We start from the raw sequence: 56,837 nt of genomic DNA, 5'->3' as shown, positions 1-56,837 counted from the left end.
CAGGGTGCCGGACTCGGCACCGTCCACCCAGGCGCCGGCGAAGGCGCCGCCCAGGTCCAGGCGGAGCCCGGCGGCGCGGGCCCCGGCCTCGGCCTCGTTGGCGAGCCGGTTCTCGGCCTGGGCGCGGGTGAGACCCAGGTCGCGCTGCATGGCGCGGAGGAGTTCGGGCTGGGCCGAGGCGGCGCCGAGGGCGTCGGCGGCCGTTCTGACGGTGGGGGCGCGGTCCTTGTCGTGCGGCGCCGCGGTGGCGGAACCGGCCTGGAGGCCGGCCAGTGCCAGGCCGGCGGCGGCCAGCACGGTACACGCCGTGCGGGCGTGTCGTCGGAGCATGGGGAGTCTCCTCGGTTGGCGGTGGGGGATCTGCTGAAACCGTAGGGATCCCGCCGGGGAGACGGCAGTTGCCAGTCGGCCCCTGCCACGGCGTTATGGGCGGGGGCCGAAGGGGCGGTACGGACGGGGGTTCGGGTGCGCGTCAGCGCGGGGTGCCCTCGCGGGGCGCCGGGGTCGTCGTGCGGCCGGCGCTGCGGGCCAGGGCCTCCTCGTGGGCGGCCCTGGTGTGGTGCAGTACGGCGGCGGCGCGGCCGGCGGCCCGGCCCTCGGGGTGCCAGCCGAGCAGGTGGCGCCAGATCAGCGGCGCGCCGGCGAGGGGCCGGGTCACGAGGCCGGGGGTGACGGGGAAGGTGGCCCGGCACAGGCCGACGGCCCGGCCGACCTGGACCAGGTGCACACAGGAGGCGGTGTCCGTCTCGTACACGCAGGCCGGGGTGAACCCGGCGCGTACGCACGCGGCGGCGAAGCAGTCGCCGAAACAGCCGTCGCCCGGCACGTCGGTCCAGGCCTCCGCCGCCAGTTCGGCCAGGTCGATCTCGGCGCGGGGCGCCAGCGGGTGGTCGGCGGCCAGCATCACGTAGACCGGATCGCGGGCGACCTCCGTCCAGGCGAGCCGGCCCGCCTCGGGCGGGCCGCTCTCGCCGCAGACCCCGACGAGGGCGAAGTCGAGCCGGCCCGCGACCACCCCGCCGGCGATCTCCCGCTCCGACCAGGAGGTGTACGTCGTGACCGGCGCCCCGGGGTCGGTGCGGGCGATCCGGTCGACGAGGCCGCCGAGCAGCGGGCCGTGCGTGCCGCCGAGCCGGTAGCCCTCCGCCCCGTCCCGGGCGAACCGCACCGCCTCCTCCTGGAGTTCGCACACGGCGGGCAGCACCACGCGGGCGCGTTCCAGGACGAGGTCGCCGAGGGCCGTGGTCCGCACGCCCTCCCGGCCCCGCTCGAACAGCTCGCCGCCCAGGGCGCGTTCGATCCGCTTGAGCTGGGCGCTGAGGGCGGGCTGCGCGAGGCCGAGCGCGGTGGCGGCGCGGGTGAGACTCCCCGCGTCCGCGATGGCCCGGATCGTCTTGAGGTGCCTCAGCTCCAAGTCCATACGGAGAGCTTGGCGTCCCGCGCCCGGGAGGTCCAGACCAACGACGGCCCTCCACGACGGGAACCAGGGGGAAACGTTCCGCCGTCCTTCCGTGCGAGAAGACGGCCGGCCGGAAGAACGGGCGCCGGGAACGTACGACAGCAGGAGGTACCGGGTGACGGTCACGCTCGCGGAGGAGATCATGCTGCTCTCGCTCGACGACGGGTCGGGTGCCGCGAAGGAGAAGCAGTCCGCCGCGTGGGCCGTCGCCGGCGGCCTCCTGCTCGACCTCGTCCTGGCCGGGCGCGTGGCGGTCGACGGGGGACGCCTCCGGGTGGCGGACAAGACGCCCACGGACGTCCCGCTCCTCGACGAGCGGCTGCGGCTGATCACCGAGTGGGCGGGGCGGAGGAGGCGGGCCCCGAAGGCCACGGAGTGGCTGACGAAGGACTGCCCCAGGGCCGTGAAGGCCACGACCGAGAGCCTGCAGGGGCGGGGGCTCGTCCGGGCCGAGCAGCGCAGGGTCCTGGGGCTCTTCCCCGTCACCCGCTACCCGGAGGCGGACGGCTCCGTGGAGCGCGAGCTGCGGGACCGGCTGGGGGCCGTGGTCCTCGGCGGCGCCGAGCCCGACACGCGCACGGCGGGCCTCCTCGCCCTCGTGCACGGGGCGAAGCTGCACCGCGTGGCCTTTCCCGACGTGCCGCGCAGGGAGATCGCCCCGCGCCTGGAGGAGATCGCGGCCGGTCAGTGGGCGGCCGAGGACGTGCGCCGCGCGATCCGCGACATGCAGGCGGCGATGGTCGCGGTCATGGCGGCCACGATGGTCACGGTCACGAGCTGAGGGCTGCCGGGGACGGCCGCCGGGGACTGGGCCGCCGGGGAGGGCGGCTGTTGGGGGGCGGCCGGGACACGGCACGGTTCCGACCGGGCGGGGCCGCCGGGGAGGGCGGCTGTTTTGGGGGGCGGCCGGGACACGGCACGGTTCCGACCCGGGCGGGGCCCGGGGCGATCCCCACGGCTCGCTCCGGGTCCGGCCCGGTCGGGTCCCGTCCCCCTCCGTCCGGGCGGGCCCGGAGCGGCGCGTGCCGGGAGCCGTCCCGGTCCGCCGGCCCGGATCAGCCTGCCGTCCGCCGCTCACGTCCCGCTGTCGTCCCGCTGACGTCCGCCGGGCCTCGCCTCTCCCGCCCCCTTCTGCTCCTTCCTCGCCTTCTTCCAGGGGCCGACGCCGAGCTTCCCCGTCGTCCCCAGGTCGAATTCGGGGGTCACCATCACCGGGGCGGCGCCGGGCTGCGCCCACACGCGCGCGTAGGGGGCGTTCACGGGGCCGTCGGTCACGCCGTCCACGGTGTTGCGCCAGACCAGACCCGCCTGGGCGCGCTCGCCCGGCGCGAGGACCAGCCGCTCGGGGGCGCCGTCGGCCCCGGTACCGGACGCGATCGCGTCACCCCCCTTGAGGACCGCCACGCCGTCGACCCGGTCGTGGGCCTCGTCCAGGACCTCGACGCGGGGGTGGCCCTCGATGCGGTACGGCCGGGTGCCGCAGTTCTCCAGGTGGAGACCGACGACGCGCAGGCCCATGGCGGCGTCGCCGTCGTCGGCGTACACGCGCACGCCCGTGGGCGGGCAGGTGCCTCCCCGGGAGGGCTCCTCGGCCACCGGGACGCTCCGCACCGTGAGGACCTTCGCGCGCACCTGCCCCGTCTCCGCGTCCGGATGGATGTCGTCGGGGACGACGGTGCGGCGCACGGTCCGGCCGGGGGCGACGTCCCGGACGGTCTCCTGCGGCATCGCGAGACCGGTGCCCGTCTCCGCCGACAGGAACTGGAGCGTGACCGTGTAGGTGAGGGGCTCGGTCCCGCGGTTGGTGACGGAGTACGTGGCGCAGGGGCGGGTCCGGCCGGCAAAGGGTTTCGTGCCCGTACCGACGATCACGACCTCCTCGCCGTCCGGCGAGCCCGTCCCGGCGCCGGCCGTCCCGGTGCCCGTCCCGTCCCCGCAGTCCTGCGCGGCGGAAGGGCTCGCGTCGGTGGCGGTCCCCTGTCGTTCGGTCCCGCAGGCCGTGAGCAGCAGCAGGCCGATGGCGGGAAGGAAGGCGGCGGGGAGAAGGGTGCGGCGCATGGGGAGAGTTGATCAGCCCCTCCCCGCCCCGCCTGTGACGGAAGCCACCCTTCCGGTAACAGGCCTGTCACAGGGGTGCGGGGACCGGCCGTGCGTTCCTGGCGGCAGAGGCCGACGGGCCGGTCGCGCGGACTGGCGCATCGGCCGTGCGTGTCGGCGTCTCAGCCGCGCGTGTCGGCGACGAGGTCCGACGTGTGCCTGATCTCCTCCAGGATGCGCGCCGCCTCCACGAGGACCGTGCCGTGCACGGGCCACTCCCCCTCCCGGCCGGACCGGGCGGTGGTCACCACCTCCTCGTAGCGGCGCTCGGCCTCCTCGACGCGGCGGCGGAGCCGGGCGGGGTCGTCCGGTCCCCGGGGCGGGGCGAGGCATTCGAGCCCTTCGGCGGTGGCGTGCAGCAGTTCGGCGTAGGAGGCGGCGAAGTCCGCCGAGACGGACGCCTCGAAGGCACGCCGGGGCCCGGACGGCTCGGGGGTCCGGGGCTCGTACGTCAGGGCACGGCCGATGGAGCGGACGTGGGTGCCGATGCGCTCGATCATGCCGATGGTCTCGTGGCAGCGCCGGAGGGACGCCTGGGCGCTGTTCCAGGGACGGCGGGGGTTGAGCCTGGCGTTCTCCTGCTCCCTTTCGAGCACGGAGCGCGCGTCCGCCGCCTGTGCGGCCAGCTCCTCGCAGCGGCGCGGCCAGTCCTCCCCCCGTACGTCCTCGCCGGCCGTCTTCCGCTCGGCGGTTCCGGCCAGGTCGCGCAGGAGGGTCTGCGTGCGGGCGGTCAGCTCCTCGACCCGGCGCCGTGCCGTGTCCGTGTGCGGCGGGGGAGCGACGGCGAAGTGGGCGGCGAGGCCGCAGCACACCCCGATGGCGGCGGACGCGACCAGATGGCCGATGTAGTCGACCCGTCCGCCGCCGCCCGCGAAGGCGAAGAGGGCCACCACCGGGATCTGGGCGCCCTGCCCTCCGAGGAGGCGGAGGCGGGCCACCCCGAGGGCGACGAAGACCAGGACGCAGAGGGTCCAGGCGTGGACGCCGACGGTGCTGCCGAACCCCGCCGCCACCGCCGTGCCGACCGCCATCGCGCCCAGGTACTGGGCCGATTCCCACACCGAGCGGTAGACCGTCGCCTGGAGGGCGAGGAGCGCCGTGAACGGGGCGAACGCCGTGACGTTCACGGGCAGCAGCCACGAGGAGAGGCACCAGGCCACGGTCGCGGCGGCGGCCCCCTTGACCAGGAGCAGCACTCCGTCGCGGGCCTCGCCGGGTCCCCGTACCGCCTCCTCGAGGGACGTGCGGACGGTGTGCCACCGGCGCCGGCACCAGTCGCCCGCCCGGGTCTTCGATTCGGACACGCCTCTCCCGTCCTCGGTGCATGCTCGTGTCCGCCGCTCCTACCCGTCCCGCGGGGATGTACGTGCGCGTTCCGGGGCTCCGGAGACGAAGCGGCCGCTCCGGGCATCGTGCGCGCCGGACGTGGAAGACGCGGGGTGTCGGCGACCGTTCGCATCGGAGGAGGCCCCATGTCCCGCACCCCGGAAGCACGCGCTCCCGAGGCCCGTGACCCGGAGTCCGTGTACGCCCGCGTCCGGGAGGAGGTGGCCGCCCGGGCGGACCGCCTCTGGGACGTGGGCCTCGCGTTGCACCGCGAACCCGAGACGGCCTACGAGGAGCACGGGGCGTCCCGGCTCCTCGCGGACGAGCTGGAACGGGAGGGGTTCCGGGTGGAGCGCGGCGTGGCGGGGCTGCCGACCGCCTTCGCCGCGCGCGCGGGCGGCAGTGGAGGAGGCGAAGGGGGCACGGCGGGCGGGAGGCCGTGTGTCGCCCTGCTGATGGAGTACGACGCGCTGCCGCTGCTCGGCCACGCCTGCGGGCACAACCTGATCGCGGCGGCCGGGCTCGGCGCGGCGCTCGCCGCGCGGGCGGCGCTCGGTGAGGGCGGGGACGGGACCGGGGGGACGCTGCTCGCGGTCGGGGCCCCGGCCGAGGAACGCGGCGGCGGGAAGGTCGCGGAGGTGGCGGCGGGCCTGTTCGAGGGGGTGGACGCGGCGCTGATGTTCCATCCCGGCGTGTACGACTGGAGGTGGGCCCCGCTGACGGCCAGCGCGCAGATCAGGGTGGGGTTCCACGGGCGGGCCGCGCATCCGACGGGCAGCCCCACGGAGGGGATCGACGCGCTCGGCGCCCTGATCCAGCTGTTCAACGCGCTCGGCGTGCTGCACAAGCGCCTGCCGTCCGGGTCGCACGTCCAGGGGATCGTCACGGACGGGGGCCGGGCCACGAACATCGTCCCCGAGTACGCGGAAGGCCTCTTCGGGCTGCGCGGCGGGACCACGGCCGCCCTGGAGGAGCTGGTGGAGGAGCTGCGCACGTGCGCCCGGGGCGTGGCCCTCGCCACCGGGACGACGGTGGAGGTGACCGACGCGGCCGGCCGCTACGAGCACTTCCGGGACAACGACGTGCTCTCCGGTCTCTTCGCCGGGCACCTGGAGCGGTCGGGGATCACGCTGTCGGAGCCCGTGGCGGGCGTCTACCTGGGATCGTCGGACATCGGGAACGTCAGTACGCGCGTGCCCGCGATCCACCCGTTCCTCGCGATCATGGGCGCGGACGGTTCGGACCACACGCCGGAGTTCGCGGAGGCGGCCGCCGGGCCGCGGGCGCGGCGGGCGATGCTGGCGGCGGCCGAGGCGCTCGCCTGCACGGCGGTGGACGTGCTGCTGCGGCCCGACGTGCCGGAGCGGGCCTGGGACCGCTTCCGGGAGAAGGCCGCCGCGGGACTGTGACGGTCATCCCGCCTCCCCCGGCGCCGGGGGAGGCGGAGGGTGTCAGTCCTCGACGGTCACGCGTACGGTCCTGACCTCCGTGTCGGCCGCGTCCGGTACGACCATTCCGGCCTCGACGCCGCTGCGCAGGTACTGGAGGACCTCGGCGTTCAGCCTCTCGCCGGGCAGGGCGGCGGGGATGCCGGGCGGATAGGGCGTGAGCATCTCGGCGGCCACCCGTCCGACGGCCTTCTCCAGGGGCACCTGCTCGACCCGCCCGAAGAAGGCGTCGCGCGGCAGCATCACCTGCTCCAGGCGCAGGTCCGCCGGGTCGGGGACCTCCACCCGGGGCGCGGGGCGCAGCTCGTCGGCGTGCGCGGCGGCGTCGCGCAGGGCGTCCAGCAGGAGCTGGGCGCTGTGGATGTCGTCCGCGTGGGTGAGCTGGGCGCTGGTGCGGCGGTGGTCGGACAGGTGCAAGTTGACGTGGTGGCGCTCGCGGATCCAGTCGGCGACGCGGTAGCCGGTGGTGTCGAGGCCGGTGACGTCCACGATGACCTGGAGGGGGTCGAGGTCGGCCGCGCGGCCGGGGCCGCAGAAGTCGTCGCGCCCGTGGACGCGCATGCCGTCGAAGCCGTCGATCCGCGTCCGTACCGTCTTGGCCAGGGAGAGCGCGTCGTCGTAGAGGGCGTGGCCGTGCTGGACCATCTGGCGGCGCCAGCCGTCGAGGGCCGCGTACATGAGGACGGAGGGGCTGGTGGTGCCCAGGAGGTCCTCGCGGTTCTTGAGGACCTCGGGATCGATCAGGTCGCCCTGGAGGTGGAAGACCGAGCCCTGTTCGAGGCCGGAGCCCATCTTGTGCACGGAGGTCACGCACACGTCCGCGCCGGCGTCCATGGCCCAGGTCGGCAGGTCCGGGTGGAACGGCAGGTGGGCGCCCCACGCCTCGTCGACGATGAGCGGCACGCCGTGTTCGTGGCAGGCCTCGGCGATGGCGGACAGGTCGGAGCAGGTGCCGTACGGGGTCGGTGTGGTGACCAGGGCGCCCCGGGCGTCCGGATGCTCGGCGAAGGCGGCGCGGAAGGCGTCGGCGGACGGCGGGTGGGCGAGGTGGAGTCCGGCGTCCCACTGGGGGTCCACCCAGACCGGCACGATCCCGGCGAGGACGAGACCGGACACCACGGACTTGTGCGCGTCCCGTCCCACCAGGAGCTTCTCGTGGGGTCCGGCGACGGACAGCATGGCGGCCTTGACCGAGAGCGAGCTGCCGCAGGTCGAGAAGAAGGTGTGCTCCGCGCCGACGGCGTCCGCCATCAGCTCCTGCGCCTTCTCCACGACGCCCCTGGACGACGTGCGGTCGTCCAGACCGCTGGTGGCCAGCACGTCGGACCGGAAGACGGCGTCGCCGAGGACCGCGCGCACGCGGGCGTCCGCGCCGCGGCCCTGCTTGTGGCCGGGCGGGGTGAAGGGGGTCTGGTTCTCCGCGTGATAGGCGGCCAGCGCGTCGAGCACGGGTGCTTGTGAGTGGTCCATGCTGCTTCGACTGCCCCGCCGAATGGGACAAAAACCCCAGGTGGCGAGGACGGAGGGTGTACGCGGCGTGACGCTCCGGAAGGCATGATCCCGGCCCTGCCGGGCACTCGCGATACGGAGCGGGTCGCCGTGTGCTCCGTACCGAGGGGCGCGCGGACGCCTGCTCCCTGTCTTCGAGGAGTCTGCAGTGAGCGATGCACATGAGGTCGAGGAGGGCTGCGAGGCCCCGGACGCGCCGGGGGCGGCGGGGGAACGACGGACGGATGTGACATGTGCGGTCTGAGCGGTGAGATACGTTTCGACGACCGGCGGCCCGACGTGGCCGCGGTCGAGCGCATGACCGATCGCCTGGCGGCCCGGGGCCCCGACGGCCGGGGCGTCTGGTCGCAGGGCCCGGTGGCCCTGGGGCACCGCCGGCTCAAGATCATCGATCTGTCCGAGCGCGGCGCCCAGCCGATGGCGGACGCCGAGGCCCGGCTCACGGGCGTGTTCAACGGGTGCGTGTACAACTACCAGGAGCTCCGGCGGGAGCTGGAGACCCTGGGGCACCGGTTCTTCTCCACCTCGGACACCGAGGTGGTCCTCAAGGCGTACCATCAGTGGGGCGTCGACTGCGTCGACCGCTTCAAGGGCATGTTCGCGTTCGCCATCGTGGAGAACGACACCGGCCGGCTCGTCCTGGCCCGCGACCGGCTGGGCATCAAGCCCCTGTACCTGTCCCACGCCCCCGGCCGGCTGCGGTTCGCCTCCACCCTGCCCGCGCTGCTCGCGGGCGGCGGCGTCGACACGTCCCTGGACCCGGTGGCCCTGCACCAGTACCTGAGCTGGCACGCCACGGTGGCGGCCCCGCGCACCGTCCTCAACGGGGTGCGCAAGCTGCCGCCCGCCACGGTGCGCGTGGTGGAGCCGGACGGCACGTACCGCGACCGGGTCTACTGGCAGCCGTCGTACACCCGCCGTGCCGAGTACGCGGGCATGGACGCGGCCGACTGGCGCGACGCGGTCCTGGACGCGCTGCGGACGGCGGTGCGCCGCCGGATGGTCGCCGACGTGCCGGTCGGCGTGCTGCTCTCCGGCGGCCTCGACTCGTCCCTGATCGTGGCGCTGCTCGCCGAGGAGGGCCAGCGGGACCTGGCGACGTTCAGCGTCGGGTTCGAGTCGGAGGGCGGCGAGGAGGGCGACGAGTTCGCGTACTCCGATCTGATCGCCCGGCGCTACGACACCGAGCACCACCAGCTGATGGTCCCCTCGGACCGGGTGTCGACCGCCCTGGACAGCGCGGTCCTGGCCATGAGCGAGCCCATGATCAGCCATGACGTGGTGGCGTTCCACCTGCTTTCGGAGCTGGTCTCCAAGGAGGTGAGCGTGGTCCAGAGCGGCCAGGGCGCCGACGAGGTGTTCGCCGGCTACCACTGGTACCCGGACCTGGCGTCCGTGCCGCGCGAGCGGGAGCCGGAGCGGTACGCGGAGGTGTACTTCGACCGTCCGCACTCCGACTTCGCCCGGATCCTGCAGCCGCACCTGCTGACCGGCCACGACGAGTCCGGCCGGTTCGTCCACGAGCACATGGCCGCGCCGGGGGCCGAGACCGCGCTCGACGCGGCGCTGCGGCTCGACACCCACGTCATGCTCGTCGACGACCCGGTCAAGCGCGTGGACAACATGACCATGGACTGGGGCCTGGAGGCCCGGGTGCCGTTCCTGGACCACGAGCTGGTCGAGCTGGCGGCGGCCTGCCCGCCGGAGCTGAAGCTGGCCCAGGGCGGCAAGGGCGTCCTGAAGGACGCGGGCCGCAAGGTGCTGCCGCGCGAGGTCGTGGACCGGCCCAAGGGCTACTTCCCGGTGCCGGCCATCCGCCACATGGCGGGGCCCGTCCTCGAACGGGTGCGTCAGGCGCTGTCCGCGCCGGAGGCACGCGCGCGGGGCGTCTTCCGGGACGAGTACGTCGCCGAGCTGCTCTCCGCCCCCGACCACCACCGGACGAAGCGAGGAGCGAACGCCCTGTGGCACGTGGCGTTGCTGGAGATATGGCTGCAGACGCACGGGATCGACTGATCGGGGCGATGTCGGCGGCGCCCGTGCCGGTGCCGCTGGCCGACGCGGCCGGGGCCCGCGACACGCCCCGGCCGCTGGTGGCGCACGGCTGCTGGTACCCGTCCGCGGACCCCACGGGCGAGTGGGTGGCGTTCATCTGCGACCGGACGGGCGTCCCCCAGCTGTGGACCGGGGCCGTGAACGGCACGGAGATCCACCTCCTCGACGCGGACCCCGACCCGGTCACGGAGGTGTCCTGGTCCCCCGACGGGCGCTGGATCGCCTACACGGTCGCCCCGGGGGGCGGCGAGCACACCCGCGTCCTGTGCGTACGGCCGGACGGCACCGGCCGCCGGATCGTGGCGGGCGCGGACGCGGGCAGCTCCGCCTATCTGGGCTGCTGGACGCGGGACGGCTCGGCCGTGGCGGTCACGGTGGCCGAGCCGCCTCCCCCGACGGGCCCCACGGTCCGCGCGGTCCTTCCGGAGCCGTCCGCCCCGGACCACGGGACGGCGTTCGGGGACCTGCCCGCGGGCTGGGCGGAGCGCGACGGCCCTGCCACGCTGCTGGGCGGCGCGGGGCACGGGGAGGTGGGACCGGACGGCGGCGGGCCGGGGCACGGGCCGGAGGGCCCGGTTCACGAACCCGGTGCACCGGACCGCGCGTCGGACGCACCCGTCCACGAGGAGGGCGGCCTGGACGGCGGGGCGCAGGACCGGCTCACCGCGTACCTGGTCGACCCCTCCGGGCTCGGATCGCCCGTGCTCGTCGCCGCCGAGTCGGGGGCCGCGACGCTGCGGGTGTGCGACGTCGACCAGGACGGGCGGTTCGCCCTGGTGCGCCGGGGTCCGCGCGGCCGGCGGGAGGCGGTGGTGGTGCGCACCGCCGACCTCACGACCGGGTCCGTCCTGCGGGTCGGCGACGGGGACCCCTGGATCGGCCGGTTCTCGCAGGACGGCCGCACCCTGTGGCTGCGCAGCGACCACGAGCGGCGGTTCGCGGCACTCCTGGCGGCGACGCTCGACGAGGACGGCGGGCGCGTCGGCCTGTCCGTGGTGGCCGAGCGCGAGGACAGCGACCTCGAACTCCTCGCGTTCGCCGAGGACGGACGCACGGCCGCGCTCGCGTGGAACGTGCGGGGCGCGAGCGAGCTGGAGGCCCTGAGCCTGTCCACGGCGGCCCGGCCCCGGGAGGTGCCGCTGCCGCACGAGGTGGTCACCCGGATCACCCGGGCCGGACCGGGCGGCATGGTCCTCGCCCTGTCGGGCTCGCAGCGCCGCCCTGGCGTGTGGTGGGCGCCTCCCGGGGCCGGGACGCTGTCGGCCCGCACGCCGTGGTCCTCGCGGGACGAGGACGCCGTGCCCCCGGGGAGGCCGCCCGTACGGCCCGTGCCGCTGCGGCCGACGGCCCGGGACGGGCTGCGCCTGGGCGGCTGGTACTACCGGGCGCCCGGGCGCGACGCCGGGCGCCCGGGCCCGTGCGTGATCCATCTGCACGGCGGGCCGGAGGAGCAGGAGCGGCCGGTGTTCGACCCGCTGTACCACGAGCTGCTCGGCCGGGGCCTGGACGTCTTCGCGCCCGACGTGCGCGGCTCGTCCGGCTGGGGCAGGCCGTTCGTGGACGCCGACCTCGGTACGGGGCGGTTCGCGGCGATCGACGACGTGGCCGACTGCGCGGCGCACGTGGTCCTGGAAGGCCTGGCCGATCCGACGCGCCTCGCGGTGATGGGGCGCTCGTACGGCGGCTATCTGACGATGGCGTCCCTCGTGTGGCATCCGGAGCTGTTCCGCACCGGGGTCGCGGTGTGCGGGATGTCGGACCTCTCGACGTTCTTCGCGGGGACGGAGCCGTGGATCGCCGAGTCGGCGGCCCACAAGTACGGGCATCCGGTGCGCGACCGGGAGCTGCTGCGCTCCCTGTCCCCCATGAGCCGGGTCGACGCGCTGCGCGTGCCGCTGCTCGCGGTGCACGGCGAGCACGACACGAACGTCCCGCCGGGCGAGTCGGAGCAGATGGTGCGGGCCGCGCGGGAGCGGGGCCTGCCGGCGGAGATGCTCACGCTGCGCGACGAGGGGCACGAGTTCCGGCGGGCGGACAACCGGCGGCTGTTCCGGCGGGCCGCCGCCGACTGGATGCAGCGGCATCTGGGCCTCTGAGGGGGCTCCCCCTCGCGGTCCGCAGCCGGGCGGTGCGGCGGGCGGCGCGGGCCGGCGTGTTCCCTCACCGTCCGCAGCCGGTCGGTATCGCCCGCGTGACCTGCGGAAAAGGGATGCCGCAGGACCGATTCCCCCGGCCGATCGGGGGTAGTCGGGGAGGCATGATCACTATTGGGGTCGAGGAAGAGTACTTGCTGCTCGATCCGGACACATGCCTTCCGGTGCCGCTCGGGGACCAGGTGCGCGCGTCCGCCGGACTGCAGCCCCTCGTCGAGGGTTCCGAGGTGCAGTCGGAGCTGCTCCAGGCGCAGGTGGAGGTCGCGACGCCGGTGTGCACGGACCTGGAGGAGGTCGGCGGCCACCTGCTGCGCCTGCGGCACGCGCTGGGCATGGCGGCGGAGAAGAGCGGCTGCCTGCTCGCCGCCTGCGCGACGGCCCCCTACCGGGAGACGGCGCCCGTGCCGGTCACCCGCAAGGCCCGCTATCTGGCGATGTCCTCCCAGGCCCCGCAGCTCGTGGCGGAGCAGCTGGTCAACGGGATGCACGTGCACGCGGCCGTGCCGGACCGCGAGATGGGCGTCGCCGTCCTGAGCCGCATCCGGGTCTGGCTGCCGGTCCTGGTGGCCATGTCCGCGAACTCCCCCCTGTGGGACGGCGGCGACACCGGGTTCGCCAGCTGGCGCACGGTGATCTTCGGCCGGTGGCCGGTCAGCGGCCCGCCGCCGCGCTTCACCTCGCTCGCGGACCACGAGGAGCGCGTGCGGTCGCTGCTCGACACCGGCATCATCACCGACACCGGTCAGCTGTACTGGCAGGCCCGTCTGTCCGACCGGTATCCCACGGTCGAGGTGCGCTGCGCCGACGTGCAGCTGCGCGCCGACGAGGCGGTCATGTTCGCCGGGATCGTGCGGGCGCTCGTCGCCACCGCGATCGACGAGGAGAAGGCCGGGGCGCCGCTCCCCGACTGCTCGCCCGAGCTCCTCCAGGCGTCCAACTGGCACGCCGCCCGGCACGGTCTCAGCGGTCTGCTCGTGGACCCGGAGGGGCGGTCGCGCCGGGCGGGCGACGTGCTGTGCTCGCTGCTCGAACACATCACGCCCGCCCTGGACGAGTCGGGCGACACCCGTGAGGTGTCGTCCCTGCTGCACCGGCTGCTCCAGAAGGGCACCTCGGCCGACCGCCAGCGTCGCGCCCTGGCCGAGGGCGGTCTCCCGGGCCTCGTCGAACTGATCACCACGGAGACGGTCGCTCCCTGAGCCCCGACCTCGGCCTTCCGCCGGGGCCGGGCGGCCGGCGCTCACCCCGGGAGCCGGGGAAGGGCTTCCCCGTCGCGCGGTTCGCGGCGCTGTTCGAGCCGGAAGAGGCAGCCGCGCAGACAGGCCTCCGGACCGCGGGTTCCGGTATCCGGTCACGCCCCCTCCTGTACGAGTGCGTCGCCGTCACCAGACGAGGACCCCGCCGCCCTCCGCCCTGGCGCGCAGCGCGGCGGCGACGATGTTCTCGAACCGCTCGGCGACGTGGTCGGCGCGGTAGCCGCCCTGTTCGGCGAGGTGGTCGAGGTGGGGGCGCAGCGTCTCGCACTCGGCGAGGAAGGCGTCGATCTCGTCCCGTTCCACGGTGAGGTCGCAGCCGTCGAGCCGTGGGAAGAACCGGGCGCCCAGGGCGCGGACCGCCTCTGAGCCCCACAGGCGGGCGCGGGTGCTCTCGAATCCGGCCAGGTGCCGGCCGCCCGGGGGGTCTTCCAGGAGGACGCGTTCGCCGTCGGCGCCGCGTACGAAGGTGTGTACGAGAAGGCTCATGCGCCGATCCTCCGGGGAACGTCCCGGCGCGTCGACCCCATTACTCCCCCGCGGCCCGGCCGACCGGGATCCGCATCGTGGGCGGCCGACCGTCCACGTGGTGGGCGGACGGGTGGCGGAACTCCCCGCCCCTCCGGCGTATCCGCTGGTCAGGGGCGTGCGGAGGGGGCGTCAGGTGGCGCAATGTTGCGGCAACACCACCGGCTCCCGTCCGCCGCTACGTTCCGTGTCATGCCCGCCGAACACGCTCCCGCCGCCCGCCCCGTCGCCGCCGCCCGCCGCCGGCGCCTCCGGGCGGACCGGGCGCGGCAGCTCGCCGACCTGCTGCGCCACCAGATCCTGGCGGGCGGCTTCCCCGGCGGGGTCCTCCCCCTGGAGGACGTCATCGCGGCCGACTACCGGGCCAGCCGGAACACCGTGCGGCAGGCCCTGGACCTGCTGCGCGGCGAGCAGTTGGTCGACCGGCAGCCGGGGGTCGGCACGGTGGTGGTCGGCGAGAAGTACCCGCACGGCCTGGACCGGCTCCAGGGGCTCGCCAAGACCCTGCACGAGCACGGCCGGGTCACCAACGAGGTGCGGACCGTGGGGCCGGTCGGGGCGCCCGGCCCGGTGGCCCACCGGCTCGGCCTTCCCGAGCACTCCGACGTGCTGTGCATCGAGCGGCTGCGGCGCCTGAACGGGCTGCTGCCGCCCCTGGAGGGGCGGGTCACGCAGGACGGGGAGCCGGTGCGCGGGCCCGGCGCCGACCGGGCGCTCGTCTTCCAGCACGACGCCCTGCTGCCGTGGCGGACGGTCCGCGCCAACGTGGAACTGCCGCTCGCGATCCGCCGGGTGCCCCGGGCCGAGCGGCGCCGTTCGGCGGAGGAGTGGCTGGAGCGGGTCGGGCTCGCCGAACACGCCCTCAAGCTGCCGCACCGGCTGTCCGGCGGACAGCGGCAGCGGGTCCAGCTGGCCCGCGCCCTGGCCGGGCGGCCCCGCGCGGTCCTGATGGACGAGCCGTTCGGCGCGCTCGACGCGCACACCCGGGCCGGGATGCAGGACCTCCTGGTGGAGATCCTGCGCGGGACGGGCGCGACCGTCGTCTTCGTCACCCACGACGTGGACGAGGCGCTCCACCTCGGCGACCGGGTCGCCCTGTTCGCGTCCGGCGAGGTCCTGGACGTGCCGCACCCCCGTGCGCGGGACGCCCTGCGCGCGCCCGCGACGGCCGCGCTGCGCCGTCGCGTCCTCGACTCCCTCTGACCGATCCGTCCCGGCCGGCCCCGCCCGGACCCCTCCGCACCCCGAAAGGCACCCCCGTGGACACCCCCCTGACCGTCCCCGACCCCGCCGGCGCGACCGAGCTCTCCTGCGACGTGCTGGTCGTCGGCGGCGGGACCGCCGGCACGATGGCCGCGCTGACCGCCGCCGAACGCGGGGCGCGCGTGCTGCTCCTGGAGAAGGCGCACGTCCGGCACTCCGGCGCCCTCGCCATGGGGATGGACGGCGTCAACAACGCGGTCGTGCCGGGCCGGGCCGAACCGGACGACTACGTCGCCGAGATCACCCGCGCCAACGACGGCCTGGTCGACCAGTCCACCGTCCGGCAGACGGCGACCCGGGGCTTCGCGATGGTCCAGCGCCTGGAGTCGTACGGGGTGAAGTTCGAGAAGGACGAGCACGGCGAGTACGCGGTCCGGCAGGTGCACCGGTCCGGCTCGTACGTGCTGCCGATGCCGGAGGGCAAGGACGTCAAGAAGGTCCTCTACCGGCAGCTGCGGCGGCGCGAGATGCGGGAGCGGATCCGGATCGAGAACCGGGTCATGCCGGTCCGGGTCCTCACCCACCCGGACGACGGGCGGGCCGTCGGCGTCGCCGGATTCCACACCCGTACGGGCGAGTTCGTGATCGTACGGGCCGGGGCCGTGATCCTGGCGACGGGCGCGTGCGGGCGGCTCGGACTGCCCGCCTCGGGCTATCTGTACGGCACGTACGAGAACCCGACGAACGCGGGCGACGGCTACGCGATGGCGTACCACGCGGGCGCGGCGCTCACCGGGATCGAGTGCTTCCAGGTGAACCCGCTGATCAAGGACTACAACGGGCCGGCGTGCGCCTACGTCGCCAACCCGTTCGGCGGGTACCAGGTGAACCGGCACGGCGAGCGGTTCGTGGAGTCGGACTACTGGTCGGGGCAGATGATGGCCGAGTTCGCGGCCGAACTCGCCTCGGACCGGGGGCCCGTGTACCTGAAGCTGAGCCACCTTCCGGAGGAGACCGTCGGCGCGGTCGAGTCGATCCTGCACACCACGGAGCGCCCCACCCGGGGCACGTTCCACGAGGGGCGCGGCCACGACTACCGGACGCACGACGTCGAGATGCACATCTCCGAGATCGGCCTGTGCGGCGGCCATTCGGCCTCGGGGGTACGGGTGGACGCGCACGCCCGGACGACCGTGCCCCGGCTGTACGCGGCCGGCGACCTGGCCTCCGTACCGCACAACTACATGATCGGCGCGTTCGTCTTCGGCGACCTGGCGGGCGAGGACGCGGCGGAGTACACGGCGTACGAGGGGGAGCTCGACGCCCGGCAGGTCCTGGACGCGCACGAGTTGATCTACCGGCCGCTGCGGAACCCGTCCGGCCCTCCGCAGCCGCAGGTCGAGTACAAGCTGCGACGGTTCGTCAACGACTACGTCGCGCCGCCGAAGACGGGCGCGAAGCTCTCCCTGGCCGTGGAGGCGTTCGACCGGATGTCCCGGGAGATCGCCGGGATGGGGGCGCGCACGGCCCACGAGCTGATGCGGTGCGCGGAGGTGTCGTTCATCCGGGACTGCGCGGAAATGGCGGCGCGGGCCTCGCTGGCGCGGACGGAGTCGCGGTGGGGGCTCTACCACGAGCGGCTGGACCACCCGGAGCGGGACGACGAGGGCTGGCTGCACCACCTGGACCTGCGCAAGTCGCCCTCCGGGGCGATGGAGTTCACGGCGCGGCCGGTGGAGCCGTACGTGGTGCCGGTGCCGGAGTTCGCGCCGCCGGGCGGTCCGGAGCGGCACCTGGGCGAGGTGGAGCTGGTGCCGGTGGCCACGGCGGGGCCCCGGGAGGCGGTCCCGGCGGCCCGGCCGGCCGACACCGCTCTCACGGGGGTGAAGGGACCGGAGGCGGAGGACCCGGCGGCGACGGCGACCTCTCCCCGGCTGCTCGAACTGCTCGGGCTCGTCGAGGACTCCCCCGGTCTGGACGTGCTCGGTCCGTACCTGGAGGACGCCGATCCGGCGGTGCGGGCCGCCGCCGTCACCGCGCTCGGGGAGACCGCTCCGGCCGGGACCGGTCCGGCGCTCGCCGCACGGCTGCGGGACGGCTCGCCCCGGGTGCGGGCCGCCGCGGCGGTGGCCCTGCGCGAGCTGGTCGAGGTGCTGCCGGCGGAACCGGTGCTCGGGGAAGGGCTGCGGAAGGCCCTCGGGGTGCCCGATCCGGCCGTGCGGGCCGCCGCGCTCGACGTCCTGCGGGCGCTGCGGCTCGGGGACGCCCCGCTGTACGCGGCGGCGCTCGCCGACGCGGAGGTGGACGTACGGGTCGGGGCCGTCCGGGCCCTGGTCTCGGTGGACGCGGTCGAGGAGCTGGCGCGGGCCGCCGCCGATCCGGCGCGCGAGGTGCGGGTCGCGGTGGCCCGGGACCTCGCGGCCGTGCGGGACCCCCGGCCCGGTCCGCTCGCGCCGCTGCTCGACGACGCCGATCCGCTGGTCGGGGGCGCGGCCCTCGCCGCCCTGGCCGGCGCCGGCTGCCCGCCGGAGTACGCGGCGCGGGCCGCCGGCGCGCTCGGCGCCCCCGCCTGGCAGGTGCGGGCCGGGGCGGCGACCGCGCTCCGGGCGGCCCCGGCCGCCCTCGCCGTGCCGGCCCTGGCTCCGGTGCTCGCGGACGGGAACGCGGACGTGCGGAAGGCGGCCGTCCTCTCGCTCCTCGCCCACCGGGACGATCCGGCGGCCCGGGCCGCGCTGGCCGGGGCGGCCGACGACCCCGACGCGGACGTCCGCGCCTACGCGGCCCGGGCGGCGCACGCGGTCCACTGACCCGTGTCCCCCTCAGCTGTCCCGTGTCCCCCTCGGCTGAGCCATATCCTCCTCGGCCGGGTGGTGATCGGCGGCACGTGGGTGAATCCGCGCATGGGGGCCGGCGGAACGGGGAAGGGGCGCACGGCGCACTCCGGACGCAGGGGCACTCTGGTCGGGACGGACGCGCTCTGGACGCAGGACGACGAGGAGGTGGCGCCGGTGGCGGAACCGACGACCGGAGAGGCCATGGGAGCCCCTTGCTGGCTGAACCTGTCCGCACGGGATCTCGGTACGGCGGAGCGGTTCTACGGGGCCGTGCTGGGCTGGACCTTCCGCCGCGGAGCCCTCGGCGACGCGTACGCGGTGGGCGAGCGGGACGGGGTGCCGGTGGCCGGGATCGCGGCGGTGGCGGCGGAGATGCAGGTGCCGGTCGCCTGGACGGTGTTCTTCGCCGTCGACGACGCCGACGCGGCGGTCGCGCGGATCCGGGAGCGCGGCGGCACCGTCGGCGTGGGACCGGTCGCGTTCCCGCCCCGGGGCCGCGCGGCGCTCGCCACCGACCCGGAGGGCGCGGCCTTCGCGGTCTGGGAGGGGCGGCGGGTGTCGCGCTGGGAGATCGGCGAGCGGAAGGCGCCGGCCTGGGTGGAACTGCACACCCGCAACGCGTTCGACGCGGCCGTGTTCTACGGCGGGGTGCTCAAGTGGGCGGACGGCAGTCCGGACTGCTGCGAGGTGTCGTACGAGGACGACCGGGTGGTGCTGCGGCACGGCGGCGAGGCCGTCGCCCGGCTGAACAGCGGCCCGGTCGAATCCGCGTCCCCCCGGCCGCAGCTGCGGCCGCGCTGGCTGGTGCGCTTCCGGGTGCCCGATCTGGCGGCGGCGGAGGCGGCCACGCTGGAGCACGGCGGGTCCGTGGTGCCGGGCGGCGAGTGGGGCGGGGTGCGCGAGCCGGGCGGCGGCGTGCGGCGCGCGGTGGTGCGGGACCCGGACGGGGCGCTGTTCACGCTGGAGGCGGAGGACTGAGGAGGCGTACTTCCCGGACGGTCGAGAGGCGTGATCCCCCGGCCGTCCGAGGGGCGTGATCCCCGGACGGCCGGGGGGGCGTGATCCCGGACGGCCGGGGGGCGTGATCCCCGGACGGCCGTGAGGGCCCCGCCGGCCGTGGCGCACGGTCGGCGGGGCCCTCCGGCGTCCGGCGCCCGGGTCAGGCGGGGGCTTCGGCTCCGGCTCCGGCGGAGGCGCGTACGGCGGCGGTCCCGTTCCCCTCCGTACCCGCGTCCGCCGCGTCGGCGGGGCCGGCGACGGGGCGGGCCGGGATGAGGGCGGCGACGGCCGCGGCCACGAGGCCGACCCCGCAGCCGATGAGCATGGCGACGCGGAAGCCGTCCTCGGAGGGCAGCGCGTGGCCGCCGAGGGTGGTGGTCATCTGGGCGAGGACGACGCCGATGACGGCGGCGGAGACGGAGGTGCCGATGGAGCGCATCAGGGTGTTGAAGCTGTTGGCCGAGGCGGTCTCCTCCTGCGGCACCGCGCCCATGATGAGCGCCGGCATGGCGCCGTAGGCGAGTCCGACGCCGGTGTTGCAGACGAGGGTGACGGCGAGCAGGCCCCAGGTGGAGCCCATCAGGGCGAGGGAGGAGCCGTAGCCGGCGGAGATGACGAGGGCGCCGAGGGAGAGGGTGACCTTGGGGCCGCGGGCGGCGGAGAGCTTGGCGCCGAGCGGGGCCAGGACCATCATCATCAGGCCGGCCGGGGCCATCCACAGACCCATGGCCATCATCGACTGGCCGAGGCCGTAGCCGGTGGCCTCGGGGAGCTGGAAGAGCTGGGGGACGACCAGGGACTGCGCGTACATGGCGAAGCCGACCAGGACCGAGGCGGCGTTGGTCATGAGGACGACCGGGCGGGCGGTGACCCGCAGGTCGACGAGGGGGTCGGGGGTACGCAGCTCCCACGCGCCCCAGGCGAGCAGGACGACGACCGCGGCGGCGAGGAGGCCGAGGGTGGTGGCGCTGCCCCAGCCCCAGTTCGCGCCCTTGGAGACGGCGAGCAGCAGGGCGACGAGGCCGGTGCCGAGGCCGAGGGCGCCGGGCAGGTCGAAGCGGCCGGGGGCGGCGGCGCGACGGCCGGCGGGGACGAGGCGCAGGATCAGGACGCCGACGAGGAGGCTGAGGCCGGCGGCGACCCAGAAGAGGACGCGCCAGTCGGCGTTCTCGGCGACGGCGGCGGAGAAGGGCAGGCCGAGGGCGCCGCCGACGCCCATGGAGGCGCTCATGAGGGCGATGGAGCCGCCCAGCCTCTCCGGCGGCAGGATGTCGCGCAGCAGGCTGATGCCGAGGGGGACGACGCCCATGCCGAGGCCCTGGAGGCCGCGTCCGACGATCATCGGGACGACGGAGGAGGCGAGCGCGCAGACGACCGAGCCGGCGACGAGCGGGACCACGGAGGCGAGCAGGACCCGGCGCTTGCCGAGGGTGTCGCCGAGGCGGCCGGCGACGGGGGTGGCGACGGCGCCCGCGAGGAGGGTGGCGGTGATCACCCAGGAGGCGTTGGACGCGGTGGTGTCGAGCAGCTTCGGGAGGTCGCCGATGAGCGGCACCACCAGGGTCTGCATGAGTGCGGCCACGATGCCCGCGAGCGCGAGGACGCCGACGACGCCTCCGGGTCGGGCGTCGGGCTTGGAGCCGTCCACGTGTTCTTCTCCTCGGGTCTTCACGACGATGCATATGCATCATGCACATTAATTGCTGAATACACAAACTGTGTACGATGCACATCGCATCGCCGCAGGAGAGAATGCCCCCATGGAAAAGCCCGTGGACAAGCCGGTGGACAAGCCGGTGGACAAGCCCACTCACCTGGTCGAGTTCGAGACCATGCTGCTCGGCCGGCACGCGCACCTGTACGCGCCCCGCTCCCGCGCGGGCGGCGGTCAGCTCGACCGCAGCGCGTACGTCCTGCTGAGCCGCATCCGGATGCACGGGCCGATGTCCATCGGGCAGCTCAGCGAGGCCTTCGGACTCGACGCGTCCACCCTCAACCGGCAGACCGCCGCGATGCTGCGCGCCGGGGTCGTGGAGCGCATCCCCGACCCGGACGGCGGCATCGCCCGCAAGTTCCGCATCACGGAGGAGGGCGAACGCCGCCTGGAGGCCGACCGGTCCTCGAACGTCGCGGGCCTGGAGCGCGTGATGGAGCACTGGTCCCCCGAGGACGTCGCCCGCTTCGCCGCCTTCCTGGAACGTTTCAACCGCGACATCGAACGCCTGGAGGGCCGCCCCTGGCCGCGCCCCTGATCGGGGTCCGGTCGCACATTCGGGCAAGCAGGCACAGGAGGGTGGGAAAGTCTCACCGCACCCCCGGGCACAGACGCGCGGACTCTCGCCCGCGGACGCCGCGGGTGCCTCAGCCATGCCCACCGGGGCGCGGCCCACCCTGCCGAAACCCTTTACGCAAGGGACGACCGGCGGTAACTTCCGGCCAGCGCAAGATGTTTCTGCAATTTTCCGATCGCGTTTACAACAGGCTTCGCCCTCCTTCCCGGGCAGAGGTCTGCCCGAACGCGCGTCCCCCGCCTGGAGATTCGGATGACACGCACCCGCCCACGGCCACCGGCGCGCCCCGTCGCCGCCCTGGTCGCCGCCGCCGGCCTCGTCGGTCTCGTCGCCGCACCGCCCGAGACCCCCTCCCCGCGCACCGCCCCCGTCGCCGCCGCCGTCGAGAGCACGGCGACCGTCTACTACTGGACCAAGACGAAGAACTGGACCCGGTACAACCTCCATTACGCGCCCGACGGCGGCTCCTGGACCAGTGTCCCCGGCACCGCCATGGAGGCCGCCTGTACGGACTGGGTGAAGAAGACCGTCAGTCTCGGCGCGGCCGCCGGCCTCCAGGCCACCTTCAACGACGGCGGCGGCACCTGGGACAACAACGGCGGCCGGAACTACGCCCTCGGCACGGGCTCCGTCACCGTCAAGGACGGCGTCGTCGCCCACTCCGACCCCTGCGCCGACACCCCGCCCGCCGAGTCCCGCACGGCCACCGTCTACTACTCCACCGCCTCCCTCGGCTGGTCCACCGCCAACGTCCACTACCAGCCGACCGGCGGCGCCTGGACGACCGCTCCCGGCGTCGGCATGCAGGCCGCCTGCGCCGGCTGGTGGAAGCGGGAGATCGACCTCGGGACGGCCACCGGCCTCAAGGCCGCCTTCAACAACGGCAACGGCACCTGGGACAACAACGGCGGCTCCGACTACGCCCTCGGCGCGGGCGTCTCCACCGTCCGGAACCGGGGGGTGACGGCGAACGCCACCGATCCCTGCGCCGCCACCCCGCCCGACACCCAGGCGCCCACCGCCCCCGCCGGCCTCACCGCGACGGCCGACGGCACCTCCGTCCTGCTCGCCTGGAACCCGTCCACCGACGACCGGGGCGTCACCGCGTACCAGGTCACCCGTACCGGCGGCAGCGGCGGCACGTTCGTCACCGACGTCGGCTCCACGGTCTTCTCCGACACCGGCCTGGCCGAACGGACCGCCTACACCTATACGGTGCGAGCCGTGGACGCCGCCGGGAACGTCTCCCCCGCCTCCTCCCCCGCCACCGCGACCACCGGCGACGAGCCGGCCGGCCCGGCGAACGGCAAGCCCCTGGGCACCGACCCGCGCAAGGACCCGATCTACTTCGTCCTCACCGCCCGCTTCCACGACGGCGACCCGTCGAACAACCGGGGCGGCAGCCAGCACGCCAAGTCGGGCAACGCGGCCAACGACGACCCCATGTTCCGGGGCGACTTCAAGGGCCTGATCCAGAAGCTCGACTACGTCAAGGCCCTCGGCTTCTCGGCGATCTGGGTCACCCCGGTCGTCCTCAACCGCTCGGACTACGACTACCACGGCTACCACGGCTGGGACTTCTACAAGGTGGACCCGCGCCTGGAGTCGGCCGGCGCCTCCTACCAGGACCTGATCGACGCCGCCCACGCCAAGGGCATGAAGATCTACCAGGACGTCGTCTACAACCACTCCTCCCGCTGGGGCGCCAAGGGCCTGTTCACGCCCACCGTGTACGGCGTGCGGGACAGCCAGTGGAGCTGGTACTACGACGAGAAGCAGCCGGGCTTCGAGTACGACGGCCTGAGGGTCGACCCGAAGAGCGGCAAGTCGTACTACAACGGCGACCTGTGGTCGACGGCCGAGCCGACCGGCAACACCTGTGTGAACTGGGGGAAGCCGACCGGCGGGAAGAGCGCCGAGGGCTACACCGTCTACAACTGCCAGTGGCCGAGCCCCACGTCCGGCATGTTCCCCAAGGACCTGTACCACCGGTGCTGGATCGGGAACTGGGAGGGCGAGGACTCCCGTTCCTGCTGGATCCACGAGGACCTGGCCGATTTCAACACCGAGAACCCGGTCGTCCAGAACTACCTGATCGGCGCCTACGACAAGTACATCGACATGGGAGTGGACGGCTTCCGCGTCGACACCGCCGTGCACATCCCCCGCACCACCTGGAACCGCCGCTTCCTGCCCGCCATCCAGGAGCGGGTGGCCCAGCGCCACGGCGCGGAGGCCGCGAAGAACTTCTTCGTCTTCGGCGAGGTCGCCGCCTTCGTCAACGACAAGTGGAACCGCGGCTCGGTGAACCACTCGGCGCAGTTCTACACCTGGAAGGAGCGCAAGGAGTACGCCCTGGACGACACCAGGGCCGCCCTGGAGATGTACGACCACGAGCAGCAGCGGGGCACGGGCGACCAGCCCACCTCCACCAACGCCTTCCTGAACGGCAACAGCTACCACGCGCCCGACCACAGCCGCTTCTCCGGCATGCACGTCATCGACATGCGCATGCACATGAACTTCGGCGACGCGCAGAACGCCTTCTCCAACGGCAAGGACTCCGACGACAGCTACAACGACGCCACCTACAACGTCGTCTACGTCGACAGCCACGACTACGGCCCCAACAAGTCGAACGAGCGGTACGCGGGCGGCACCGACGCCTGGGCCGAGAACATGTCCCTGATGTGGACCTTCCGCGGCATCCCGACGCTGTACTACGGCTCCGAGATCGAGTTCCAGAAGGGGAAGAAGATCGACTGCGGGCCGTCCTGCCCGCTCGCCGACACCGGTCGTGCCTACTTCGGCGCGCACCTCGCCGGCTCCGTCACCGCCTCCGACTTCTCCGCGGTCTCGTCGGCGTCCGGCACCGTCGCCACCACCCTCCAGCAGCCCCTGGTCCGGCACGTGCAGCGGCTCAACCAGATCCGCCGGGCGGTCCCCGCGCTCCAGACGGGCCAGTACTCCACGGAGGGCGTCTCGGGCGGCATGGCGTTCAAGCGCCGCTACACCGACGCGGGCACGGACAGCTTCGCGCTCGTCACGGTCTCGGGCGGCGCCACCTTCACCGGCGTCCCCGACGGCACGTACACCGACGCCGTCACCGGCGACGTCCGGACCGTCACCAACGGCACCCTGACGGTCGCGGCGCCCGGAAAGGGCAACCTGCGGGTGTACGTCCTGAACGGGCCCGGCCGGATCGGCACCGCCGGACCGTACCTCAAGTAGCCGCCGGGCCCTGCCTCACACAACCGCTGGTACGGACCTGGAAGGGGAGGTCGGGGCCCCGGGAGCGGAGGGCGCAGGCCGTCTTCCGCTTCCCTCCCCCGCGGGACATCCGTCCAGGAAATCCCGCCTTTCCGGCGCCATAGGTCAACAGTACGTAACGCGAACACGCTTCTCGGACAGAACACTTCCTTCCGGGGAGCGATTCTGGGATCTTGCGTCCACCCCACACATCACAGGGCCCGGCACGCGCCACAGGCGCCACCGGGCCATCGGAGGACGCAATGTTTTCCCTCATACCCGGCCGGACGGCCGGCCGGTCGAGATCCTCGGCCATCGCCGTCGCGGCCCTCGGCACGATCGTGGCGCTCGCCACCCCCGCCGGACTCGCCCACGCAGCAACGTCGGACACCGCGCCCGTCGCGGCCCGTTCGACGGGGGCGAGCACGGCCACCACCGCCGCGAAGGCGGCGGCTCCCGCAGCCTGGGCCGCGGGCACGCGCGCGTACCTGGTGATCACGGCCCCCGGCGGTACCGCCGCCGTGGCCGGCTCCGTGGCCACCAAGGGCGGTTCGGTCTTCGCGACCTACGACGCGATCGGCGTGATCGTGGCGCACTCGACGTCCGCGTCGTTCGCCTCCTCGATGCGCACGGTCTCCGGCGTGCAGCAGGTCGGCGCGACCCGGACGTCCGACGTCCCGGCCGACGCCTACGCCCCGGCGCTCCCGGCCGACCCGTCGCAGTCCACGACGACGCTCACGGAGTCCAACCGCTGGGACATGACGCAGATCAAGGCCGACCAGGCCTGGGCCGTCACCACCGGTTCGGCGTCGGTGAAGGTCGGCGTCCTGGACACCGGCGTGGACGACCGGCACCAGGACATCGCACCCAACTTCAACGCCGCCGACTCGGCCTCCTGCGCCTACGGCAAGGCGGACACCCGGGCGGGCGCCTGGCGCGACGTCGACACCCACGGCACGCACGTGGCGGGCACGATCGCGGCCGCCAAGAACGGCAAGGGCGTCATCGGCGTCGCGCCGGGCGTGAAGATATCCTCGGTCCGCATCGCGGAGCCCGGCAGCACGCTGTTCTTCGCGGAGAACACGATCTGCGGCTTCATGTGGGCCGGCGACCACGGCTTCAAGGTCACCAACAACAGCTACTACACGGACCCGTGGCAGTTCAACTGCCCGGACAACCTGGACCAGGCCGCCATCATCGAGGGCGTCCGCCGGGCGCAGGAGTACGCCGAGGGCAAGGGCTCGCTCCAGGTCGCCGCCGCCGGCAACTCCAACTACGACCTGGCGAACAAGACGACCGACACGGCGAGCCCCAACGACTCGACCCCGGTCACCCGCACGATCACCAACGCCTGCATCGACATCCCGACCGAGCTGCCCGGCGTCGTGACCGTCGCCGCGCAGGGCAACGGCGGCGCCAAGGCCTCGTACTCGAACTTCGGCAACGGCGTGATCGACATCGCGGCCCCCGGCGGCGACGGCTCCTCGGGCGTCTACTCGACGCTCCCGGGCGGCAAGTACGGGAACATGAACGGCACCTCGATGGCCTCCCCGCACGTGGCCGGCGTCGCGGCGCTGATCGCGAGCGTGAACCCGTCCTTCACCCCGGCGCAGATCCGGGACCAGCTGGGCGTCCAGGCGACCGACCGGGCCTGCCCGTCGGACACCCGCTGCAAGGGCACCGCGACCAAGAACGGCTTCTTCGGCGAGGGCGCGGTCGACGCCCTGAAGGCCGTCGGCGGCTCGACCCCGCCCCCCGGGAAGTACTTCGAGAACCTGACGGACGTGGCGGTCCCCGACAACACCACGGTCGAGAGCCCGATCACGGTCAGCGGCGTGACCGGCAACGCGCCGGCCGCGCTCAAGGTGGGCGTGGACGTCAAGCACACGTACATCGGTGACCTGAAGGTCGACCTGGTGGCCCCGGACGGCAGCGTCTACACGCTGCACAACCGGACCGGGAGCGGCACGGACAACATCGCCCAGACGTACACCGTCAACGCCTCCTCCGAGGTGGCGAACGGGGTCTGGAAGCTGCGTGTGAACGACAACGCGAGCCAGGACACCGGGAAGATCGACGCCTGGAACCTGACCTTCTGACACCGCGCGCCCCCCTGACGGGGCCGGAGCCGCCTCGGCTCCGGCCCCGTTCGCGCACCCGGGAGGAAAGCTTCCGGAAACAAGTCCTCACCGAGGGGTAGGCCCGGGCGGGCACCTTGCTATACGTTCCGTCTAACAAGCTTGCTAGACGGGACGTCTAACAAGCCTCCGAGTCGATCGCGACCCAAGGAGCCGCACCATGGCAAGCAGCACCGTTCGCCCGGACGGCCACGACGGAGCCGAGGACAGGGACGTCTCGGACGCGGACGTCGCCGAGCGGCTGCTCCGGTCCGCGGCCAGGCTCTCGTACGACCCCGCCGCCGAGGTGGACTGGGACACCCCCCTCGACAAGAACTTCCACGGCCAGAGCCCCGAGTGGAACAGCCTCTACGGCACGGCCTACTGGAACGAGATGACCGAGGAGCAGCGCAAGGAGCTGACCCGGCAGGAGGCCGCCTCCGTCGCCAGCACCGGCATCTGGTTCGAGATGATCCTCCAGCAGATGGTGCTGCGGGACATGTACGCCAAGGACCCCACCGACCCCCGGTTCCAGTGGGCCCTGACCGAGATCGCGGACGAGTGCCGCCACTCGATCATGTTCGGCCGCGGCTCGGCGAAGCTCGGCGCCCCCGCCTACCGGCCGCGCCGCGCGGTGCTCGAACTGGGCCGCGCCTTCAAGACGGTGGGCTTCGGCGAGGCCGCGTACGCCGCGATCCTCGTCGCCGAGGAGGTCCTCGACGTCATGCAGCGCGACTGGATGCGCGACGAGCGGGTCGCCCCCTTCGTGCGCACCATCAGCAACATCCACGTGGTCGAGGAGTCCCGGCACATGAAGTTCGCCCGGGACGAGACGCGCCGCCGCCTCGCGCGGGCGAGCACGGCCCGCCGGCACTTCCACGCCCTGGTCGTCGCCATCGCCTCGTACTACATCGTCACCAGCATGGTCAGCCCCGACGTGTACGTACAGGCCGGACTCGACCCGGAGCGGGCGCGCCGCGAGGCCGCGGCCAACGAGCACTACAAGTCCCAGCTGCGCTCCAGCTGCGCCGGGCTCATGGAGTTCCTCGCCTCGGCCCGGCTGCTCACCCGGCCCGCGCTCCTCATCTACAAGCGCGCCAGCCTGATCTGAGCCCGCGTCCGCACCCCCCTGCCCGCACCCCGCACCCGAACCGAGTCGACGAGATGACCTACGCGATCACCCAGACCTGCTGCAACGACGCGACCTGCGTCGCCGTCTGCCCGGTCAACTGCATCCACCCGACGCCCGAGGAACCGGACTTCGGCACCACGGAGATGCTGTACGTCGACCCCAGGGCCTGCATCGACTGCGGCGCCTGCGCCGACGCCTGCCCGGTCGACGCCGTCTTCCCGGCCGACCGCCTCACCGGCCGGCTGCGGGAGTACGAGGCGATCAACGCGGAGTACTACGCGGACCGTGAGCCCGGCCCGGCCGTGGCCTCGCCCAACTTCCACACCTGGGGCGAGCCCTCCTTCCCGCGCTCGCTCCCGTCCGACTTCGCCCCGCTGCGGATCGCGGTCGTCGGCACGGGACCGGCCGGCATGTACGCCGCCGAGGACCTGCTCCTGCACACCAACGCCGAGGTGACGCTGATCGACCGGCTGCCGGTGGCCGGCGGTCTCGTCCGCTACGGCGTGGCGCCCGACCACCCGGCGACCAAGGGCGCCGGGGAGTCCTTCGCCCGCTTCCACTCCCACCCCCGCGTCCGGATGCGGCTCGGCGTGGAGATCGGCAGGGACGTCACCGCCGAGGAACTGGCCGCCCACCACGACGCGGTGGTCTACGCGGTGGGCGCGCCCTCCGACCGGCGGCTCGGCATCCCCGGCGAGGACCTGCCGGGCAGCGTCTCCGCGACCTCCGTCGTCTCCTGGTACAACGCGCACCCGGAGACCGGCGCGGACGCCGTCCCGCTCTCCGCCGAGCGGGTCGTCGTGGTCGGCAACGGCAACGTGGCGCTCGACGTGGCCCGTGTCCTCGTCATGGACCCAGCCGCCCTCGCCGGCACCGACATCGCCGACCACGCCCTCGCCGCCCTGAGCGGCAGCCGGGTCCGCGAGGTGGTGCTGCTCGGCCGCCGGGGCCCCGAGAACGCCGCGTACACGGCCTCCGAACTCCTCGCCCTCAAGCACCTCCCGGACGTGGACCTGGTCGTCGACGAACGGGACCCGCGCACCGGCGCCGCGATCGACGCGGCGGCGGCCGGGGAGAAGGCGGCGCTCCTCCGGGACGTGGCCCGCGAGGCGGTGGACTGGACGCGGTCGCCCGCGCGGGACCGGCGCCGGATCGTGCTCCGCTTCCACTCCGCGCCGGTCGAGGCGCTCGGCACCGACGCGGTACGGGCGGTCCGGGTGACCGGGGACGGGCCGGAGTCCGGTACGGAGATCGGGGCGGGGCTGCTGGTCAGGGCGGTCGGCTACCGGGGCGTGCCGCTCCCGGGGCTTCCGTTCGACGAGGCCACCGGCACCGTGCCGCACGAGGCGGGGCGGATCAGCGGCCTGCCGGGCGGTTACGTCGTCGGCTGGATCAAGCGCGGGCCCTCCGGCGGCATCGGCGCCAACCGGGCGTGCGCGGAGGAGACGGTCGGGACGCTGCTCGCGGACGCGGTCGCGGGGGCGCTGCCGAAGCCGACGGGCACCTCGGCGGAGTTCCGCAGGCTGGCCAGGAGCCGCAGCAAGGGGCTCGTGGACGCGCGCGGCCTCGCGGCCATCGACCGGACCGAGCGGGCGCGGGGCCGGGACGCGGGCCGCCCCCGGGTCAAGCTGGCGACGATGCCGGAGCTGGTGGCGGCGGCGCGGGGCGGCCGCTGGCGCAGGCCGGTCTGAGGACGGCACGTCCTCCCGGACCGGTACGGGGGTCCGGCCCGGGACGGCGGGCCGGCGGTGGCGGGTGCGGACGGGCGGTCCGTCAGGCCGCGAGGCCCAGGGCCTGGCGGATCACGATCGCGTTCAGCCGCACCGCGAAGGGCGCGACGTCCGTCAGGTCGAGCGCGACGGCCTCCGCCTTCGGCAGCCCGACGGTCACGTCCACGCAGAAGGCCAGGGCGTACATGTGCTCCCCGGTCTCCTCGTCCTGGAGGGCGAAGAACAGGTCCCGGTAGAAGCGGGTGCGCTCCCCGGACTCCTCGTAGAAGGAGAGTCCGGGCTGCCCCTCCTGGGCGGCGAGGCCCGTGAAGGCCGCGACGAGCTCCCGCTCGACGGTGGCCCAGAAGCCGGCGTCCGCGCACTCGGGCGGGAGCGCCTGCCGGACGGCCTCCTTGAGGGAGAGGACCATGACGAGGACGGGGGCGTGCTCCTGGAGCCCCCAGCCCCTGACCATCCGCACCACGGTGCTGTCGGGGACGGCGGCGGCCGCCTCCCGTATCGCCTCGAAGTCGAAGTTGACGGTCGCCGGGGCGATCGCCTCCTGGAACACGCGGTCGATGGACCGGGCCTGGTCGAGGTGGTCCGGGCCCACCTCGACGACGGTCCTGAAACTGGCGGCCAAAGCTCCTCCTGTGTGATCGGTGTGATCGGTGTGATCTCGGTGATCAGGAGGGGTCAGTATGGCGAGCGAGCGCGGTACGGGCGGGGCGTGTCCGGCGTACGGACGCGCCGGCCCGGACGGCGCTCAGGACCTGCGGCGGGGCTTTCCGCTCCGGCCGCCGCGCGCGGAGCCCCCGGTGCTCCCCCTGCGGGCCGCGGGCCGTCCCGACGTACGGGAACCGGCCCCGGGCTTGCCGGACTTGGCGGGCTTCCCGGACGCGGACCCGGTGGACTTCTGTTCCTTCCGGCCCTTCTTCTCCTCCGCGCGGCGGCCCCGGGTGCTGTTCACCGTCCGGCCCCGCACGATGCCGATGAACTCCTCCACCAGGTCGGGGGCCTCGTCGGCGGCCGGCCACGACAGGGCGACGCGCGACTGCGGGACGCTGGTGAGGGTCCGGTAGGTGAGGTCCTTGCGGTGGTGCAGCCGGGCGAGCGACTGGGGGACGACGAGCAGGCCGACCCCGGCCGCGACGAGTTCGATCGCGTCGGCGGTGGTGGCGGGACGCTCGAACGCCGGGCGGCCCGGCGGGCGCTCCCAGCCGAGGGTGTCGTCGAGGGGGTGCAGGACGAGTTCGTCGGCGAGGTCCTCCGCCGCCACCTCCTCGACCGCCGCGAACAGGTGGTCCTTGGGGACGACGACGACCGTCGTCTCCGTGTAGAGCGGGATCGCGCTGAGGTCGTCCCCGTCGACGGGGAGCCGGACGAGGCCCGCGTCCGCCGCGCCCTCCCGGAGCGTGCCGAACGCCTCGGCCGGGGTCACGGCGTGGAGGGCCAGCGGTACGTCGGGCAGGCGCTCGTTCCAGATCCGCACCCACTTCGAGGGGGTCACGCCCGGCACGTACGCGAGCCGGAACGAGGGGGTCTCCGGGGAGGAGCCGGAGGAGGAGTCCGGGGTGGGGTCCGAGGGGGAAGCGTCCGTGCCTGTCACTCCGCCAGGTTACCGGTAGCCGCCGTGGTCGGAGTCCGTCCGCATGCTCGATACCCTGGTCGTATGACGTCGCACCAGAACACCCAGACGATGAAGCCCGCGACCGCGGCGAAGAAGCTGGGTGTGTACCTCGAGGCCACCCCCGCGGAGTTCCAGGAGGGTGTCGTCTCGCGCACCGAGCTGAACGAGCTCCAGGCCGACCCGCCCGCCTGGCTCCAGGAGCTCCGGAAGAACGGTCCGCACCCCCGCCCGGTGGTCGCGTCGAAGCTGGGCGTCTCCATCGCCGGCCTCGCGCGCGGCGGCATCACCGAGCCCCTCACCACCGAGCAGATCGACGCGCTCAAGCAGGAGTCCCCCGAGTGGCTCCGGAAGGAGCGGGCCACCCAGGCGGAGGTCCGCAAGGAGACCGCCCGCATCAAGGAGCGCGACGCGGAGCGGGCGCGCCGCGCGCAGGAGGCCTGACCTTCCCGCCCGTTCCCCGCTCCCCTTCCTCCGGCCCGGTCACGACCGGGCCGGACCGGTGTGGCGCGGGGACCGGTGAGGGAGTCATCCCTCATGAGCGATCACCCCCTCGCGAGGGACACGAGCACCGCGCACCGGCCGCCGGTCGTCGTCGGCGTGGACGGGTCCGAGCACGGCCTGCGGGCCCTGGAGTGGGCCCTGGGCACCGCCGAGAGCACCGGGTCCCCGCTGGTCGTGGCCCACGTCCGTCCCGAGGAGCTGCAGCTCGGCAGCGCCCGCGTCGAGTCCCTGGGCGGGGCGCCGGAGCTTCCCGACACGGTGTTGAACGGCGTGGCGGCCGGGATGGAGCGGCGGGGGACGCGCGTCCCCGTGCGGTACGAGTCCCTCGACGGGTCCGTGACCGACGCCCTGGCGGCGGTCGCCCGGGGCGCCCGGCTCCTGGTGACCGGCTCCCGGGGCCGCGGCGGCTTCGCGAGCCTGCTGCTCGGCTCGACGAGCCGCACCCTGGCCGCGAGCGCGCCCTGTCCGCTCGTCGTCGTCCCGCACGAGGCCCGTACGGCCGCCCCGGAGGGCGGACCGGGAGCGGGCCGGGTGCTCATGGGCCTGCACCCGGAGGAATCCCCGGACGAGGTGCCGGCCTTCGCCTTCGAGGAGGCGCACCACCGGGGCGTGCCGCTGGAGGCCGTGACCGCCTTCCGGCTGCCCCCGCCGCAGGGCGCCCTGCTCGCCGCGCCGTCCCCGGCCCTCCAGGTGCCGCCCCCGCTGCCCCTGGCGGACGACGCCGAGGAGCTCGTACGGGGGGCGGAGCGGGAGCAGGAGGAGCGGCTGCGGCCCTTCGCGGCGCGGTGGCCGGACGTGGAGCTGCGTCCGGTGGTGGTGCCGGGGGACGCGGTGGGGCGGCTCGTGGAGGGCTCGCGGGACGCGGGCCTGCTGGTCGTGGGGCGGCACCACCGGCACCGCCTCGGCTCGCTGCTCGTCGGTTCCGTCGCCCACGCGGTGCTGCACGAGGCCCACTGCCCGGTGGCGGTGGTGCCCCCGGCGCCCGCCGGGTGAGGGCGCGCTGGTAGAAGGAGTGCCATGACCGCCTTCGAGCACGCAGCCGCAGCCCGGCGCAACGTCCAGCCGCCGCCCGCCCACGCCTCCCTCGGAGCGGGGGTCGTCGTGACCGACGCCTCCGGCCGGGTGCTGCTCGGGCTCCACCGCTCCGGGGTGTGGGAGCTGCCGGGCGGCAAGGTCGAGCCGGGCGAGTCCGTGGAGGCCGCGGCGGCCCGCGAGCTGGCCGAGGAGACGGCGCTGGTCGCGGACGCGGCCGAGGTGGAGGTCCTGGGGCTGATCCTGGACTCGGTCACCTCCGGCCGCATGACCCGGATGACCGTGGCCACGACGGTGGGCGCCTTCCGCGGGACGCCGGCCGTGACCGAGCCCGACAAGATCGAGCGCTGGGAGTGGACGGACCCGGACCGGCTGCCGGAGGCGCTGTTCCTGCCCTCGGCGCAGGTGCTGCGGATGTGGCGGCCGGACCTGCCGATCCCCGGCGGCCCGTTCCACCGGTACGCGATGGGCCCGCTGCCCGGCTGACCTCCGGCCCGGCGCTCCGGTGCCGCTCCGCGTCGCCGCGCGGGGTGCGGCGGCCCTGACTAGCGTGGCTCACAGGAAGCGGACGTCATCGACCGGAGGAGAGTCACCGTCATGGCCGCACGACCTGAAGGCACGCCGATCTGGACCGACGCGATGTTCACCGACGCCGAGGCCGCCAAGACGTTCTACGGCGACGTGCTCGGCTGGACCTTCGCCGAGGCCGCCACGGAGTTCGGCGGCTACACCCAGGCCTCCAAGAACGGGAAGGCGGTCGCGGCCGTCGTCCCGCCGATGCCGGGGCAGGACACCCCGCCGCAGTCGGCCTGGTGTCTCTACTTCTCCTCGCCGGACGCCGCCGCCACGGCGGAGCGGATCCGGACCGCGGGCGGCACCGTCCTGATGGAGCCGATGCGGATCGGCGAGTTCGGGACGATGTGCCTCGCGCGGGACCCCGCGGGCGTCGTGTTCGGCGTCTGGCAGCCGGGGACGCACGAGGGCTTCGAGCTGGAGGGCGAGACCGGCTCGTACGCCTGGGCGGAGGTGTTCACCCGGGAGCCGGAGAAGTCCGACGCCTTCTTCACGTCCGTCTTCGGCTACGGCTCGAAGCGGATGAAGGACCAGGAGGTCGACTACCGGGTCTTCGACCTGGGCGACGACCCGGTCCTCGGACGGATGACGATGACCGACGACTTCCCGCCGGAGGTCCCCTCGTACATCCAGATCTACTTCGCCGTCGACAACTGCGACAAGGCGGTGGAGGCGGCGGAGCGGCTCTCCGGGCGGAAGGTCTTCGGGCCGGTGGACAGCCCGTTCGGCCGGTTCGCCGCGATCCTGGACCCGCAGGGGGCCGCCTTCGCCGTGATCGACATGAGGACCACGGTGGGCGAGATGCCCGAGATGGAGTGACCGCCCCGGGCCCGGGTGTCACGGCTTGAGGCTGGAGACCACGTCGGCGGTGGCGGCGACCCCCTCGTGGATGGTGGGCGCCATGCTGGTGCCGGCGAGGAAGAAGCCGAGCAGGGCGCAGACGATCGCGTGCGAGAGCTTGAGACCGCCGTTCCGCAGGAAGATCACGGCCAGGATCAGCAGGAGCAGCACCACAGAAATGGAAACGGCCATCGCCTTCACGTCCCTCCGACGCCGCACCGGAATTGCGGCTTTCGGCGGACAGTGTGGCGGAATGAGCGCTCCGTCCGGGCGTACGGCGGGGCGGCCATCCGGGTGAGATCCGGTCCGGGGCCCCGCCGGGGCGGTCACTTCCCGGCCGGCAGGCAGTCCTTCCACTCCACCGTGCGGTCGCACCAGCGGTTCAGGAGGACGCGGTCGTGCCCGACGGCGAGGAGGCCCGCGCCGGTCTCCGCGCGGTAGGCCTCGACGGCGGCGACCAGGGCGGCCGTGGTGGAGGCGTCGAGCATGGCGGTCATCTCGTCGCAGATCAGCCAGCGGGGGCGCAGGGTGAGGGCGCGGGCGAGGCAGGCGCGCTGGAGCTGTCCGTCGCTGACCTCGTGGGGACGGCGGACGAGCAGGTCGGGGGTGAGGCCGACGGCCGGAGCCAGCTCGGCCAGGCGCGCGTCGGCCTCGGCGCGGCGGCCGGTGGCGCGCAGCGGTTCCACGACCAGGTCGGCGAGGGTGAGCCGGGGGTCGGCGGCGGTGCGGGGCTGCTGGAAGACGACGCCGACGGCGGTGCGCAGCTCGCGCGGGGCGCGGTGGCGCCAGGCCCGTACCTCGGTGCCGTCCAGGACGAGCCGGCCCGCGTCGGGGCGGTGGAGGAGGGCGGCGACCCGGGCGAGGGTGGACTTGCCGCAGCCGCTGGGGCCGAGGAGGCCGACGGACTCGCCGGGGGCGACGGTGAGGGAGGCGCCCCGGACAACGGGGGCGCGGCGGTCGTAGCCGGCGGTGACGGCGTCGAGTTCAAGCACGGGGGCGCTCCGGGTGGTGGCAGGCCACCCCGGCCGCGGGCTCGGGGCGGGTGGCGCAGAGGTCGGTGGCGCGCGGGCAGCGCGGGGCGAAGGCGCAGCCCCCGGGCAGGTCGGAGAGCTCCGGCGGCATGCCGGGGATCGGGGCGAAGGCCCGGTCGGGCAGGGCGTCGAGCAGGCCGCGGGCATAGGGGTGGCGGGGTCCGGCGGGGCCGAAGAAGCGGTGGGCGGGGGCGATCTCCACGATCCGGCCCGCGTACATGACGGCGACCCGGTCCGCGATCCGCTCGGCGGCGGCCAGGTCGTGGGTGATGAGGAGCAGGGCGCGGCCGTCGTCGGCGTGGCGGCGCAGTTCGTCCACGGTGCGGTCGACGAGGTCGCGGTCGAGGCCGGTGGTGGGCTCGTCGGCCAGCAGCAGCCGGGCGTCGCCGATGAGGGCGAGGGCGGTGGCGGCGCGCTGGGCGAGGCCGCCGGAGAGCTCGTGCGGGTGGCGGTCGAGGTGGTCGGCGGGGAAGGCGGTCCGCCCGGCCGCTTCCTCGGCGGCCGCGCGCCGGACGCGGCGGGAGGTGCCGGTGAGGGCCCGTACGGTCTCCTCGAGCTGGGACCGTACGGTGCGGACGGGGGTGAGGTGGGCGGCGGGGCTCTGCGGTACGAGTCCGGCGCGGCGGCCCCGTACGGTGCGGGCGAGGGTCTTCTCGTCGGCGGCGAGCAGGTCGGTCCCGTCCTGGCCGTCGGGGCTCACGAGCAGGGCCGTGCCGGAGGTCTCGGCGTTGCCCGGGAGCAGGCCGAGGAGGGCGGAGGCGAGGACGGACTTGCCGCAGCCGCTCTCGCCGACGAGGGCGAGGCACTCCCCCGCCGCGAGGTCGAAGTCGGCGTCGCTGACGGCGTCGACGGTCCGGCCGCCGCGCAGCCGGAAGCGGACGGTGAGGCCGCGGACGCTGAGGACGGCGTCCTCGGCCCGCCCGGCGGTCACGGCGTCGAGCGCGCGGAGGAGCTTGTCCTCCGGGACACCGGGGACACCGGGGGTGCCGGGGGTGTCGAGGGTGCCGGAGGCTCCGGGGGCACCAGGGGTGCCGGGAGTCTTCGGGGCTTTCGAGGCGCGGGGCGCGTTCACAGCATCAGCTCCGATCGGCGGCGCGGGTTGAGCCGGTCGCGCCACACGCCCGCGAGCCCGGCGATGGCGAGGGTCGGCACGATGAGGAGGAGGCCGGGGAAGAGGGTGGGCCACCAGTACCCGGCGAGGAGCGAGGAGCGCGCGTTCTGCACCAGGTTGCCCAGGCTGGCCTGGTGGCTGGGGAGGCCGAGGCCGAGGAAGGAGAGCGCGGACTCGTGCCACATGGCGTGCGGGACCATCAGGACGGCGGCGAGCCCGGCCTGCGGCAGGACGGCGGGCAGCAGGTGCCGGACGGCGACGCGCCACCGTCCCGAGCCGCCGGAGACGGCGGCGTCCACGAAGGGCCGGGTGCGCAGCGAGAGGACCTCGGAGCGCACGATCCGGGCGGTGGAGAGCCAGTGGGTGACGGCGACGGAGACGATGACGGGCCAGACGCCGGGCCGGAAGAGGGCGACGACGAAGATGCCGAGGAGCAGGTGCGGCACGGAGGAGAAGGCGTCCACGAGCCGCATGAGGGTGCGGTCGGCCCAGCCGCCGAGCGCGCCGGCGGCGGCTCCGACGGCGGTGCCGATGACGGTGGCGACGAGCGCGGCGACGAGTCCGACGAGGAGCGAGACCCGCAGGCCGTAGACGCAGCGCAGCAGGAGGTCGCGGCCGAGGTCGTCGGTGCCGAAGGGGTGGTCCCAGGACGGCGGCAGGAGCTTGCGGGAGAGGTCGACGGCCTGCTCGTCCAGCTGGACGAGCGGCGGGACGAGCAGCACGGCGAGGAGGACGGCCGCGACGGTGACGGCGGAGGTCCAGAAGCGGATCCGGTGGGTGCGCGGGTCAGCCATCGAAGCCCACCCTCGGGTCGGCCAGGCCGTACAGGAGGTCGGAGAGGAGGTTGCCGAGGAGCACGGCGGCGGTGGCGAGGACGGTGAGCGCGGCCAGCAGCGGGAAGTCCACGGAGGTGGCGGCCGTGACGGTGGCGGCGGCGATGCCGGGCCAGCTGAAGACGGTCTCCACGAGGAGGGCGCCGGTGATCAGCTCGGGGACGCGGGAGCCGACGAGGGTGAGCATGGGGAGCATTCCGGAGCGGAGGGCGTGGCCGGTGAGGACGGTCCGCTCGCTCAGGCCGCGGGCGCGGGCGCCGCGCACGGGGTCCTCGTCGAGGGCGTCGCCGACGCCCTGGCGGACGTACAGGAAGAACCACGGCAGCTGGGAGATCCCGAGGACGAGCGCGGGCAGCACGAGGTGGCGGGCGACCTGGTCGAAGGTGACGGTGTCGCTCGCGGTGTCGGTGAGGCCGCCGGCGGGCAGGGCGCCCAGCTTCAGGGCGAAGAACCAGATGGCGAGGAGGCCGAGCCAGAAGGCGGGGGCGGCTTCCAGGGTGTACGCGACGGAGCTGACGGCCCGGTCCAGGAGGCCGCCGCGGCGGCGTCCGGCGAGGACGCCGAGGAGGGTGCCGAGCGCGATGGCCACGGCGAAGGCGGTGGCGGCGAGCAGGACGGACCAGCCGAGGCGTTCGGTGATGACCTCGGCGACGGGCCGGCGCATGACGGCGGAGTCGCCGAGGTCACCGGTGAGGGCGGCGGTGAGCCAGTCCCACCAGCGGGTGAGGAGGGGCCGGTCGACGCCGAGGTTGGCGCGGAGCTGGTCGAGGTTCTCCTGCGAGGCGGTGAGGCCGGCGGTGCCGGCGTAGGCCTTGACCGGGTCGAAGGGGGAGGCCTCGGCGACGGCGAAGACCGCGAGGGTGACGGCGAGGAGGACGGGGACGGCGGCCAGGGCGCGCCGTCCCGTCATCCGTGCCATGGCCCCCCAGGGGAGGCGGCGCTTCACTTCTGCGCCGCTCCGGCGCCCTTGGGCTTCCAGCTCTCGACGTTCCACCAGGGGCCGGCGGCGAGGCCGTGGTCGTGCGGCTCGGTCTGGGTGGACAGGCCGTCCCAGGAGTCGTTGACGACGTAGAGGTGGTCGATGTGGGTGAGGAAGGTGTAGCCGGGGTTCTTCACCAGCTCGCGCTGGACGGTGTCGTACGCGGCGTGCCGCTCGGCGGGGTCGTTGGTGCGGCGCCCGTCCTCCAGGGCCTGGTCGACGGTCTTGTTGTCGTACCAGGCCATGTTGTTGAAGCCGTCGCCGCCGAGGGAGGACTTCAGGAGGAGGTACTGGTCGAAGTCGGGGTCGCCGGGCGAGCCGCCGCCGGCGAGGACGGCGTCGGTCTTCATCCGGGGCTCGATGACCTCCCAGGTGCCGGCCTGGGTCTTGATGTCGATGCCGGCCTTCTTGGCGTCGGAGGCGTAGGCGAGGGCGTGGTCCTGGCGGAGCTTGTCGCCGGAGAGGTACCAGAGCGGGAAGGAGGCGCGGACGCCGTCCTTGACGCGGACGCCGTCGGGGCCGGGCTTCCAGCCGGCCTCGTCGAGGATCTTCTGCGCCCCGGCGAGGTCGTGGCGGCGCTCGGTGCCCTTGGTGAACCAGGGGCTGTCGGTGGGGACGGGCCCGTAGGCGGGCTTTCCGGCCCCTTCGAGGATCTTGTCGACCATGGCCTCGCGGTCGACGGCGAGGTCGAGGGCGCGGCGGACGGCGGTGTCGCCGGTCACCTCGTTGTGGGTGGGGAGGGTGACCGTGCGGTAGTCGTAGGTCTTCGCCGCCCAGGTCTTCCTGCCCTTGTCGGTCTTGAAGCCGGCGGCGAGGTTGGGCGGCAGGATGGCGCCGTCGAGGTCGCCGGCGCGCAGCCGGGTGGCGCGGACGTCGTCGTCCTTGATGATCGCCATGGTGAACTTCTTCACCTGGGGCGCGCCGTTCCAGTAGGTGGGGTTGGCCTTGAAGCTGAGCTTCTCGCCCTTGGACCAGCCGGTGAGGACGTACGGGCCGGTGCCGATCGGCCTGGTGGTGAAGGCGCCGGTGTTGACGTCCTGCTTCGCGGCGACGTGCTCGGGGGCGATGGCGTGGACGGTGCGCTCGGCGAAGGGCGCGTAGGGGTACTTGAGCCGGAAGACGACGGTGTCGTCGCCGACCGCCTCGACGCTCTTGAGGGCGTCGAGCTCGGTGCGGGAGGGGTTGTTCGTCTTCGGGTCGAGGATCGTGCGGTACGTGAAGACGACGTCCTTCGCGGTGAAGGGGGCCCCGTCGCTGAAGGTGACGCCCTTGCGGAGGGCGTAGGTGTAGGTGAGGCCGCCGTCGCTGACGCGGGGCAGCTCGCGGGCGAGGGCCGGCTTCAGCTTCATGTCGGCGTCGAAGGCGAGGAGGCCGTCGAATATCTTCGAGTTGCCGTCCTTGCCGTAGCCGAGGAGGGGGCTGAGGCTCTCGGGCTCGTAGGCGATGCCGACGACCGCGGAATCCTTGGGCCCGCCGGTGCCGCCGGTGGCGGAGCCGGGGTTCGAGCAGGCTGCGGCGGTGAGGGCGAGGGAGCCCGCCAGGGCCGTGGCCGCCGCGTTGCGGATGGATCGGGCGGTCATCGTGTCCGTACCCCTTTTGAAGATCAAACGTTCTTGCCAACAGCTCGCAATTAAACAGTATGTATAAGGGGTACGGACAGACGGCCCCTTACCGGGCGCGGGGAGGTCCGCTCACCGGGGTGCCGGGAGGTCCGCCAGGGCGGCGACCGTGTCCTGGTGGCGGCCCGCCGGGCCGAACGCGAGCTGGTCGGCCTTGGCCCGCTTGAGGGCCAGGTGCGCGGGGTGCTCCCAGGTCATGCCGATCCCGCCGTGCAGCTGGACGCACTCCTCGGCGGCGCGGACCGCGACCCGGGAGCAGTACGCCTGGGCGACGGCCACGGTGAGCGGGGCGTCCGGAGCGCCCTGGGCGAGGGCGTCGGCGGCGGCGCGGGCGGCCGCCCTGGCCCCGACGACGTCCAGCCAGACCTGGGCCATGCGGTGCTTCAGTGCCTGGAAGGAGCCGACGGGCCGGTTGAACTGGTGGCGCTCGCGGGTGTACCGGACGGTGTCCTCCAGACAGCGTTCGGCGAGGCCCAGCTGCTCGGAGGCGAGCAGTCCGGCGCCCGCGAGGAGGCCGCGCCGGACGGCCGCGCGGGCCGCCTCCGGACCGGCGAGCCGGGTGCCGGTGCCGGGTTCCGTGGTGACCCGGGCGAGCGGGCGGGTGAGGTCGAGCGGGGTCTGCGGCTCGATCGCCGCCTCCTCCGCCGGTACGGCGTACAGGCCGTCGGCGCGCGGGGCGAGGAGGACGTCGGCGGCGGGGGCGTCGGCGACGGCGGGCACGGCCGGGCCGTGCGGCGGGTCCGCGTCCGGGGCGGTCGACAGGGGTACGGCGAGGACCGCGACCGTGCCGCCGTCCGCGACGGCGGCGAGCAGTCCGGCCGCCGGGGCGCTCTCCGCCGCGAGGGCGAGCAGGGTCTCGGTGGCCGCCACGGCGCTCGTGAGGTACGGAACCGGGGTGACCGCGCGGCCCAGCTCCTCCAGGACGACGGCGGCCTCGCGGTGGCTCGCGCCCTGGCCGCCGAGCTTCTCGGGGACGAGGAGCCCGGCGGCCCCGATGTCGGTCGCGAGGGACTTCCAGAGGCCGGGGACGTACGGGGCGTCCGTCTCGATCCGGTCGAGGAGGACCGTGTGGCCGGCCCGGTCCGCGAGGAGGGCGCGGACGGCCGCCCGCAGGTCGTCCTCGGTCTCGGAGTAGAGGAGGTCGAGGCGGTCGGTCATCGCGCGAGGTCCTTCCAGGGGACGTCCTTGTCGTTGCGGGGCTCGGAGGGCAGGCCGAGGACCCGTTCGGCGACGATGTTGAGAAGCACCTCGCTGGTGCCGCCCTCGATCGAGTTGCCCTTGGAGCGCAGGTAGCGGTAGCCGGCGTCGCGGCCGGTGAAGTCGACCAGTTCGGGGCGGGTCATGGCCCACTCCCCGTACAGCAGGCCCTCGTCGCCGAGGAGTTCGACCTCCAGGCCGCTGATGGCCTGGTTGAGCCGGGCGAAGCCGAGCTTCATGGCGCTGCCCTCGGGGCCGGGCTGGCCCGCGACGAGCTGCTGGCGGAGGCGTTCGCCGGTGAGCCGGGCGACCTCGGCGTCCACCCAGAGGTCGAGGAGGCGCCGGTGCAGCTCGTGGGTGCGCAGCTCGGGGCGCTCGCGCCAGGTGGCGGCGAGCTTCCCGATCATGCCGCCCTCGCGGGGGACGCGGGCTCCGCCGATGGAGACCCGCTCGTTCATCAGGGTGGTCTGGGCGACCCGCCAGCCGTCGCCGGCCTCGCCGAGGCGGTGGGCGTCGGGGATGCGGACGCCGGTGAGGAAGACCTCGTTGAACTCGGCCTCGCCGGTGATCTGGCGCAGGGGCCTGACCTCCACGCCGGGGTCGGTCATGTCGCAGACGAAGTAGGTGATGCCCCGGTGCTTGGGGGCGTCCGGATCGGTGCGGGCGATGAGGATGGCCCAGCGGGCGAGGTGGGCGCTGGAGGTCCACACCTTCTGCCCGTCGACCACCCAGTGGTCGCCGTCCCGGACGGCCCGGGTGCCGAGGGCGGCGAGGTCGGAGCCGGCGCCGGGCTCGCTGAAGAGCTGGCACCACACCTCCTCGCCGGCCCACAGCGGCTTGAGGAAGCGGCGCTTGACCTCGTCGGAGCCGTACGCGAGGAGGGTGGGGGCGGCCATGCCGAGGCCGATGCCGATCCGGCGCGGGTCGTTGTCGGGGGCGCCGGCGGCGGCGAGTTCGGCGTCGACGACCGCCTGGAGGGCACGGGGCGCGTCGAGTCCGCCGAGGCCGGCGGGGTAGTGGACCCAGGCGAGTCCGGCGTCGAAGCGGGCGCGCAGGAAGTCGGTGCGGTCGGTGGTGGCGGGCGGGTGCGCGTCGAGGAACGCCCGGGTGAGCGCCCGGAGTTCGTCGGCGCCGGGCGCGGTCGGGTGCGGGCCGGTCACGCGTGGACCCCTTCCGGGAGGACGACCAGGCGGCCGGTGGTGGTGCCGTCGGCGACGCGCCGGACGGCGTCGGCCGCGCCCGCGAAGGGGACGCGCTCCGCGACGAGCGGCTTGATCAGGCCCTTGGCGGCGTAGGCGGTGAGGGTCTCGTGGCAGCGGCCGATCGAGGCGGGGTCCTTCACCGCGTACAGGCCCCAGTGGAGGCCGAGGACCGAGTAGTTCTTGACCAGGGCGTGGTTGAGGGCGGGGGCGGGGACGGTGCCGCTCGCGAAGCCGACGACCACGATCCGGCCCTCGAAGGCGACGCACTTCGCGGACTGCTGGTAGGCCTCGCCGCCGACCGGGTCGTAGATCACGTCGGCGCCCCGGCCGCCGGTCGCGGCCTTGACGGCGGCGACGACGTCCTCGGAGCGCCGGTCGATGACCAGGTCGCAGTCGAGGGCGCGGGCGACAGCGGCCTTCTCGGGCCCGCCGACGACGCCGATGACGGTGGCGCCGGCGGCCTTGCCGAGCTGGACGGCCGCGCTGCCGACGCCGCCGGCCGCCGCGTGGACGAGGAGGGTCTCGCCCTCCTTGAGGGCGGCGCGGCGGTGCAGGCCGAACCAGCCGGTCTGGTAGCCGATGTGGAGCGCGGCGGCCTCGGCGTCGTCGAGCGCCTCGGGGGCCGGGAGCAGCCCGGCGGCGTCGGCGAGGGCGTAGTCGGCGAAGCCGCCGTGCGGGAGGGCGGCGGTGGCGACGACCCGGCGGCCGTCCTCGGTCTCGGCGCAGACCTCGACGCCGGGGGTGAAGGGCAGCGGGGGGCGCACCTGGTAGTGGCCGCGGCAGAGCAGCGCGTCGGGGAAGTTGACGTTGGCGGCGCGGACCTTCAGGAGGACCTGCCCCTCGCCGGGGACGGGCGGCTCCACCTCCTCGCGGCGCATCACCGCGTCCGGTTCGCCGTTCTCGTACACACGCCATGCCTGCATCCGGGATGCCTCCTCCGTACCGCGTGGTCGGTTGCATACTAAGCGGTCGCTTGCCCGGAGGGAACGGGTCGGCCGGACTTCCCCGGAAACGGATCGGCAGGACTTCCCCGGAAACGGATCGGCCGGACTCCTCCCCCGGAAACGGATCGGCGGGTCCGGTGGGGCACGGGGCCGCGGGTCAGTGGGGCACGGGTCGGCGGGACTTCTCCGGCCGGGCCCTGACGTGCATGCGCTCCCCCTGCGGGCCGAACAGGCTCAGGAACTCCACCGGTCCCTCGGCCGTCGCCCCGAACCAGTGCGGAACGCGCGTGTCGAACTCGGCCGCCTCCCCCGCCGTCAGGACGACCTCGCGCCCGCCGAGGAAGAGCCGGAGCTTCCCCGAGAGCACGTACAGCCACTCGTACCCCTCGTGCACCCGGGGCTCGGGGCAGTCGTACGGCTTCTCCTGGATCACCTTGTACGCCTGGAGGCCGCCGGGCTGGCGGGTCAGCGGGTACATCGTGCGCCCGTGCCGCACGATCGGCCTGGCCTTGACCCGGGGGTCGCCCACCGGCGGCGCGCCGACCAGCTCGTCCAGCGGGACCTGGTGGGCGCGGGCGAGCGGCAGGAGCAGTTCGAGGCTGGGCCTGCGCTGCCCGGATTCGAGGCGGGAGAGGGTGCTCACGGAGATGCCGGTGGCGGCGGAGAGCTCGGCCAGGGTCACCCCGCGGTCGCGGCGGACCCGGCGCAGACGGGGGCCGACCTCGTTCAGGACGGCGTCGATGCGGTCGTCTTCGGTCATGGGTCCAGTGTTGCAGGAACGGCAACTTTACTTGCGGCCACCGCAGGTCCGGAACAGCCTCGTCCCCATGAACGCACACACGGAGCAGTACGAGGTGGTGGTCGTCGGCGGCGGCGCGGCGGGGCTCAGCGCGGCCCTGGTCCTGGGCCGGTCGCGGCGGCGGACCCTGGTGGTCGACGCGGGCGAGCCCCGCAACGCCCCCACCGCCCACATGCAGGGCGTCCTCTCCCGGGACGGCATGAGCCCCGCCGCGTACCTGGCGGCGGGCCGGGAGGAGATCGCGGCGTACGGGGTGGAGTGGCGGGCCGGCCGGGTGACGGGCGCGGAGCCGGACGGGCGGGACGGCTTCGCCGTGTCGCTCGCGGACGGCACGAGGGTCGGCGCGCGGCGGCTCGTGGTGACGACCGGGCTCGTGGACGAGCTGCCGGAGGTCGAAGGGGTGGCCGAGCGGTGGGGGCGGGACGTGCTGCACTGCCCGTACTGCCACGGCTGGGAGGTGCGCGACCGGCCGTTCGGGGTGATCGCCCATCCGGCGATGCCGGCGCACCAGGCGCTGATGGTCTCCCACTGGTCCTCGGACGTGACGCTCTTCCTGCACACCGCCGCCGGGCTCTCCGAGCGGGAGGCGGCGCTGCTCGACGCGGCGGGGGTGGAGGTCGTGGCCGGCGAGGTCGCCGGGCTCGCGGTGGAGGACGACCGGCTGACCGGGGTCCGGCTCGCCGACGGGCGGTTCGTGCCGCGCGAGGCGGTCTTCGTCGGGGCGACGCGCCTCGCGGCCCGGGACGGGGTGCTGCGGCAGCTGGGCGCGCGGATGGAGGAGACGCCGTTCGGGGAGTTCGTCGCGGTGGACGGGACGGGCCGGACGAGCGTGCCCGGGGTGTGGGCGGCGGGGAACGTGACCGGCCCGCAGGAGCAGGTGGTCAACGCGGTGGGCCTGGGCTACCGGGCGGGCGTCACGATCAACACCGAGCTGCTGTTCGGAGACCTGGAGGCGAAGGCGGACGGCGGGGCCTCCTCCTGATGCCGCCCGGTCAGCGCGGGAACAGCTCGAAGGTGACGGCCGGGCGGCCGCCGAAGCGGTCGGCCGCCCCGCCCGTCGTCCCCGCGAGGAAGGACCGGACGTACTCCTCCGGGTCCTGGTCCGTCAGGGCCTCGATGTAGGTGCGGTGGCAGAGGAGCGAGCGGACCGCGCGCTCCAGGCCGGGGCCCGCGTCCACGGCGTGGGTGGGGGTGCTGGAGGCGGCGACGGCGACCCAGCGGACGCCGTCCCACGGCGCGAGCCCCCGCTCCTCCAACTCGGGGAAGATCCAGCGGTTCCCGGCGTCGGCCGCCGCGTCCAGGACGGCGCGGCCGACGGCCCGGTGGTCGGGGGTGTTCCAGGGGGCGCCGGGGCCGCCGCCCCAGGTGTCGCGGTGGTTGAGGGTGACGACGAGTTCGGGGCGGTGGCGGCGGATCGCGGCCGCGATGTCGCGGCGCAGCGCGGTGCCGTACTCGACCACGCCGTCCCGGTGGTCGAGGAACTCGACGGCGTCCACGCCGACGACGGCGGCGCTGTCGCGTTGTTCGCGCTCGCGCAGCGGGCCGCAGGCGTCCGGGGCGAGGGTGTCGATGCCGGCCTCGCCGCGGGTGACGAGGACGTAGACGACCTCCTTCCCGGCGTCGGTCCAGCCGGCGACGGCGGCCGCGCAGCCGTACTCCAGGTCGTCCGGGTGGGCGACGACGGCGAGGGCGCGCCGCCAGTCGTCCGGCATCTCGGCGAGGTCGGGGACGTCGTTTCCGATCATGACCGCAGGATACGGGCCGCCTCCGGGCCGGTGGGCCGGAACGCACCGGCGAGGATCACCGACCGCGAGACGTGCCGGGGCCGGTCGGGGTTGAGGCCGCGCCGGTCGGCGAGGGCGACCGCGAGCCGCTGGGCGCGGACGAGGGCGGCGACCGGGTCGATGGCGTCGGCGGCGAACAGGGCGCCGGTGGACTCCACTTCGTCGCGCAGGCCCGAGGGCGCGGGGCCGAGGCACCAGACGAGGCTGGAGCGGTCGCTGATGCTGATCGGACCGTGGCGGTACTCCATCGCCGCGTACGACTCCGTCCAGGCGCGGGCCGTCTCGCGCAGTTTGAGGGCGGCGTCGTCGGCGAGCCCGACCGTCCAGCCGGTGCCGAGGAAGGTGAACTGTCCGCGCCGCTCCCAGGCGGCGGGCAGCCGCTCGTAGAGGACGAGTTCGGCGTCCGCGATCGCCGGCCCGAGGTCCACGCCGAGTCCGGCGCGCAGGAGTTGGAGGGCGGTGGTGGCGAACCGGGTTTGGACGACGGAGCGTTCGTCGGCGAAGCCGAGGTCGAGGACCCGGTCGGCGAGCCGCCCGGCCGGGCTGTCGGGCGCGCCGGTGAGGACGAGCGCGGGGACGCGGCCGGCGGCGCGGGCGAGCAGGTCCACGACCTCCGTGGTGGTGCCGGAGCGGGTGAGGGCCACGATCCGGTCGTAGCCGCGCCCGAGCGGGGTCGCGTCGGAGGCGGGGAAGGCGTCGGTCTCGCCCGCGCCGAGGGACTCGCGCAGGGCGGCGTAGGCGCGGGCCATGAAGTACGAGGTGCCGCAGCCGACGACCGCGACGCGCTCGCCCGGGGCCGGCAGCAGCCCGGCGCACCGCTCGGCCTCCTCGGCGGCCCGGCGCCAGCAGTCGGGCTGTCCGGCGATCTCGGCGCCGACGTGGGTGCTCATGGTCCGGGTCCTCTCCTCGCGGGGGCCCTCGGGGCCCTGCCGCGAGTTCTACCGGCGCCCACCGGGAGGACGCCATGTGCGCGGGAGCCCCACCCCTTGGACTTTTGCGCGCCGCCGGGGACTGCGCCGAGGACACGGCGGAGATCGGCCACCCGTGGACGTGGACGCCCCCGCCGGGGCGGCGGGCCGCGCGGCGGGGGCGTGTCGGTCGAGTGGGGCCGGGTGGGTCGGTCAGGAGGTGGGGAAGTCGTCCGCCGTCCTGACGCGGTCCCGGATCCAGACGCCGGCGGGCTTGAGGGATCCGGTGCCGGTCCAGGGGCCGCCCCTGCCGCAGGTTCCGGTCTTGAAGACCGCGCCGCTGCGCTCGTCGTCGGAGAAGTTCCAGTTGACCCAGCTGATCTTCTTGGAGGCCATGAGGTCCAGGTACTTCTGCGTCATCGTGAAGTCGTCGGTCCCCTCGCCCGCGTAGTTCTGGGTGCCGAACTCGGTGACGAAGACGGGCAGTCTGTCGGCGGCGCGGGAGAGGGTCTTCAGGTACTCGTCCCGGTGCGAGTACGCGTAGAAGTGGAAGGTGTACATGATGTTGGACGCGTTCACCGGCTGGGCGACGACCTCGGACTCGTTCGCGCCCTCCGAGACGCCGAACGAGGACCACGCGCGCGTGCCGACGAGGACCGGGGTCTCGGGGTCCTTGGCGCGGACGACCGGGATGAGCTGCTCGGCGTAGCTCTTGATCCTGGACCAGGACACGCCGCTGGGCTCGTTGGCGATCTCGTACAGCAGGTTGGTCTTGCTCCCGTGGCGCTCGGCGATCTCGGTGAAGAAGGTCTTGGCGCGGGAGAGGTTGTGGTGGGGGTCGCCCGGGTCGAGCATGTGCCAGTCGACGATCACGTACATGCCGCGCGCGGTGGCCTGCTCGATGAGCGCGTGGGCGAGGTCGGTGTACTTGCGCGGGTCGGTCTCGTAGCCGCCCTCCTGGACGTACGTGGAGACGCGCAGGACGTCGGCCTTCCAGTCCTTGGCGAGGGCGTCGAGCGAACCGCCCGTCAGACACCGGCTGTACCACTGGGTGCCGTGCGAGGACATGCCCCGGAGCTGGATCGGCTTGCCGTACCGGTTGCAGAGCTTGGTGCCGCAGACCTTGAGCTGTCCGTTGATCGCGGCCGGGGTGGTGGCCGCCGTTCCGGCCGGCGCGACGGGCGCGGGGGCGGCGTTCACGGTCGGCGGGGCGGCGGCGAGGCCGAGGAGCAGGGCGCCGAGGGCGGCGCCGGCGACGCCGAGGCGGCGCGCGCGGGGCCGTACGGTTCGTGCGGAAGTCATGGGGTCTCCACGGAACGGCGAACGGGGGCTGGACGCCGGAGGGTTGACGCCTCCGGAACCCGGGACTGGAAGGAAACCTTCCTAACAGATGGATAGCAGGGCTGCGGACCACCCCGCAAGGGTCGTGAAGACAGAGGCTGTTCAGCGGGCTGGAAACCGTCTGGCCGGAATCCGTCGCGTCGTCATTTCGCCAGAAGGCCTCTGCCCGCGAGGTAGTTGCGCGCCGCGTCCTCCGGAGGCGGCGCCAGCCGTCCACCTGCTCGTCGAGGTGCGCCAGGTCGGCGGTGGAGGCGGTGTTCAGCGGACCGCGCCGGGTCCAGGGGGGTGAGCAGCCGCTGGGCGCCGAGGAGGAGCGGGTCGGCGGCGAGGAGGAGCCGGAACGGCCCGTGACCGAGGCCGCGCGCGGCCTGCCGGGTCCCCTCGGGGACGGCCCGGAGCCGGGCGAGAATCTCCCTCCGGCTGGAGAGGTGGGCGCCGCAGATCCACTCGTCGGGGGCGAGGCAGTCGTCGGGCGGCGCGGTCACGCTCCGCTTCGAGGCGGTACGGATCCCCCGCGCACCCCGGCCGGGCCCGTTCGGGCCACGGGGGGGCGAACGGACCGGGAGGGTGCGAGGAGCCGGAAGGCGGAAGGCGGCGGCCCGGTGGTCGCCGCCCTCCGCCCGTACACCCGCTCAGGGAGCGATCGGCAGCTGCCGCTTGTGTTCGGTGAGCTCGTAGCGGCGGACGATCGCGTCGAAGGCCTCCTGGGAGACCGGCTTGCCCTCCAGGAAGTCGTCGATCTCGTCGTACGTGACGCCGAGCGCCTCCTCGTCGGGCTTGCCCGGGTCGAGGGTTTCCAGGTCGGCCGTGGGGACCTTCCGCACCAGGCCGTCCGGGGCGCCCAGCTCGGCGGCGACCGCACGGACGCGCCGCTTGGTCAGGCCGGTCAGCGGGACGACGTCGGCGGCGCCGTCGCCGAACTTGGTGAAGAAGCCGGAGACGGCCTCGGCCGCCTGGTCGGTGCCGACGACGAGGCCGTTGTGGGCGCCGGCGACCGCGTACTGGGCGATCATCCGCTGGCGGGCCTTGATGTTGCCCTGCACGAAGTCCTGGTGGTGGGCGTCGCGGAAGGTCACGTCACCGGCGAGGCAGGCCTCCAGGGCCGCGTCGCTCGCCGCCTTCACGTCCACGGTGAGGACCTTGTCGGGGCGGATGAAGTCGAGGGCGGCCTGCGCGTCCTTCTCGTCGGCCTGGACGCCGTAGGGCAGGCGCATCGCGTAGAAGACGGCGTCGTGGCCGGCGGCGCGGGCGCGCTCCACGGCGAGCTGGCAGAGCCGGCCGGCGGTGGTGGAGTCGATGCCTCCGCTGATGCCGAGCACGAGCGCGCGCAGCCCGGTGGAGGTGAGGCGCTCGGTGAGGAAGGCCACCCGGCGCTCGACCTCCGCCGCCGGGTCGAAGGTGCCGGACACCTGGAGGTCCCGGGCGATCTGCTGCTGGAGGGCGGTGGACGCCGGGTCGGTCACGTGAGGTCTCCTCGTCGGGGGTCGTTCGCTCGTACGACGCGCGGGGCTCGTACTCGCTTGGTACGGGTGTTGTTGCGGGAACCGACTCTACGCACCGGGGCGCCGTGCCGCCGCCCCGCACCGCCCCGGTGCGTTTCGGCAGGTGGGCGGCGTGTGCGGGCGTGACGGCGGTGCCGACGGCGGCCGGTGGCGTGTGCCGGCCCCGTGTCGCGGATGTCCCGGTCCGCCGGGTTCAAACGCGCCGGACGCCGCCGGACGCGTCAGTCGTGCTGCCCTGGGCCGCGCAGGGCGCGGTCGAGGCCGTCCTGCGGGAGGCCGGTGAGGGCCCGGACGAAGATCTCCTCGTAGGCGGGCCCGCCGATCGAGGCTCGGACCGTGTCCGTGTACTTCTCGTGCAGGGCCCGCAGGCCGGGCAGGCCGCGCCGGGGCTGGCCGGTGGAGCGCCAGTACGCCTCCCCGGTGCCGGAGACGTCCGCGGCGCGCTCGCCCTCGCCGGCCGCCGCGAGGGCGGTGGCCAGGACGTCGAGGCCGAGGGCGACGCCGAGGCTCGCGCCGAGGCGACGGGTGCCTTCGAGCATGGCGCGGGCGTGGCCGGAGGCGGCGACCGGGTCGCCCTCCAGGAGGCCGGTGAGGGCGAGCTGGTACTCCAGTGCGGTGCGGGTCCAGTGCTCGTCGAGCTCCTCGCACAGGGCGCGCAGCCGGAGCGCCTTCTCCCGGGCCTCCGCGAGCCGGCCGAGGCCGGTGAGGGCGAAGACCCGCACCAGGTGGCAGCGGAGCCGGGCGGCGGAGTCGGCGGGCCCGCCGCGGGCGGCGTCGAGGACGTGGCCCACGACGACGTGGGCGGCCGTCGGCCGGCCGGTGGTGAGGGCGAGGAGGCCGGCGAGGGCGGCGGCGTCGAGGGTGAGGTCGCCGGGCCGGTCGCGCCCGGCCCCGGCACCGGGCCCGGTCGCGCTACCGGCTCCGGTTTCCGCTCCGGCCCCGGTTTCCGCTCCGGCTCCGGCCGGTTCGGCGTACTCCGCGTGCCGGGCCTCGCGGGCGCACCGCTCGCTGATGTCCTGGGCGGGCCCGAACTCGCCCTGGAGGACGAGGGTGACGCCGAGGGCCCACAGGGCGCGGGCCCGGACGCGGCCGCGGGCCTCGCTGAGGAGCAGGGCCTGTTCGAGGCCGTCGCGGGCCTCGCGGAGGCGGCCGCGGCAGGACCAGGCGAAGGCGACGGAGCCGACGAGGTCGAGGGCCGCGTCGGGGTCGGTCCGCAGGAGCCGGTCCAGGGCGGTGCGCAGATCGGTGTGGTGGGCGTCGACGGTGCGGTACCAGCGGAGCTGGCGGGCGCCGTGCCACTCGGTCTCGGCCCGGCGGGCCAGGCCCCGGAAGTGGGCGGCGTGCCGGTCGGCGACGGCCGCGGCCTCGCCGGTGCGGTCCAGCCAGGTCGCCCCGTACTCGCGGATCGTGTCGAGCATCCGGTGGCGCCCGGCGGCGTCGGGCGGGCGGATCACGGAGGCGCGGACGAGTCCGTCGAGCGCCTCCGGCAGGGTCGCGCGGTCCAGCGGGCCGCCGGCGCACACGGCGGTCGCGGAGACGAGGTCGAAGGGGCCGCGGAAGACGGAGAGCCGGGCCCAGAGGAGGCGTTCGAGCGGGGTGCTCAGCTCGTGGCTCCAGCCGATGGCGGCGCGCAGGGTCTGGTGGCGGCTGGGCCAGACGCGCTCGGTGTGGGCGAGCAGGTCGAAGCGGGCGCCGGGCGCGGCGTCGAGGCGGGAGCCGAGCTGGTCGCGCACGGCCTCGGCGCCCTGGAGGCGGATCTGGGCGGCGGCGAGTTCGAGGGCCAGCGGGATGCCCTCCAGGCGTACGCAGATCTCCCCGGCGGGTCCGGCGGCGGGGAAGTCCTCCCCGGCGGCGCGGCGGAGCAGGGCCAGGGCGTCCGGTCCGGCGGGCGGCAGCGGGTCGAGGGCGATCGTCTCCTCGCCCGCGACGCCGAGGGGGCGGCGGCTGGTGGCGAGGACGGTGAGTCCGGGGGCGGCGGCGAGGAGTTCGGCGACGAGCCGGGCGCAGGGCTCGGCCAGGTGCTCGCAGGAGTCCAGGACGAGCAGCAGCCGGTCGTCGGCGAGCCGGCGGCAGAGCCCGGTGGCGGCTGTGCCGGGGGTGTGGTCGGCGAGGTCCACGGAGTCGGCGACGAGCGCGACGAGCAGCCGCTCGCCGTCGAGCTGGCCGAGGTCGGTCCACCAGGCGCCGTCCGGGTACCGCTCGGCGGCCCGGTGCGCGGCGCGCAGCGCGAGCCGGGTCTTCCCGACTCCCCCGACGCCGGTCACGGTGACGAGGCGGTGCTCCGCCAACGCGGCGGAGACGCGCTCCAGTTCCGTGCGGCGTCCCACGAAACCGGGGTTCTCGTCCGGCAGATGTCCACGCACGGAAGCAGTGTCCCTCATATGTCCCTCGAACGGGTGGGCGCGGCGGCTTCGTTACGCGGCCACGACCACGGGCGGCTACGACCAGGGGCGCCTACCCGCCCTCCTCGACCGTGACGACGACCGAGTGCCACCCCTGGGCCCCGTCGGGCATCGTCCCGGTGCGCCGTTCGGGCTGGGTGGCGCCGGTGCCGCCGGTGGCGCGGACGGTGAGGGTGTGGCGGCCGGGGGTCGCCTCCCATTCGACACGGACCGCCTCCCGGATGGGTGCTTTCGGGGTGTTCTCGGGGTCCCTTCACCCACGGGAGGGACCCCGCCCCGTCAGCCGTGACGGGGCGGGCCCTGAGGGGCGTCGGGGAACTCCCCCACCCAGGGCCACAGCTTCTCCGGGTTGCGGACCGCCCAGATCCGGACGACGCGCCCCCCGGCGACGTCGAACGAGGCCACGGTCGCGACGACGCCCTCGCGCAGGGCCACCAGGCCGGGTGCGCCGTTGACCGACCGCTCCAGGAGTTCGAGCCCGGGGGCCCTGTCCGCGATGGCGACCATGTACTGGGCGATGCGCGCGCCGCCCTCGACCGGGCGCAGCACGGTGCCCACCATGCCGCCACCGTCGGCGGTCATCACGGCGCCCGGGTCGAGGAGGCCCACGAGGGCCGGGACGTCCCTACTCTCCCACGCCTCCTTGACGCGCCGGACCACGTCGGGCCGGCCGGTCGCCGGCACCGGGCCGGACGCGGTGTCCACCCGCCGCCGGGCGGAGGAGGCCAGCTGCTTGCAGGCGGCGGGGGTCCGGCCGAGGACGCCGGCGATCTCGGCGAACGGGTACCGGAAGACGTCGTGCAGGACGAACGCCACCCGCTCGGCGGGCGTCATCGACTCCAGGACGACGAGGAAGGCCATGGAGACCGACTCGTCCAGGACGATCCGGTCGGCGGGGTCCGCGGGACCGGCGGAGGCGCCCGCGCGGTCCCACTCGGCGCGGTCGGGCAGCGGCTCGGGGAGCCAGGCGCCGACGTAGCGTTCGCGGCGGGCCCGTGCCGAGCCGAGCAGGTCCAGGCAGATGCGGCCGGTCACCGTCGTCAGCCAGGCCCCCGGCGACAGGATCTCCTCCCGCCGGCTCCTCGGCAGCCCGTACCAGCGCGCGTAGGCGTCCTGCACGGCGTCCTCGGCCTCGGTCACCGAACCGAGCAGCCGGTAGGCGACGTTGATCAGCCGGCCCCGTTCACCGGCCGTGTCGTCCCCGCCGTCCGTGCCGACCGTGCCCGTCCCGGCGGTCCCCATGCTCCGGCCGTCCCCCTCGTCGTACCTTCGCGGGCCCTCGCCTTACCTTTCGCAGGCCTGCTCCGTCGAACAGGTGAGACCTTATCGATCCACTGCCCGAGGGCGGGAAGCCCGGGGCGGAAACCCGGAAACCCGGAAAACCGGAAAAGGGGACTGTGACATGGCCACCCAGGCGACGGCACGCACGGAGCGCGGCTTCTCCTTCCTGAGGACCGCGATCGCCCTGCAGACCCTGACGCTCTTCCTCCAGGCGGTCTCCGCCGGGCTGCTGCTGACCTCGTCCTCCGGGGGGACGCTGCACGACGTCGGGGCCCGGGTGATGTACGGGGCGTCGATGCTGTACGTGCTCGCCGCGGTGCTGGCGTGGAAGCCGGGCGGCGGCTCGCTCCGGCCCGTGTGGCACGCGTCGGGCTTCCTCGCCCTCGCCTCGGTCCAGGTCGTGGTCGGCATCGCCCACGTCCCGGCGGTCCACGTCCCGCTGGGCGTCCTGATGTTCGGCCTGAGCGCGCTGGCGCTGGCCCGGCGCTAAGGGGCGTCCCTCGGTGACCCCGGCGGCGGCCGTGAGGGACCTGCCGGTCCTGAGCGGATTCATGAGGATCACCCCAGGGGGTCTTTCGGCCGGGCCCCGGCCCGGCGCTTGCTCAGTGGTGGAGGATCTCGGAGAGGGGGTCCTCGGCGCGCTCGCTGCGCGGGGCGGTCGGAGAACTCCTCCGGAGGCGTCGCCTCGGCGATGCTCCCGCCGGCCCCGGGGCCGCCGGTTCGCGCCCCCCCGGCCGACAGGGGCCGTCCGTCGACGACGGTCTCGCCCCGGTGGACCGTCGAGGGCGACGGAGCGCAGGACGTGCGGGGTGCCGAAGTGCTTGTCGGCCCCGCGCGGCACCACGGCGGCACCACGGGTGCGTCGCCGCCGTCCGGGACGGGCACGGCACCCTCCTGGGTCACGCCCCCGCTTCGGGTCGCCGCGCCCGCCGCTCCGGGGCATGCCCCCGCTCGCCTGCCCCCTCCTCGGGTTCATGCTCCGCCCTCCGCGGGAGCCGCGCACGCCGGGCCCGCGCACGCCGGACCCGTGCGCGCCGGGCGGGGGCGTACGGAGGGTGAGGGGGCGGTCCCGGAGGCGTGACCGGCGGTCCGAGCCTGCGCGCGCGGCGGCTCCTTGGCCGACACTGGGGGTGGGAGTCGAGTGTGCGAGGAGGGACCGCCATGAGCAGTGCCACGCCCAAGGTCAGCACGTTGCCCCCGGAGCACCGGGAGCGCCTGATGGCCTTCGCCGAGGACGTGTACTTCGAGTCCGGCCACCGCCTCTTCGAGGAGCAGCAGCACGCCGATCGCTTCTGGATCGTGAAGACCGGCGCGGTGACGCTCGACGCGCGGGTGCCGGGGCGCGGGTCGCCCGTGATCGAGACCCTGCACCACGGCGAGCTGGTCGGTCTCTCCTGGATGTTCCCGCCGTACCTGTGCCAGTCGGGGGCCGAGGCGATGACGCCGGTGCGGGCGTACGAGTTCAACGCCCCGGCCGTCCGGTCGATGTGCCGCTCCGACCCGGAGTTCGGCGCCTCGGTCCTGTTCTGGCTGGGCTCGGTCCTGGCGCACCGCCTCCAGGTGACCCGGGTGCGGCTCCTGGACCTGTACGCCCCGCACGGGAGCGGGATCATGGCCTGAGGGCCGGGCCAGGCGGGGCCGCCCCGGGGCGGCGGCGGACCGGGCGGTACGGTGGGGACGCACCGCTGCTCCACCCGTACGCGTTCCCCGTACGCACCGGCGACCGGCTGCGAGGCCCGCATGAGCGACCCGACGACGGCACGCGGGGCGATCGCCCTGGTGGCCGACGAGTTCACCGAACTCCCCTTCGACGAGGGTCCTTTGGCCGACGACGGGCCGATCGGCTGGCCCGGCTACTCCGCCGCGCACGCGCGTGCCGCCGCCCGGACCGGCGAGAGCGAGTCGGTGGTCTGCGGAACGGGCTCGGTGGGAGGGGTGGAGGCGGTCCTCATCTCGTTCGAGTTCCGGTTCCTCGGCGGTTCCCTCGGGGAGCGGACGGGGGCGCGGGCCGTCGCGGCCCACGCCCTGGCCCGGGAGCGGCGGCTGCCCGTGGTGGTCCTGCCGGCCACCGGCGGCAGCCGGATGCACGAGGGGATGCGGGCCCTGCTCCAGCTCCAGGTCCTGGCCCGCGAGTCGGAGCTGACCCGGGCCGCCGGGCTGCCGCAGATCGCGGTCCTGCGGGACCCGACGACCGGGGGCGGCTGGGCCACGCTCGGCGCGGGCTCCGACGTCGTCCTGGCCCTGCCCGGCGCGCAGGTCGCCTTCGCCGGGTCGCGGGTGCGCCCGCCGGACGCGGACCCGGCCGCGTACACCGCCGAGGCGCAGCTCGCGCACGGCCACGTCGACGCGCTCGTGCCGCCGGACGCGCTGCGCGCCGTCCTCGGGCGCTGGCTGTCCCTGCTCACCCGTCCGGCCGAGGGCCCGGTCGCGCCGCCGTACGCGCTCGGGGACCCCGGCGCGGCGCCCGCCGCGAGCGGCCGGGAGGCGGTGGCACGGGCCCGGCGCCCGGACCGGCCCCGGGCCGGCGCGTACCTCGACGCCCACTTCACCCTCCGCGAGGAGATCTCCGGCGACCGCTGCGGCGGCGTCGACCCGGGGACGCGGTGCGGCTTCGGGCGGCTTCCGGACGGGCGGACCGTCGCCTACGCCGCGCAGTGCGGCACCGCGACCCGTCCGGCGGGCTTCCGGACCGCCGCCCGGCTGGTGCGCCTCGCCGGGCGCCTCGGCATCCCGGTGCTCACCCTGGTCGACACCCCGGGGGCCGCCAACGACGCGGAGGCGGAGCGTTCGGGCGCGGGCAGCGCGATCGCGGACCTGTTCGCCGCCGTCGCCGGCGCGCGCACCCCGGTGACCTCGCTGCTCGTCGGGGAGGGCGGCTCGGGCGGGGCGCTCGCGCTCGCCGCGCCGGGGAACACCTGGACCACCCCGGACGCGTACTTCTCCGTCATCGCGCCCGAGGCCGCCGCCGCCATCCTCAAGCGCCCGCCCGAGGAGGCCGGGGCGACGGCCGACCAGCTGCGGCTGCGGCCCCGGGACCTGGTCGACCTCGGGATCGCCCGTGGCGTCGTGGGGCCCCGGCCGGTGTCCCCGGAGGACGTCCGCGACGGCGCATGAGCGCGGAGGAAGCGGGCAGGGGCGGTGTAGCGGGTCTCCGTGCGGACCGCGCCGGACGACACCGTGTACGACGGAGGTGACGTCATGGTTCCCCTGCTCCTGGTCCTCCTGGTGATCCTGGTCCTGTTCGGCGCGGGTTTCGCGATCGACGTGCTCTGGTACATCGCCATCGCCCTGCTGGTGCTGTGGGTGCTCGGCTTCTTCATGCGGAGCGGCAGCGGCCGCTGGTACCGCTGGTGAACGGAGGTTCCGAAGGGCCTCGTGCCGTGTCCCGGACGATCATCGTCCGGGACACGGCACGAGGCCCTTCGGTCCGCCGGACCCGTCACTCCCCCAGGGCCTTCTTCGGCTCCGCCTTGTCCATCGAGGAGCGGCCGTGGACGTTGCGCCGCCTGGCCTCGGCGTAGAGCCGGTCGTACCTCGGTCCCTGCGCGCCGCTGTGCGAGCGCTTGCCGCCCCGGTCCAGGTCGCTGTCCTTGACGTGCTCGTACCGGCGCTCCCGCTCGGGGCTCGATCCGCGCGGCATCGTTCGCTCCTCCCGGTCGGAGACGCCCTCCGTCTCCCGCCCTGACGACCTCCCCGGGAAATCGTGCCAAACCCACAGATACGGGGCATCCTGATTCAAGATGCTTGACCGGCGGGCCCGCGCCGTCGCCCTCTGTACGGGGTCGGGGCGGGTCCCGAGCACCGTCGAAGGAGCCTCATGTCCACCCCCCGCGTCCGATCCGCCATCCCCGGCCACGGCCCGGAGGCCGTCGGGAATCCGGGGGCTTCGATGCGCCGGGCCGCTCTGGACGGACTGCCCGAGCTCACCCGCCCCACCACCGTCTCCACCGACGACGCCCAACCCCT

General features: G+C 74.7%; 49 protein-coding genes and 1 pseudogene (1 of these 50 running past the window's edge). 23 read left to right on the top strand and 27 right to left on the bottom strand.

Annotated features, from left to right (window positions below; genetic code table 11):
• Both OO47_RS03595 and OO47_RS03590 read right to left on the bottom strand, forming a co-directional pair.
• Positions 1-330: the start of a carbohydrate-binding protein gene (locus OO47_RS03595; protein ID WP_030212164.1), read on the bottom strand. Its footprint begins 1,035 nt before the window's first position; only the first 330 of its 1,365 coding nucleotides appear in the window; the start codon lies at positions 328-330; its stop codon lies beyond the left edge, outside the window.
• 142 nt (positions 331-472) lie between these two features.
• On the bottom strand, positions 473-1,420 hold the full coding sequence (locus tag OO47_RS03590) for a LysR family transcriptional regulator (RefSeq protein WP_033207962.1): 948 nt from the start codon (positions 1,418-1,420) through the stop codon (positions 473-475).
• Positions 1,421-1,574: 154 nt separating this feature from the next.
• On the opposite strand from OO47_RS03590, the gene OO47_RS03585 reads away from it, so the two are divergent.
• Entirely contained in the window at positions 1,575-2,240 is a 666-nt protein-coding gene (locus tag OO47_RS03585) for a GOLPH3/VPS74 family protein (RefSeq protein WP_030212160.1), read from the top strand.
• A 293-nt stretch (positions 2,241-2,533) separates the two neighbouring features.
• On the opposite strand, the gene OO47_RS03580 is transcribed toward OO47_RS03585, so the two are convergent.
• Positions 2,534-3,517, bottom strand: a complete 984-nt coding sequence (locus tag OO47_RS03580; RefSeq protein WP_063831874.1) for a DUF4232 domain-containing protein — start codon at positions 3,515-3,517, stop codon at positions 2,534-2,536.
• Positions 3,518-3,678: 161 nt separating this feature from the next.
• Positions 3,679-4,860: an FUSC family protein gene (locus OO47_RS03575; RefSeq protein WP_051715866.1), complete on the bottom strand. Its 1,182-nt coding sequence runs from the start codon at positions 4,858-4,860 to the stop codon at positions 3,679-3,681.
• Positions 4,861-5,028: 168 nt separating this feature from the next.
• Here OO47_RS03575 and OO47_RS03570 point away from each other — a divergent pair, with 168 nt between their 5' ends.
• Entirely contained in the window at positions 5,029-6,291 is a 1,263-nt protein-coding gene (locus OO47_RS03570; RefSeq protein WP_030212154.1) for an amidohydrolase, read from the top strand.
• A gap of 42 nt (positions 6,292-6,333) precedes the next feature.
• Here the strand turns inward: OO47_RS03570 and OO47_RS03565 are convergent, their stop codons facing one another.
• The gene (locus OO47_RS03565) at positions 6,334-7,800 is read right to left on the bottom strand and encodes an aminotransferase class I/II-fold pyridoxal phosphate-dependent enzyme (RefSeq protein WP_030212151.1); all 1,467 of its coding nucleotides are present in this window, start codon (positions 7,798-7,800) and stop codon (positions 6,334-6,336) included.
• Between the two features lie 270 nt (positions 7,801-8,070).
• Between OO47_RS03565 and OO47_RS03560 the strand changes: the two genes are divergently transcribed.
• The 3 genes from OO47_RS03560 to OO47_RS03550 all read left to right on the top strand — a co-directional run bounded on the left by OO47_RS03560 (position 8,071) and on the right by OO47_RS03550 (position 13,246).
• Positions 8,071-9,855 carry an N-acetylglutaminylglutamine amidotransferase gene (locus tag OO47_RS03560; RefSeq protein ID WP_030212148.1) on the top strand — a complete coding sequence of 595 codons (1,785 nt, stop codon included), beginning with the start codon at positions 8,071-8,073 and terminating at the stop codon, positions 9,853-9,855.
• The gene (locus OO47_RS03555; RefSeq protein ID WP_030212145.1) at positions 9,828-11,990 is read left to right on the top strand and encodes a S9 family peptidase; all 2,163 of its coding nucleotides are present in this window, start codon (positions 9,828-9,830) and stop codon (positions 11,988-11,990) included. The genes OO47_RS03560 and OO47_RS03555 overlap by 28 nt, the downstream gene beginning before the upstream one ends.
• 161 nt (positions 11,991-12,151) lie before the next feature.
• Positions 12,152-13,246 (top strand): carboxylate-amine ligase, encoded by a 1,095-nt coding sequence (locus OO47_RS03550; RefSeq protein ID WP_030212143.1) that lies wholly within the window; start codon positions 12,152-12,154, stop codon positions 13,244-13,246.
• Between the two features lie 183 nt (positions 13,247-13,429).
• On the opposite strand, the gene OO47_RS03545 is transcribed toward OO47_RS03550, so the two are convergent.
• Positions 13,430-13,789 (bottom strand): hypothetical protein, encoded by a 360-nt coding sequence (locus OO47_RS03545; protein ID WP_030212140.1) that lies wholly within the window; start codon positions 13,787-13,789, stop codon positions 13,430-13,432.
• Positions 13,790-13,972: 183 nt separating this feature from the next.
• On the opposite strand from OO47_RS03545, the pseudogene OO47_RS38700 reads away from it, so the two are divergent.
• From OO47_RS38700 to OO47_RS03525, 4 genes and pseudogenes are all read left to right on the top strand, one after another.
• Positions 13,973-14,266: pseudogene (locus tag OO47_RS38700) on the top strand (GntR family transcriptional regulator); the annotation flags it as partial.
• On the top strand, positions 14,243-15,031 hold the full coding sequence (locus tag OO47_RS37585; protein ID WP_407696278.1) for an ATP-binding cassette domain-containing protein: 789 nt from the start codon (positions 14,243-14,245) through the stop codon (positions 15,029-15,031). The pseudogene OO47_RS38700 and the gene OO47_RS37585, both read left to right, overlap by 24 nt.
• A gap of 56 nt (positions 15,032-15,087) precedes the next feature.
• On the top strand, positions 15,088-17,838 hold the full coding sequence (locus OO47_RS03530; protein WP_234323069.1) for a fumarate reductase/succinate dehydrogenase flavoprotein subunit: 2,751 nt from the start codon (positions 15,088-15,090) through the stop codon (positions 17,836-17,838).
• A gap of 228 nt (positions 17,839-18,066) precedes the next feature.
• Positions 18,067-18,843: a VOC family protein gene (locus tag OO47_RS03525; RefSeq protein ID WP_051715903.1), complete on the top strand. Its 777-nt coding sequence runs from the start codon at positions 18,067-18,069 to the stop codon at positions 18,841-18,843.
• Positions 18,844-19,024: 181 nt separating this feature from the next.
• On the opposite strand, the gene OO47_RS03520 is transcribed toward OO47_RS03525, so the two are convergent.
• Positions 19,025-20,512, bottom strand: coding sequence for an MFS transporter (locus tag OO47_RS03520; protein WP_030212126.1), 1,488 nt, complete (start codon positions 20,510-20,512; stop codon positions 19,025-19,027).
• Positions 20,513-20,624: 112 nt separating this feature from the next.
• On the opposite strand from OO47_RS03520, the gene OO47_RS03515 reads away from it, so the two are divergent.
• The 5 genes from OO47_RS03515 (at position 20,625) to OO47_RS03495 (ending at position 29,344) form a co-directional block, all read left to right on the top strand.
• Positions 20,625-21,116 (top strand): MarR family winged helix-turn-helix transcriptional regulator, encoded by a 492-nt coding sequence (locus OO47_RS03515; protein ID WP_407696271.1) that lies wholly within the window; start codon positions 20,625-20,627, stop codon positions 21,114-21,116.
• 291 nt (positions 21,117-21,407) lie between these two features.
• Positions 21,408-24,386, top strand: coding sequence for a carbohydrate binding domain-containing protein (locus OO47_RS03510; RefSeq protein ID WP_030212120.1), 2,979 nt, complete (start codon positions 21,408-21,410; stop codon positions 24,384-24,386).
• 281 nt (positions 24,387-24,667) lie between these two features.
• Positions 24,668-26,503 carry a S8 family serine peptidase gene (locus OO47_RS03505; protein WP_030212117.1) on the top strand — a complete coding sequence of 612 codons (1,836 nt, stop codon included), beginning with the start codon at positions 24,668-24,670 and terminating at the stop codon, positions 26,501-26,503.
• A gap of 199 nt (positions 26,504-26,702) precedes the next feature.
• On the top strand, positions 26,703-27,632 hold the full coding sequence (locus tag OO47_RS03500) for an AurF N-oxygenase family protein (RefSeq protein ID WP_030212115.1): 930 nt from the start codon (positions 26,703-26,705) through the stop codon (positions 27,630-27,632).
• A gap of 53 nt (positions 27,633-27,685) precedes the next feature.
• A complete protein-coding gene (locus OO47_RS03495) occupies positions 27,686-29,344 on the top strand; it encodes an FAD-dependent oxidoreductase (protein WP_030212113.1) in 1,659 nt (552 codons plus the stop codon).
• Between the two features lie 82 nt (positions 29,345-29,426).
• Here OO47_RS03495 and OO47_RS03490 read toward each other — a convergent pair whose 3' ends face one another.
• Positions 29,427-30,005: a type-2Aa cytolytic delta-endotoxin gene (locus OO47_RS03490; protein ID WP_030212110.1), complete on the bottom strand. Its 579-nt coding sequence runs from the start codon at positions 30,003-30,005 to the stop codon at positions 29,427-29,429.
• A 123-nt stretch (positions 30,006-30,128) separates the two neighbouring features.
• Positions 30,129-30,971 (bottom strand): LysR family transcriptional regulator substrate-binding protein, encoded by an 843-nt coding sequence (locus OO47_RS03485; protein WP_030212107.1) that lies wholly within the window; start codon positions 30,969-30,971, stop codon positions 30,129-30,131.
• A 63-nt stretch (positions 30,972-31,034) separates the two neighbouring features.
• Here OO47_RS03485 and OO47_RS03480 point away from each other — a divergent pair, with 63 nt between their 5' ends.
• The 4 genes from OO47_RS03480 to OO47_RS03465 all read left to right on the top strand — a co-directional run bounded on the left by OO47_RS03480 (position 31,035) and on the right by OO47_RS03465 (position 33,917).
• On the top strand, positions 31,035-31,433 hold the full coding sequence (locus OO47_RS03480) for a DUF5997 family protein (RefSeq protein WP_030212104.1): 399 nt from the start codon (positions 31,035-31,037) through the stop codon (positions 31,431-31,433).
• A gap of 93 nt (positions 31,434-31,526) precedes the next feature.
• Entirely contained in the window at positions 31,527-32,486 is a 960-nt protein-coding gene (locus OO47_RS03475; protein ID WP_051715862.1) for a universal stress protein, read from the top strand.
• Between the two features lie 24 nt (positions 32,487-32,510).
• On the top strand, positions 32,511-33,011 hold the full coding sequence (locus OO47_RS03470; protein ID WP_030212098.1) for an NUDIX domain-containing protein: 501 nt from the start codon (positions 32,511-32,513) through the stop codon (positions 33,009-33,011).
• A gap of 111 nt (positions 33,012-33,122) precedes the next feature.
• Positions 33,123-33,917 (top strand): VOC family protein, encoded by a 795-nt coding sequence (locus OO47_RS03465; protein WP_030212094.1) that lies wholly within the window; start codon positions 33,123-33,125, stop codon positions 33,915-33,917.
• Positions 33,918-33,935: 18 nt separating this feature from the next.
• On the opposite strand, the gene OO47_RS03460 is transcribed toward OO47_RS03465, so the two are convergent.
• The 10 genes from OO47_RS03460 to OO47_RS03415 form a co-directional block, all read right to left on the bottom strand.
• Positions 33,936-34,130, bottom strand: coding sequence for a hypothetical protein (locus tag OO47_RS03460; RefSeq protein ID WP_030212092.1), 195 nt, complete (start codon positions 34,128-34,130; stop codon positions 33,936-33,938).
• A 134-nt stretch (positions 34,131-34,264) separates the two neighbouring features.
• Positions 34,265-34,930, bottom strand: a complete 666-nt coding sequence (locus OO47_RS03455; RefSeq protein WP_030212089.1) for an ABC transporter ATP-binding protein — start codon at positions 34,928-34,930, stop codon at positions 34,265-34,267.
• A complete protein-coding gene (locus OO47_RS03450; RefSeq protein ID WP_030212086.1) occupies positions 34,923-35,900 on the bottom strand; it encodes an ABC transporter ATP-binding protein in 978 nt (325 codons plus the stop codon). Before OO47_RS03450 ends, OO47_RS03455 begins: the two co-directional genes overlap by 8 nt.
• Before the next feature lie 137 nt (positions 35,901-36,037).
• Entirely contained in the window at positions 36,038-36,874 is an 837-nt protein-coding gene (locus OO47_RS03445) for an ABC transporter permease (protein WP_030212079.1), read from the bottom strand.
• Entirely contained in the window at positions 36,867-37,859 is a 993-nt protein-coding gene (locus tag OO47_RS03440; RefSeq protein ID WP_030212074.1) for an ABC transporter permease, read from the bottom strand. Before OO47_RS03440 ends, OO47_RS03445 begins: the two co-directional genes overlap by 8 nt.
• On the bottom strand, positions 37,856-39,472 hold the full coding sequence (locus OO47_RS03435; protein WP_030212072.1) for an ABC transporter substrate-binding protein: 1,617 nt from the start codon (positions 39,470-39,472) through the stop codon (positions 37,856-37,858). The genes OO47_RS03440 and OO47_RS03435 overlap by 4 nt, the downstream gene beginning before the upstream one ends.
• A gap of 111 nt (positions 39,473-39,583) precedes the next feature.
• Complete coding sequence (locus OO47_RS03430) at positions 39,584-40,669, bottom strand: acyl-CoA dehydrogenase family protein (protein WP_030212069.1); 1,086 nt, start codon at positions 40,667-40,669, stop codon at positions 39,584-39,586.
• On the bottom strand, positions 40,666-41,868 hold the full coding sequence (locus OO47_RS03425; RefSeq protein ID WP_030212067.1) for an acyl-CoA dehydrogenase family protein: 1,203 nt from the start codon (positions 41,866-41,868) through the stop codon (positions 40,666-40,668). Before OO47_RS03425 ends, OO47_RS03430 begins: the two co-directional genes overlap by 4 nt.
• On the bottom strand, positions 41,865-42,833 hold the full coding sequence (locus OO47_RS03420) for an NADPH:quinone oxidoreductase family protein (protein ID WP_030212064.1): 969 nt from the start codon (positions 42,831-42,833) through the stop codon (positions 41,865-41,867). Before OO47_RS03420 ends, OO47_RS03425 begins: the two co-directional genes overlap by 4 nt.
• 178 nt (positions 42,834-43,011) lie before the next feature.
• Positions 43,012-43,614: a helix-turn-helix domain-containing protein gene (locus OO47_RS03415; protein ID WP_030212061.1), complete on the bottom strand. Its 603-nt coding sequence runs from the start codon at positions 43,612-43,614 to the stop codon at positions 43,012-43,014.
• Between the two features lie 67 nt (positions 43,615-43,681).
• Between OO47_RS03415 and OO47_RS03410 the strand changes: the two genes are divergently transcribed.
• Positions 43,682-44,635 (top strand): NAD(P)/FAD-dependent oxidoreductase, encoded by a 954-nt coding sequence (locus tag OO47_RS03410; RefSeq protein WP_030212057.1) that lies wholly within the window; start codon positions 43,682-43,684, stop codon positions 44,633-44,635.
• A 10-nt stretch (positions 44,636-44,645) separates the two neighbouring features.
• Here OO47_RS03410 and OO47_RS03405 read toward each other — a convergent pair whose 3' ends face one another.
• From OO47_RS03405 to sigJ, 7 genes are all read right to left on the bottom strand, one after another.
• Complete coding sequence (locus OO47_RS03405; protein WP_030212056.1) at positions 44,646-45,398, bottom strand: PIG-L deacetylase family protein; 753 nt, start codon at positions 45,396-45,398, stop codon at positions 44,646-44,648.
• Positions 45,395-46,327, bottom strand: a complete 933-nt coding sequence (locus tag OO47_RS03400; protein WP_030212053.1) for an SIS domain-containing protein — start codon at positions 46,325-46,327, stop codon at positions 45,395-45,397. Before OO47_RS03400 ends, OO47_RS03405 begins: the two co-directional genes overlap by 4 nt.
• 231 nt (positions 46,328-46,558) lie before the next feature.
• Positions 46,559-47,647 (bottom strand): glycoside hydrolase family 5 protein, encoded by a 1,089-nt coding sequence (locus OO47_RS03395; protein ID WP_030212050.1) that lies wholly within the window; start codon positions 47,645-47,647, stop codon positions 46,559-46,561.
• A 182-nt stretch (positions 47,648-47,829) separates the two neighbouring features.
• A complete protein-coding gene (locus OO47_RS37580; protein WP_030212048.1) occupies positions 47,830-48,171 on the bottom strand; it encodes a hypothetical protein in 342 nt (113 codons plus the stop codon).
• 147 nt (positions 48,172-48,318) lie between these two features.
• Positions 48,319-49,149: an ammonia-dependent NAD(+) synthetase gene (gene nadE / locus OO47_RS03385; RefSeq protein ID WP_030212046.1), complete on the bottom strand. Its 831-nt coding sequence runs from the start codon at positions 49,147-49,149 to the stop codon at positions 48,319-48,321.
• 260 nt (positions 49,150-49,409) lie between these two features.
• Complete coding sequence (locus OO47_RS03380) at positions 49,410-51,551, bottom strand: ATP-binding protein (RefSeq protein ID WP_033207955.1); 2,142 nt, start codon at positions 51,549-51,551, stop codon at positions 49,410-49,412.
• Positions 51,552-51,869: 318 nt separating this feature from the next.
• Entirely contained in the window at positions 51,870-52,832 is a 963-nt protein-coding gene (gene sigJ / locus OO47_RS03375; protein WP_030212042.1) for an RNA polymerase sigma factor SigJ, read from the bottom strand.
• Positions 52,833-52,992: 160 nt separating this feature from the next.
• Here sigJ and OO47_RS03370 point away from each other — a divergent pair, with 160 nt between their 5' ends.
• From OO47_RS03370 to OO47_RS03355, 4 genes are all read left to right on the top strand, one after another.
• Positions 52,993-53,361, top strand: a complete 369-nt coding sequence (locus OO47_RS03370; RefSeq protein ID WP_030212039.1) for a hypothetical protein — start codon at positions 52,993-52,995, stop codon at positions 53,359-53,361.
• Between the two features lie 671 nt (positions 53,362-54,032).
• Positions 54,033-54,491, top strand: coding sequence for a Crp/Fnr family transcriptional regulator (locus tag OO47_RS03365; protein WP_030212035.1), 459 nt, complete (start codon positions 54,033-54,035; stop codon positions 54,489-54,491).
• A gap of 120 nt (positions 54,492-54,611) precedes the next feature.
• On the top strand, positions 54,612-55,985 hold the full coding sequence (locus tag OO47_RS03360; RefSeq protein ID WP_030212032.1) for a carboxyl transferase domain-containing protein: 1,374 nt from the start codon (positions 54,612-54,614) through the stop codon (positions 55,983-55,985).
• A gap of 84 nt (positions 55,986-56,069) precedes the next feature.
• Entirely contained in the window at positions 56,070-56,225 is a 156-nt protein-coding gene (locus OO47_RS03355) for a hypothetical protein (protein ID WP_030212029.1), read from the top strand.
• 85 nt (positions 56,226-56,310) lie between these two features.
• Here OO47_RS03355 and OO47_RS03350 read toward each other — a convergent pair whose 3' ends face one another.
• Entirely contained in the window at positions 56,311-56,511 is a 201-nt protein-coding gene (locus tag OO47_RS03350; RefSeq protein ID WP_030212026.1) for a hypothetical protein, read from the bottom strand.
• Positions 56,512-56,837 lie beyond the last annotated feature (326 nt).

It is taken from the genome of Streptomyces bikiniensis (genome assembly GCF_000716625.1).
Taxonomy (GTDB): Bacteria; Actinomycetota; Actinomycetes; order Streptomycetales; family Streptomycetaceae; genus Streptomyces; species Streptomyces bikiniensis.
The sequence above is the reverse complement of the archived record's forward strand: the minus strand, read 5'-3'. Positions and strand labels throughout refer to the sequence as shown.

Excerpts from the sequence above, each read along its gene's own strand:
- OO47_RS03590 (WP_033207962.1), bottom strand. The coding sequence starts at position 1,420 with ATGGACTTGGAGCTGAGGCACCTCAAGACGATCCGGGCCATCGCGGAC.
- OO47_RS03580 (WP_063831874.1), bottom strand. The coding sequence starts at position 3,517 with ATGCGCCGCACCCTTCTCCCCGCCGCCTTCCTTCCCGCCATCGGCCTG.
- OO47_RS03570 (WP_030212154.1), top strand. The coding sequence starts at position 5,029 with ATGTCCCGCACCCCGGAAGCACGCGCTCCCGAGGCCCGTGACCCGGAG.
- OO47_RS03565 (WP_030212151.1), bottom strand. The coding sequence starts at position 7,800 with ATGGACCACTCACAAGCACCCGTGCTCGACGCGCTGGCCGCCTATCAC.
- OO47_RS03560 (WP_030212148.1), top strand. The coding sequence starts at position 8,071 with ATGTGCGGTCTGAGCGGTGAGATACGTTTCGACGACCGGCGGCCCGAC.
- OO47_RS03555 (WP_030212145.1), top strand. The coding sequence starts at position 9,828 with ATGGCTGCAGACGCACGGGATCGACTGATCGGGGCGATGTCGGCGGCG.
- OO47_RS03550 (WP_030212143.1), top strand. The coding sequence starts at position 12,152 with ATGATCACTATTGGGGTCGAGGAAGAGTACTTGCTGCTCGATCCGGAC.
- OO47_RS03545 (WP_030212140.1), bottom strand. The coding sequence starts at position 13,789 with ATGAGCCTTCTCGTACACACCTTCGTACGCGGCGCCGACGGCGAACGC.
- OO47_RS03525 (WP_051715903.1), top strand. The coding sequence starts at position 18,067 with ATGGGAGCCCCTTGCTGGCTGAACCTGTCCGCACGGGATCTCGGTACG.
- OO47_RS03515 (WP_407696271.1), top strand. The coding sequence starts at position 20,625 with ATGGAAAAGCCCGTGGACAAGCCGGTGGACAAGCCGGTGGACAAGCCC.
- OO47_RS03510 (WP_030212120.1), top strand. The coding sequence starts at position 21,408 with ATGACACGCACCCGCCCACGGCCACCGGCGCGCCCCGTCGCCGCCCTG.
- OO47_RS03505 (WP_030212117.1), top strand. The coding sequence starts at position 24,668 with ATGTTTTCCCTCATACCCGGCCGGACGGCCGGCCGGTCGAGATCCTCG.
- OO47_RS03500 (WP_030212115.1), top strand. The coding sequence starts at position 26,703 with ATGGCAAGCAGCACCGTTCGCCCGGACGGCCACGACGGAGCCGAGGAC.
- OO47_RS03495 (WP_030212113.1), top strand. The coding sequence starts at position 27,686 with ATGACCTACGCGATCACCCAGACCTGCTGCAACGACGCGACCTGCGTC.
- OO47_RS03480 (WP_030212104.1), top strand. The coding sequence starts at position 31,035 with ATGACGTCGCACCAGAACACCCAGACGATGAAGCCCGCGACCGCGGCG.
- OO47_RS03475 (WP_051715862.1), top strand. The coding sequence starts at position 31,527 with ATGAGCGATCACCCCCTCGCGAGGGACACGAGCACCGCGCACCGGCCG.
- OO47_RS03470 (WP_030212098.1), top strand. The coding sequence starts at position 32,511 with ATGACCGCCTTCGAGCACGCAGCCGCAGCCCGGCGCAACGTCCAGCCG.
- OO47_RS03465 (WP_030212094.1), top strand. The coding sequence starts at position 33,123 with ATGGCCGCACGACCTGAAGGCACGCCGATCTGGACCGACGCGATGTTC.
- OO47_RS03460 (WP_030212092.1), bottom strand. The coding sequence starts at position 34,130 with ATGGCCGTTTCCATTTCTGTGGTGCTGCTCCTGCTGATCCTGGCCGTG.
- OO47_RS03445 (WP_030212079.1), bottom strand. The coding sequence starts at position 36,874 with ATGGCTGACCCGCGCACCCACCGGATCCGCTTCTGGACCTCCGCCGTC.
- OO47_RS03435 (WP_030212072.1), bottom strand. The coding sequence starts at position 39,472 with ATGACCGCCCGATCCATCCGCAACGCGGCGGCCACGGCCCTGGCGGGC.
- OO47_RS03430 (WP_030212069.1), bottom strand. The coding sequence starts at position 40,669 with ATGACCGACCGCCTCGACCTCCTCTACTCCGAGACCGAGGACGACCTG.
- OO47_RS03420 (WP_030212064.1), bottom strand. The coding sequence starts at position 42,833 with ATGCAGGCATGGCGTGTGTACGAGAACGGCGAACCGGACGCGGTGATG.
- OO47_RS03415 (WP_030212061.1), bottom strand. The coding sequence starts at position 43,614 with ATGACCGAAGACGACCGCATCGACGCCGTCCTGAACGAGGTCGGCCCC.
- OO47_RS03410 (WP_030212057.1), top strand. The coding sequence starts at position 43,682 with ATGAACGCACACACGGAGCAGTACGAGGTGGTGGTCGTCGGCGGCGGC.
- OO47_RS03405 (WP_030212056.1), bottom strand. The coding sequence starts at position 45,398 with ATGATCGGAAACGACGTCCCCGACCTCGCCGAGATGCCGGACGACTGG.
- OO47_RS03400 (WP_030212053.1), bottom strand. The coding sequence starts at position 46,327 with ATGAGCACCCACGTCGGCGCCGAGATCGCCGGACAGCCCGACTGCTGG.
- OO47_RS03395 (WP_030212050.1), bottom strand. The coding sequence starts at position 47,647 with ATGACTTCCGCACGAACCGTACGGCCCCGCGCGCGCCGCCTCGGCGTC.
- sigJ (WP_030212042.1), bottom strand. The coding sequence starts at position 52,832 with ATGGGGACCGCCGGGACGGGCACGGTCGGCACGGACGGCGGGGACGAC.
- OO47_RS03370 (WP_030212039.1), top strand. The coding sequence starts at position 52,993 with ATGGCCACCCAGGCGACGGCACGCACGGAGCGCGGCTTCTCCTTCCTG.
- OO47_RS03365 (WP_030212035.1), top strand. The coding sequence starts at position 54,033 with ATGAGCAGTGCCACGCCCAAGGTCAGCACGTTGCCCCCGGAGCACCGG.
- OO47_RS03360 (WP_030212032.1), top strand. The coding sequence starts at position 54,612 with ATGAGCGACCCGACGACGGCACGCGGGGCGATCGCCCTGGTGGCCGAC.
- OO47_RS03355 (WP_030212029.1), top strand. The coding sequence starts at position 56,070 with ATGGTTCCCCTGCTCCTGGTCCTCCTGGTGATCCTGGTCCTGTTCGGC.
- OO47_RS03350 (WP_030212026.1), bottom strand. The coding sequence starts at position 56,511 with ATGCCGCGCGGATCGAGCCCCGAGCGGGAGCGCCGGTACGAGCACGTC.